This window comes from Bradyrhizobium sp. 1, from assembly GCF_023073315.1.
Taxonomy (GTDB): domain Bacteria; phylum Pseudomonadota; class Alphaproteobacteria; order Rhizobiales; family Xanthobacteraceae; genus Bradyrhizobium.
Genome location: NZ_JADPJH010000002.1, coordinates 353524 through 411194, shown reverse-complemented (window position 1 = coordinate 411194; position 57671 = coordinate 353524). Strand labels below are relative to the sequence as shown.

The following is a 57671-nucleotide window of genomic DNA, read 5'->3' as shown; positions in this document are numbered from 1 at the left end:
CTGGCGTTCATCGTTCTCGCAATAGGGATCGCGCTGGGTCCGTTCGCGCTGCTGTGGGCGCGGATGGCTCAGCCGAGGAAACAACTATCGTGAGCGAGCTTGCCCCGGCATGAAAAAACCCGCGTTGGATTGCTCTGTGCGGGTTTGACGAATTCTCGATGATGCCAGTATGCCAGTGTTTTGCCCGACGTGTCAAAGCGCAACATCGCGGCGCTCCGGCACGGGTGCGCCCGTCCGCGAAGCGCGTTTGGCACGAACTTAAAACAGCGAATGATTTCAATGCCCCCGCTACTGTGCATGGGGTTGTTTTCGCATTTTTGTTTTGAGCGTGCCGAAACGCCCGCGCGTCAGCGCCGTCCGCGCGGCGCTTCGGCCTTGGCGGGCTGCTCGGTCTGCGGCCCGCAACTCGCTGCCGCCAGCGAGCCTTGCGCCTGCGGCATCAGGCCGGGCTCGGCGGCGAGCGCCTTCATCACGATCAGGCCTGTCGCGGTCGGGGAATCGATGATCAGGCGGTCGGCCGCGGTGATCTCTTCGTCCTCGGGTAGCTCATTGTGCTGCGCTTCCGTCATCAGGTCGAGCTCGATCACCTTCTTGCCGGCGGAGCGGTCGTTGATGGCGTAATAGGCGATCTCGTTGCGGGTGTAGAACGACACTGACGTGTAGGCCTGGCTCACCGGCACGGTGAGCTTGATCGGCCCGCTTGTGAGGTCGTAGCGGCAGATCGCCAGGGCAAAGGCGGGATCCATGAACGGCATCGGCGAGGTGTTGGGATCGGCGAGGGGCAACTGCGTCACGCCGTTGAGCTTGGTCATCGGCGTCAGCCGTGAGTAGGCATCCTGCGTCGCGATCCGCGGCAGCGCCAGCACGCTGACGAGATGGACCACGAGTCCCAGCACCACGCCCGCGACGATGGTGAAGAGAAGGCGGATCATGAGCAGCCCACCGTCTTGATCGTGGGCATCGGCGCATCGCGCTGGGTGCGGGTGGCAACGCCGACAGGGGTGTCGTAGAGGCGCAGCATCAGTGCGTAGCGCTCGATGCCGCCGGTCGGCAACCAGTTGCCTGCGCGCGAGCGCGAGGCGATGCGGATCTCGAACGAGCCGTCGGACTGCCGCACGATCTCCTGGCTGGTGAAGCCGTAGCGGGCAAGCGAATTGGCGACGAGGTGGCCCTTGCGGTCATACAGCGTCAGCGTCCAGAACCGCGCCGGCGGCGTCACGCCGGAGACGACGATATCGCAGCGGCCGTCGAGCGCCTTCTTCTTGTCGTCGGCGGTCGCGGTGAAGGCGACGCCGTCGCCGGTGCCGATCGGCAGCTCGCCGTTGCGCGCGATGGTGGCGCGCGAATAGGGATCGACGTCGGCGGTGCCGGTGCGCGGCCGCGCGGTCCAGGGGCCGATGGTCAGCGCGCCGATCTCGGTGCCGCGCGTCGTCGTCACCCAGGTCGCGCCGACGCCGACCACGCTCGCGAGCAGAAGGGCCGTCAATGTGACCAGGATCAGACGCACGGGTTTCGATCAGTTCTTGCGCGGGGTGGATGAGTTCGCATTCTCTTCCGCCGCATAGTTCTGCGGGAAGGCCAGCGCGCTGGTCGCCGAGGCCGGCTTGGCGTTCTTGCCGTCGTCGGCAGCCGCCTTGGTCGCAGTCTTGGCGGCGTCGTCGAGCAGCTTCTCGACGCGCACCAGAATGTCGGCGCCGCGCTTGGTCAGCACCGGCGGCGGACCGGGCTTGGTCTCCAGCACTTTTGGCGCCGCATTGGCCTGCGCGTTCGCAACCTGCTCGCGCGGCAGCTTCTGGCCCATGCCGATGCCGGGGATCTCCCGGACCTCGACGCCTTGATGTGCCGCGACCATGATGTCGTGCCAGGTCTGCGCCGGCAGCGAGCCGCCGGTCATGCGGTTGGTCGGCGAGTAATCGTCGTTGCCGTACCAGACCGCGCAGGTGAAATTGCCGGTGTAGCCGACGAACCAGGCGTCACGATAAGCATTCGTGGTGCCGGTCTTGCCCGCGGTCGGAATGCCGTCCAGCGCGGCGCGGCGCGCGGTGCCTTCGCTGACGACGTGGCTCATCATGCCCGCCATGTCGGCGGCGATGTTTGCAGGAATGGCCTGCCGCGGCTTCGGGCCGTCGCGGTCCCAGCGCCAGACCAGATCGCCGGCGCCGGTGCGCACCTCCAGCACCGAATGTGGCGTCACCGATTTGCCGCGGTTGGGGAAGGTCGCGTAGGCGACGGCGTGTTCGAGCACGGTGACTTCGTCCGAGCCGATCGGCAGCGACGGCGTATCCGGGAGCGGCGCCTTGAGGCCGAACCGGCGCGCGACCTCGACGATCTTGGCGCGGCCGATCTTGGCCGGGTTGGGCGCCTTCGGCTGTTCCTTCTGGCCGATCGCGATCGACAGTTTCACCGGCACGACGTTGATCGAGCGCGTGATCGCCTGCGTCAGCGTCACCGCGCCGGAATAGGAATGGCCATAGTTCTGCGGACACCAATTGCCGATGCAGACCGGGCCGTCGACCACGATCGAGTTCGGTGTGAAACCGTTGAGGAGGGCCGTGGTGTAGACGTAAGGCTTGAACGACGAACCGGGCTGACGATAGGCGTCGACGGCGCGGTTGAACTGGCTGGCGCCATAATCGCGGCCGCCGACCATGGCGCGGACGCCGCCGTCGAGATCGGACACCACGGTCGCGGCCTGCGTCGCGTGATAGTCACGGCCGAACTGGCGCAGCTGGTTCTCGATCGCGTCTTCCGCGGCCTTCTGCACGTTGGCGTCGATCGCAAGACGCACCACGAAGACGCGCTCGGTGTACGACTTCGGGAAGGTGTCGACCAGCTTGCGCATCTCGTCGAAGGCGTAGTCGAGATAATAGTTCGGCGAGGCCTCGTCGCGGCGGTCGACCGCGAAGGCCGGGTTGCGGCGGGCGCCGAACACCTGGCCCTCAGTCATGAAGCCGGCATCGACGAGATTGTCGAGCACGACGTTGGCGCGGGCACGGGCCGCGGGCAGGTTGATGTGGGGTGCGTATTTCGTCGGCGCCTTGAACAGGCCGGCGAGCATCGCGGCTTCCGACAGCGTCACGTCGCGCGCGGATTTGTTGAAGTAGAAATGCGCCGCGCCGTCGACGCCGAAGGTGCCGCCGCCCATATACGCGCGGTCCAGATACAGCTTGAGGATCTCGTTCTTGGTCAGGCGCCATTCCAGCCAGACCGCGAGGAAGGCCTCGTTGACCTTGCGCTCGATGGTGCGCTCGTTGCTCAGAAACAGGTTCTTGGCGAGCTGCTGGGTGATCGAGGAGCCGCCCTGGCGGACGCCGCCGGCCTGCGCGTTGGTGACGAGCGCGCGCGCGGTGCCGGCGATGTCGATGCCGAAATGCTCGTAGAAGCGGCGGTCTTCGGTGGCGAGCGTCGCCTTGATCAGCACGTCAGGAAAATCTTCCAGCGGGATGGAGTCGTTATGCTTGATGCCGCGGCTGCCGATCGGGTTGCCGTAGCGGTCGAGGAACGACACTGCGAGGTCGGACTTCTTCAGCCAGTCCTCGTCCGCGGTCTCGCGGAAGGCGGGGATGGCGAGGGTGAGCATCAGCACCAGGCCGCCGAGGCCGATGGTCGCTGCCTCCGACAGCGGCTCGATGAACACCCAGCGCTTCCAGCGCCCGACATAGAACCGGTCCATGAAAGTCGAATAGCGCTCGTAGAGCTCGCGGATGCCCTTGGCCGAGGAGAACAGCGAGGAGTCGATGCGCGCGTCGAGATCCAGAAAGAAATTCCGGATGCGGCTCTTCCAATTGGATGGTGTGTTCTGGACCACCTAGAACCCTTGCGGCTCGCTTCGACAGCGTTCAAGCACCCGGCCGGGCGGCATCGAGACGTCTTGCGGGAGTGTTGCGGCAAACCCAAGGCGCCCGGTTCGCGTCCGAGGGGGACTCTATGTTCCTTCTAGCCGAGCGGGGGCTATAAACCAATGGTCAGGCTCGCGATTTTGAACAACAGGACTAATTGAACCCCGGTTCATTACGGGCCACACGGGAGCGTTGCTTGCGGCGTCATGGTCCCACGCCCTAGATGGGATCAACCGTAGCTCTTTCGAACCTTTGTTGAGGCGCATGACCGCAGCTCCCAAACGACCTTCAGGCCAGGAAGGATTCTTCTGGAAAACCAAGACGTTGGAAGAGCTGTCGGAGGGCGAGTGGGAAAGCCTGTGCGACGGCTGCGGCCGCTGCTGCCTGAACAAGCTCGAGGAGGAGGATACCGGCGAGATCTATTTCACCCATGTCGGCTGCAAGCTGCTCGATGGGGCGACCTGCGGCTGCAAGGACTACCCGAATCGTTCCGCCCAGGTTCCGGACTGCGTCCGCCTGACCCCGGCCAATGTCCGCACCCTGAACTGGCTGCCGCCGAGCTGCGGCTACAAGCTCGTGGCTGAGGGCCGCGACCTCTATTGGTGGCATCCGCTGGTCTCCGGCGACCCGAACACCGTGCACGAGGCCGGCGTCTCCGTGCGCGGCCGGGTCGAGGGCAGTGAGGTTGAGATCCCGGACGACGAGCTTGAGAACCACATCGTGCAATGGCCCGCGCAGCTGCCGAAACGGGCACGCCTGAAGCGACGCCCGAAGGACTGATCCGCCTTCGGATCTGGATCACGTCTGCGGGATGACCCGGCGGCGGGATGCTCCCATGCGCCGCGGTGCCTGCCTGAGAAGAATTTTGCTGTCTACATTGGCTGCATAGAACGAATCCTTCGCGGCATTGCGCCGCCTCACGGCTTCCGATCGAGATGAACAAGTTCGAACGGCAGAACAGTTCTGCCGACATTCAAATGTTGCCCGACGATATCGCCGAAGAGCTGTCCCGCCTTCCGAGCGAGGTCTTGAGCGTCGATGACGCTCCTTCGATCGCGCCGCCGGCGCCGCTCTCTCCAGATGAAGTCCGCACCATCGTCATCAGCCTGATGCTGACGATGTTCCTGGCAGCGCTCGACCAGACCATCGTCGCGACCGCGCTGCCGACCATCGGGCGCCAGTTCCACGACGTCTCGAACCTGTCCTGGGTCATCACGGCCTATCTGTTGGCGTCGACCGCGGTCGCGCCGGTGTTCGGGACGCTGAGCGACATCTACGGTCGCCGCGTCATGATCATCATCTCGCTCAGCCTGTTCGTCGCAGGCTCCGTGCTGTGCGCGATCGCGCCTAATCTGCCGATGCTGATCCTCGCGCGCGGCCTCCAGGGGCTTGGCGGTGGCGGCATCATGCCGGTCGTGCAGACCGTGATCTCCGACGTCGTGAGCCCGCGTGAGCGCGGCCAGTACCAGGCCTATTTCTCCAGCGTCTGGATGGTCGGCGGCATTTTGGGCCCCGTCATCGGCGGCGTCTTCGCCGAGCATCTGCACTGGTCGATGATCTTCTGGATCAATCTGCCGCTCGCGGCCGCGGCCATCGTGATGCTGCTGCCGAATATGAAAAAGATCCCGGTGTTCCACCGCAAGCGCAAGGTCGACTGGCTCGGCGGCGTGTTGCTGATGGCGTCTGCGGTCGTCTTCATGCTGGTGCTGACCTGGGGCGGCACGCGCTTCCCATGGCTCTCGCCGACGGTGCTTGCGATGGTCGGCGGCGCGGTCGCACTCGCGGTCAGCTTCGTCTGGCACGCGCGGCGGGCCGACGAGCCGTTCCTGCCGTTGAAGCTGTTGACGGGATCGGTGGCGCCGTTCGCGCTGACGGCCGGCGGCTGTGGCCTCGGTGCGATCACGGGCCTCACCGTGCAGCTGCCGCTTTATTACGAGTCGGTCTACCATCTCAGCGCCAGCGAGGCCGGCCTTGCGCTGATCCCGCTCGCAGCGGTCTCGACCTGCGGCGCGGCGATTGCCGGCCGCACCATGGCGCGTGCGAAGCACTACAAGCGCGTCGCCATCATTGGCACGTCGTGGGCGGCGATTTGCGCGCTCGGCCTGACGCTCACCACCTTGCCGCTATGGGGCCTGTTGACGCTGATGGCGGCGTTCGCGCTCGGCCTCGGCACCACCTTCCCGGTCTGCGTGGTCTCGCTGCAAAATTCGGTCGCGCGGCCGCAGGTCGGCACCATCACCGGCGCGATGAATTTCTTCCGCTCGCTGATGTCCTCGTTCACGGTCGCGGCCTTCGCCGCCATCCTGCTGATCGCGCTTGGCGCGGACATTCCGCTCGCCGGCGAGCATCACGCCGCGGGCGTTCCAGCCATTCCCACTGAGGACATGCGGCACGCGTTCCGCTATGTCTTTGGCGCCGCCACCGCGCTGATGACCACCGCCGCGCTCTGCCTGACCATGATGGAGGAGCGGCCGCTGGCCGGTCCGACCGTCACGCAGCAGGTGGAGATGGCGGAGTAGGGCACCTCACCCGCCGCGGTCAGGATCGTCGTCGGCATTGCCCGCGCCCGTCGTTCGCGCTTTCGCCGCCAGCTGCTCCTTAAGCTTCGCCAACGCGTCGGTCGACCAATCCCGGACATCGGTCACGGCAACCCAGGCATCGACGTAATGCTCGGGTGCGTAGACATGGCCAAAGCCCATCGGCGTGCCATTCGCCATCCCCATGTCGAGGGCGAGCTGGAGCATGGTGACGATCGGATACCATCGCAGCTCCGGCGACACATCCGGCCCGCGGGGCGCCTCCATCCAGGCCGGACGCCGGTAGGCATCCCGGTAATTGAAGAACGTGATCGCGTCGCTCGCATATTGCAGATAGACGATTCGCATCGGGCCCCAGGGTGCGTCTCGCGGCACCGTCGGTCCGTTCTGGTTCATGAACCGCACGAAGCGGCCGTCGCGGAATTCCGGAAGCCACGCCGGCGAGCCCGGATTGCGGTTCGCGGTGACCCAGCGCCAGATGCGGCTCTCGAACGGTGCCCCGCTCCACACCGCGCCGGCGATGGGATCGCCGATCGTCTCGAACAACTCCGCCGATTTTTCCGAGTTCATGGCGCCGAGGCTGAGCCCATGCAAATAAAGCTTCGGCCGCTCGTCCTTCGCCAGCGTCGTCCAGTAGCCGTAGATTTCCGCAAACAGCGCGCGTGCCGCGTCCGCGCCGTATTCGGGTTGAAACAGCAGCGACAGCGGGCTGTTGAGGTAGGAGTATTGCATCGCGACGCTGGCGACGTCGCCATGGTGGAGATATTCGACGCTGTCCATCGCGGCCGGATCGATCCAGCCGGTACCGGTCGGCGTGATCACGATCAGGACTTTGCGTTCAAAACCGTGCTGTCGCTTCAGCTCGTCGAGCGCAAGCCTTGCGCGCGCTTGCACTGTGTCGCCGCTGTTGAGGCCGACATAGACACGCACGGGGTCCCGCGCGGGCCTTCCCGTGATGGCGCCGATCTCGGTCGCGGTCGGACCTGAGGCAATGAACCTGCGCCCGGTACGCCCGAGCTCCTGCCACTTCACCAGTGACGCCGCGCCTCCTGTTCGACCGGGATCGGTCGGCTGCGGCCGCTCGGGCTCGTGCAAGGCATCAAGTTCGCGAAAGGACGAATCGAGCGCGTTAAACGCGACGCGGATCAGGACATTGCTGGCAATCGACCAGAACAGCAGGGCTGCAATGAGCACGCCGATGACGTTCGCGAGTCTCTGCGGAATAAGCCGCCTCGTGCACGCGGCGAGGAAGCGGGCGACAAGCTTGAACAGCCGCGCCAGCACCAGCAGCACCACGAATGTGACCAGGGCGATGGCGCAGACCTTGAACGGATGCGCGCTCTCGACCGGCGCCATCTTCATGACGGCGCGGATCGAGTTCTGCCATTCGGCGGCACGCCACAGAAAGACGATGACGACGAGCAGGCAGCCGGCCGCGACCAGCGCGTTCGCAATCGATCTCGCGCGCGCCGACGGCTCGGGCAATTCGAGATAGTGCCAGAGCCGGCGCCACAGGACGCCCGCGAGATAGCCGATCGCGAAGCAGGCGCCGGCGAGCGCGCCTTGCGTGAGATAGCTTCGCGGGATCAGCGTCGGCGTCAGTGCGGCTGCGAAGAACAGCGCGCCCAGCATCAGGCCGACGCCGGACAGCGAGAGCAATTGTTGCCGAATGAGCCGCACCAGCTTCATGAAATCCTCCGAGCGACGCTATCCTTTGTTGTCTGAAAAATTGCTCTTTCGCGGCAGCAGAATCGTGAATTCCGTGAACGCGCCGGGCTCGGTCGCGACGTCGATCGTGCCGCCGTGCTGCTTCACTACGATGTCGTGGCTCATCGACAATCCGAGGCCGGTGCCTTCGCCGGCCGGCTTGGTGGTGAAGAACGGATTGAACATTTTTGCCTTCACCTCGTCCGGAATGCCGGTGCCGTTGTCGCGAATGCGGATCTCGATACTGTCGCCGCGGTCGCGAGTCGTGGCTGTCACCACCGGCTCGTAACCGCCGGAGCCATTGTCCGCCTTGCGTTTCGCCACCGCATGAAACCCGTTCGAGATCAGGTTCAGAAGCACCCGGGTGATCTCCTGCGGAAACACTTCGGCAGACCCGGCCGAAGGATCGAGCTCGCGCTTGAGTGTCACGTCGAATTGCGGCTTCTCGGCGCGCGCGCCGTGATAGGCGAGGCTGAGGCTTTCCTCGACCAGCGCGTTGACGTCGCTTTCCCGATGCTCGCCGCCGCCCTCCCGCGAGTGCAGCAGCATATTCTTGACGATGGAATCGGCGCGCCTGCCGTGCTGCACGACCTTGCCGAGATTGTCCTTCAGGAGTTCGGTCAGCTCGTCGACCTCCTTGCGGACATCGTCCGCGAGCGGAATAGGCGAAAGCACCTCGTTCAGCTCATCCGTGAGCTCGGCCGAGAGCGCGGCAAAATTGTTGACGAAATTGAGCGGGTTCTTGATCTCGTGCGCGATGCCGGCGGTGAGCTGGCCAAGCGAAGCGAGCTTCTCGGTCTGCACCAGACGATCCTGCGCTGCGCGCAGATCGTCGAGCGATTTGGCAAGCTCCCGCGTGCGGTCCTGCACCTCGTTGAATAGCCGCGTGTTCTCGATCGCGATCACGGCCTGGTCGGCAAAGGTCTTGAGCAGGCTGATCGCCTTCTCCGGGAAGGGACCGGCCTCGGGCCGTGTCACCCCGATGGTGCCGATCGCAACGCCGTCGCGCAGCATCGGGATCACGAGGATGCTGCGATAGCCGCGCGTCCGCGCCAGTTCCCGCATGGCCTCCGTCAGGTCGGGTTCGTTCTGCATGTCGCTGCGGAAGGCATACTCACCGGTCGTTGCGACCCGGCTGTGAATGCCGGACGCCGCCAGCGGCGCTGGAAAGGAGCTGCGCAGTTCCTCGTTGCCCGCCTTGTTGTCGGTGGTGAAAGCCGCCAGATGCAGCATGCCGTTGATGACGCGGGTGACGGTGGAGGAGTGTCCGCCGACCAGCGCCTTGGCGCTGTCGGAGATGGCCTGGAATACCGGCGTGACGTCCGCAGGCGAGGCCGCGATCACCTTGAGGATATCGGCCGTCGCGGTCTGCCGCTCCAGCGCTTCCCTGGTCGTGTTGAACAGGCTGACATTCTTGACCGCGATCACCGCCTGGTCGGCAAAAGTCTGCAACAGCCGCACATGATGTTCGGCGAAGCTGCCGGTCGCGCGCCGCGTGGCGATGATGACGCCTTTGGCCTCGCCCTCGCTCATCAGGGGGGTGAACAGCATGCTGCGAAAGCCTCGGGCACGCGCGATGTCGCGCGCGGCCGGCTCGAGTTCGGTGTCAGGCAGCTGCGCCGATTCACCATGGGCGACGAGCTGGTAGGCCGGGAACTGCGCGAACGGCACCGGGAACGAGGCCTGGAGCACACGGTCGCCAGCGGGATCTCCCGGCGTGAAGGCCACAAGATGTGCGGCGCCGTCGATATAACGCAACACTGCGGTGGAGAAGCCCCCGATCAGCCGGTTGGCATTGGCGGCGATGGCATCGAACACCGGTTGCACGTCGGACGGCGTGGCGGCCATCACCTTCAGGATGTCGGCGGTGGCGGTCTGGCGCTCCAGCGCCTCGCGCGTCTCGTTGAACAGGCGCGCATTCTCGATCGCGATCACGGCCTGGTCGGCAAAAGTCTGGAGCAACTGCACGAGATCGGCTGCGAACGCGCCGGGCTCGGCCCGCGTGACGCTGATCATGCCGACCGGCGCTCCCCGGTTCATCAGCGGCATGAACAGCACGCTGCGGAAGCCGCGCAGCCGCGCGAGATTCCGGTTCAGCTCGGGGACGTCGGCAGCCTCGCTGTCGGGGAACTGGATCGTCTCGCCGCCGCGCACCAGCGCGAAGGTCGGGAAGTCCGCGATCTTGCGTGGGAACGAGGCTTTCAGTCCTTCGTCCGCTTCCGGGCTGGTCGGTGTGAACGCCACGAGATGGAGCTCCTCGCCGATGAACTGAAGCACGGTGGCGGAGAAGCCGCCCAGCAGGTGTTTCGAACTGGACGCGATCGCCGCGAAAACCGGCCGCGCATCGGAAGGAGAGGCCGCGATGGTGCGCAGGATCTCCGCGCTCGCGTTCTCTCGATCGCGCGCCATCGCGAGCGCGCTGCGCAGCCGCGCATTCTCGGCCGCGAGCCCGTCGGCGCCATCGTTGGAAAGGTTGGTCATTCGCAATCCGGCTGGATGCCGCGACATGCGCGGCACCAAGCCGGATTATCACATCTCCGGCAGCTGGAGCCAGCGTCCGCGGCCGTGGATTTGCCGCCGAAAACCGGCTCAGGTGCCCGGCCGCGACACCTCCGTCTCCTTGCTGGTGATGAACTCCAGCAGCACCGGCACACCTTCCTTCGTCTTCTGGATGCCGCGCTTGATCGCGGGAATGATATCCTCCGGCCTGGTCACCCGTTCGCCATAGCCGCCGAAGGCGCGCGCCATCGCGGCGTAGTCGCCGGAAATGTCGGTGGAGCGATATTTCTCGGTCGAGATCGGCATGACCTTCAACTCGATCGCCATCGAAAAATTGTTGAGGAGGATCGACATGATCGGGATACGCTCGCGCACCGCCGTCTCGAAATCCATGCCCGTGAAGCCGATCGCGGCATCGCCCCAGACGTTGATGCAGAGCTTGTCGGGCTTTGCGAGTTTTGCGCCCATCGCGAGCCCCAGGCCGTAGCCGAGCTGCGTCGTCTTGCCCCAGCCGAGATAGGAGAGCGGTGTTACCGCCTTCCAGAACGGCGAGAGCTGGTCGCGCGGGCTGCCGGCATCATGGGTGATAATCGTGTTGTTGACGTCCACGGTGTGCTGCAGGTCCCACAGCACGCGATAGGGGCTGAGCGGCGCGTCGTTGCTGGTGAGCTTCGGCATCCATTTCGCCAGCCACTCCTTGTGCGAGGCCGCGATCTCGGCTGAGACCGCCGAGGCATCGCGATCCCCAGTGACCGTCTTGCCGATCTCCTCCAGCAGTGCATCGAGCACGAGACCGGCATCGCCGACGAGGCCGATCTTCGCCTCGACATCCTTGTTAAGATGGTTCGGGTCGAGCGTCGAATGGATGATGGTTTTTCCCTTCGGCATCGCGATGCCAAAGCTGGTCTCGGTGAAGGAGCAGCCGATGCCGAAGATGACGTCGGCCTCGGCGAGAAACTTCGGCACCGCGCGCGGCACCGCGAGCCCGCCGGAACCGAGCGAGAGCGGATGCGTTTCCGGAAACGACGATTTGCCGCCAAGACTTGTCGTGACGGGAATCGCGAGCCGCTCCGCCAGCTGTTTCAGCTGCGGCCAAGCTTGCGCGTAATGCGCGCCCTGGCCGGCATAGATCACCGGCCGCTTGGCGTTGACGAGCAGGCTGGCCGCCTCCTTCACATGCACGGGGTCGGCGCCGTAGCGCGTGCGCAGCACCGGCGTGTAGTTCAGCGGCTCCGGCACCTCCTCGTTCCACATGTCCGCGGGGATCTCGACGATCACGGGCCCGCCGCGCCCGTTCTTCAGTTTTGTAAATGCGCGGCGAAAAATGTTGGTGACCTCGGCGGCCAGGATGATCGGCTCGGAGGATTTCGAAAACGGCTTCATCGCCTCGCTGGAATTGAAATTCGGCTCGATATGCGCGAGCCGGCGCTGATAGCCCATCGGCAGCACCAGCACGGGCACGGATTCGCCAAAACATTGCGCGACGCCGCCCATTGCATTCTCCGCTCCGGGCCCGTGCTGCATGCAGAATGCGCCGATCGTGCGCCCCGACGTCACCCGCGAGATCGCATCCGCCATGTGCACGCCGACGCGCTCCTGCCGCACCATCACAGGGCGGATCTCGGCCTTCGCCGCATGCTCGATCAGGTGGTTGACGGGATAACCGCAGAGGATCTCGATCCCCTCGCGCTTCATGATTTCCGCAATGGCGGTGCCGAGCTTCATGGCGTCTCTCTCCTCAGGCGATGCCGGTTGGTCCCGGCTGGTTGGGGGAGAGAGGATCAGGAATCTTGGGGACGGTAAAGCGTGGGCAGGCGACGGTCATGGTAGGTCAGCTATGCATCCGGAAACGCGATGCCCGATGGGCACGAACCCCGGCGAAACCCTTCGGTCATCGCGTCTGCCTATGTGATTGTGGATTTCGCGTCGCTTTTTATTCGTCTGCGGGCTCCATCGCTATTTGCCCGTTTCGGGCGCGGCGCTTGCAGATTGTCCGAACTTGAGATTCTCCTTGGAGCAGTTCGTCCTCATGGGGACGCACAGCACCGCCAAGCGCGAAGCATAATAATCTCTATCGACAGTTCGGCCATTGGAGAACGTTTGCGATGGCGTAAACGTACTGCGTGAGGTCGTCCAGCGCGGCCTGATGGGCGCGACTTATCTGTCGAATAGTTCGCTCGCACGAAAGTCGCGATTTCGCCACTCAGAAAAGAATCCTCGGATTCGAGTGACAAAGCATTCCGGCGCAATTCGTTGAGCTTTTCCATCTCCGCTGGGCTGAGCCCCCATTGTCGAATCGTCTTCTCGGGAATTGCGGCAAGCGGTGCGCTCCGCTCAGATTACCGAAAGAGGACGTTCAATCCGGGCAGCGAGCCTATTTGCAGTTCTTGCAGATCGTCAGCTTTCGTCGCAACGCCTCGTCTTCCTGATCGATCGGCGATTGTCCGGCTGCATCCGGATTGGATTTGGCGCCCATTGCTGCGCGTGACCTCACAGGCGGCGTCACTTGGCTTGGGGTGTCATTGTCGTCCGTGGCGCTGAAGCCATCGTAGTCGGCGGCCGGATTCGGCGCCGGAGCAATCACGCCCCGCACGGGTGTCGAAGTCTCTCTGCCGGACGCCGACGGAATTGTCGAATTTTTGGCGTTCGCATGCGGCGGAGAGGCATTGGGCGGGGCAAGCGAAACCGGCGGCGCGGTCTGCCCGCTCGCGCCGTCCAGCGACCAAACGCCGACAACCATGAGACTGAGAGCCAATAGCGTCGCGCTTCTCATCCGCATCCCTTGAGTAACTGTGGCCCAGCGATTGATAGCACCGGAGCCCGGATCGAGCCAACGGGTCGGCGCAAAGCGCCGCCGATGACAGGCTCAGCGTAATCCGGGATGATTGCATCCGCGGGAGCCGACTGCCGGATTTCGCTCCGCTCCATCCGGGCAACGCTCCCTTGGGCTGCCCGACGGGTATGTCCACGAATGAAATGCGAGCCGTTGGAGCGGCCCGCTGTCTCTCCACACTCCGTCATTGCGAGCGCAGCGAAGCAATCCAGAGTCCTTCCGCGGAGGGATTCTGGATTGCTTCCGCCTTCGCTAAAGCTTCGGCGGACAATTCGCTGCGCTCGCAATGGCGATTTGGTGGGAGTGCCGGTTACTTCGTGGCGGCGTCGATCGAGTTGAACTTGTTGTTGAGGAGGGCGCTGCCCGTGTTGTTCACGATGGTGACGATCGCGAGCGCAACGCCGGCGGCGATCAGGCAATACTCGATAGCGGTGGCTGCACTTTCATCGGCAAGAAATGACCTGAGCAAAGCCATCGTCAACTCCTGTTCATCCGTCCAACGTAGGCTGGTGCCGTTTCCGGAATGGTAAATTGATTCACTAACTTTTCGGGGGCGCGCACGCGCCAAAGTACAGGTGGGGCGGACCCGACCTCAGGCCTTATATGTTGCCATTCGTTGACTTAAGGTTTCGTCACCCAATTCGGCTGGATTTGACGCTGCCCTCTCAAGGCTTGATCGTGCGTCCAGGCGCGGCCTTGCGCGGGCGTTTCAGCACGGCTGCGAGGCGGGTGACCAGATAGCGCATGCCGCGCGGCAGCGACCGCGCCGCGCTGTCGGCGAGGTGCTTGTCCTCGGTCGTGTCGCTCACGAGGCCGATATAGTTCTTTCTGGCGTCGCGCTGCTGCACCGTGTGCAAACCTTGGGTTCAATCGACGGCGCGACCTTGTTGCACGCAACGGGAACCGACGGTTAATTTTGTCTTCCGTAGGATTACGTAGCGCCGCGCGGGCGCGAGGCGGGCGCCGAAAACGATGGTGCGTTTTAACGGATTGTTGAGGCTACTTGCGGCGCGCGTCCGCGTTGAGTGCCCGCAGCATCGCGATGTGGGCGAACATCATCCAGCCGCCGCCCGTCTCGGCCGCGTTGATCAGGGTCTCGACCGCGGTCTGCCAGTGGCTCGCATGCTGCGCGTCCTCGGGCAGCTGCATGATGTGATCGGCCGCCTCTTGCAGCGTCCGCAGCTTGCGTCCGCTGGCTAAGGAAATGGGATCGTCGAATGCCGCCGACCAGGGCATCTCAGGCCGGCCGATCGGCGAGGGGAGAGATCACGGCGTGATCGAAAGGTGCGCTGCTAGCCGGCCTTCTTCGCCCGCGCCGGCGCGCGCACCGGCTTGTCGGCCTTCTTCGCAGTTTCCCTTGTCGCTTCCTTGGGAGCTGCTTTCGCCGCAGCATCCTTGCCGCCCTTGCCGGAGATCGGCAGCAGCATCTCGCGCTGGCCCTCGACGCGCTTCTTCGGCTTCTTGGCCTTGACGGTCTCCTTGACGACCTTCGTTGCGGGCGCGGCGTCCTTCTCGTTCGCGATGCTCTTCTTCAGCGCGTCCATCAGGTTGATGACGTTGCCGCCGGTCTTGGGCGTCGCCTTCGCCGCGATCGGCGCGCCCGAGCGCTTCTTGTTGATGAGATCGATCAGCGCGGTCTCGTAATGATCCTCGAACAGCTCGGGTTCGAATGCGCCGGACTTCTTCTCGACGATGTGTTTTGCGAGGTCGAGCATGTCCTTGGTGAGCTTAACGTCCTGGATATCGTCGAAATAGTCCTTCTCGCTGCGGACCTCGTAAGGGTAGCGCAGCAGCGTACCCATCAGGCCGCTCTCGAGCGGTTCCAGCGCGATGATGTGCTCGCGGTTTGTCAGCACCACGCGGCCGATCGCGACCTTGTCCATGCTGCGGATGGTCTCGCGGATCACCGCAAAGGCGTCGTGGCCGACCTTGCCGTCGGGCACGAGGTAGTAGGGGCGGATCAGATAGCGGCTGTCGATGTCCGTCTTCGGCACGAACTCGTCGATCTCGATCGTGTGCGTGGAGTCGAGCGCGATGTCGTCGAGCTCGTCCTTGGTGACCTCGATGTAGGTGTCGGTGTCGACCTTGTAGCCCTTGACGATGTCCTCGGAGGTCACCTCGTCACCGGTCTCGGCGTCGACCTTGAGGTACTTGATCCGGTGTCCGGTCTTGCGGTTGATCTGGTTGAACGAGACCTTCTCGGTATCCGAAGTGGCCGGATACAGCGCGACCGGACAGGTCACGAGCGACAGACGCAGAAAACCCTTCCAATTGGCGCGGGGGGCCATGGGCTACTCCAAACGCAACGGGGACAGACTTATGAGGATACCATCGGGGAACACCGAATCATACTCCGCGGCCGGCGGAATCTTGCAACTGCGTTAACCGGTCGCCGGGCGCGTGGTTGCCACCGGGCGAATGGCAAAAGGTCGGAACATCGCAACCGATCACGCGTTGCCACGGGATATCACGCCGCGAGGAGGTCGCGGCCATCCGACGCGACAGCCAGAGATTGAGGTCACCATGGCATCCACGCGAGACCAACATCAGACCGTCGAGACTGCGACCGAGGCGCGCCAGGGCGAGCCGGGACCTTCGGTGCTGGCGCTGCTTGCCATCTCGACCGGGCTTGCGATCCTGATCCTCGCCGTCATCTGGTTCGTGTTCTTCCGGACCTGACGGCGGAATTGACGGGAAGGGCGGACCTTCCGACTCGCCGCATAACGCGGCACATTGCGCCCGCCATGCCTCCGGCTCGTCCGGTGGCCTGGCGGGCGCAGTCGCGCAGGCTGCGAACAAATCGTATATGACCAAAAAGTAACGCAGCCAGTTCCCCGCGTTCATATTCAGTTCACGCCGGAATTGCTCATCTATGGCGGTGTTCATGCGGCCTATTTTTGGAGAGAAGCGTGCGCCTGCTCGTCGTTGAGGACGACCCCGATCTCAATCGCCAGCTCACCAAGGCGCTGACCGACGCCGGTTACGTCGTCGATCGCGCCTTCGACGGAGAGGAGGGGCACTTCCTCGGTGACAACGAGCCCTACGACGCCGTCGTGCTCGACATCGGCTTGCCCAAGAAGGACGGCATCTCGGTGCTGGAGGCCTGGCGCCGCAACGGCCGCACCATGCCGGTCCTGATCCTCACTGCACGCGATCGCTGGAGCGACAAGGTGCAAGGCTTCGATGCCGGCGCCGACGATTACGTCGCAAAGCCGTTCCATCTGGAGGAGGTGCTGGCGCGCATCCGCGCGCTGCTGCGCCGCTCCACCGGCCATGCCCAGAGCGAGCTGAGCTGCGGTCCGGTTATCCTCGACACCAGGACCGGCCGGGTCAGCGTCTCCGGCAATCCCATCAAGATGACCTCGCACGAATATCGGCTTCTGGCCTACCTCATGCACCATTCCGGGCGTGTCGTGTCCCGCACCGAGCTAGTTGAGCATCTCTACGACCAGGACTTCGACCGCGACTCCAACACCATCGAGGTCTTCGTCGGCCGCATCCGCAAGAAGCTCGACGTCGACATCATCCAGACCGTCCGTGGGCTCGGCTATCTCCTGACCCCGCCGCCACAAGGGGCTTGAAGTGATCTGGGCTTGACGCGCGGTCGGACACGGGCCTTGGTCGCGTCATGACCGCCGACGCCATGCCACCTCGCGCCCCCGGGATCATTCCGATGCCCGCCAGCTCGCTTGCCAACCGACTGTTCCTGTCGGCGACGGCGTGGCTCGTGGTGATCCTGGCCATCACCGGCGTGGTGTTGTCGTCGGTTTACAAGAACGCCACCGAGCGCGCCTTCGACCGCCGGCTCAATCTCTATCTCCGCACCCTGATCGCCGAGGTTGCGACCCCCGACGAGCCGCCGGATCGGCAGTTCCAGTCACTCGGCGAGCCGTTGTTCGATCTGCCGCTGTCCGGCTGGTACTGGCAGATCACGCGCACCGACACCGAAAAGCCGGAGGTGCGCTCCTCGCGTTCGCTCTGGGACAAGAAGCTGCCGAAGCTGGACGAGCAGGGCGCCGAGATCACTGCTGCCGGCATTCGCCTCGCCTATGTCGACGGGCCCGAGGGCCAGAATTTGCGCATGGTGGAGCGTCCGGTCGATCTCGGCGCCGACGGCAAATTCCTCGTCAGCGTCGCCGGCGATGACACCGAGATTTTCGACGAGACGCGCAGCTTCGACTACTACCTCGGGGGCACCTTCACCGCGCTCGGCATCGTGCTGCTGCTGACCACGGTGTTCCAGGTTCGCTTCGGCCTCGCGCCGCTCAAGCGCATCTCGGAATCGATCGCCGACATCCGCTCCGGGCGGGCGGAGCGGCTCGAGGGCGAATTCCCGGTCGAGATCGCGCCGCTGGCGCGCGAGACCAACGCGCTGATCGATGCCAATCGCGAGATCGTCGAGCGCGCCCGCACCCATGTCGGCAATCTCGCCCACGCGATCAAGACGCCGCTCTCGGTCATCGTCAACGAGGCCGGCGCGAATGCCGCCGATCCGTTCGCGGCCAAGGTGATGGAGCAGGCGGACGTGATGCGCAACCAGCTCGCCCATCATCTGGAGCGCGCCCGCATCGCGGCCAGGGTCTCGGTCGTTGGCACCGTGACGGAAGTGGCGCCCGCCATCGAGGCGCTGCGGCGGACCATGGAGAAGATCCATCGCGGCCGCGGCATCATGGTCGAGGCCAAGGCGGATCCGTCGGCAAAATTCCGGGGCGAGCGGCAGGACCTGGAGGAGATGGTCGGCAATCTCGTCGACAACGCCTGCAAATGGGCGGCGTCGCGGGTCTTCATCGAGGTTTTGGCGGAGGCGCCGAGCCAGGCGGGGGCTGGCCCGCGGCTGCGGATCGTCGTGGACGACGACGGCCGTGGCCTGTCGGAGGCCGAGCGCGCCCAGGTCTCCCGGCGCGGCCAGCGCCTCGACGAATCCAAGCCCGGCTCGGGGCTCGGTCTGTCCATCGTGACTGACTTGGCCGCCCTCTATGGTGGCAGCCTCTCGCTCAGTGGCGCGCCGATCGGGGGCTTGCGCGCCGAACTGATGCTTCCCGGAATATAATCCTCTGTTCCCAAGGGGTTATTTGGTCTGCGGGGCGCCGATCCGGAGCAAAAGGCGGGCATTTGAGCCAACGTCCTCAACGGCTTCTTAAGGCGCAGCCTCCTATGATTACGCCGGACGCATCCCATGTCCGCCATTTTACCGTGCATTACCCGGGCGCATGAGCCAGACATCGATCGAGCGGCTGAGGGAATATCTCGCGCAGCTCCCGCCGCAGGCGCAGGCGCTGCTGATGCGGGAGTTCGAGCGCGCGCTCGAACGCGGCCAGGACACGGCTGTGGCGACCCTCGTGCTCGAGCAGCTGCGCAAGATCGTGCGCAAGACGGAATCCGATGAGGCCCCGCCGCCGCGCACCGACGACCTGTCGCGGCTGCTGTTCCAGGCGCTGGAACCTTTCCTGGTCGAGGCGGGCGTCCCGATCCGGGCCGGACAGATCCGGCGCTCCTCGCTCCCGCCGATCTGGCAATGGCTCGGCCGTGATGGCGCCCCCGACAAGCTGAACGAATTCGAGACGGCGCTGGCGCGCATGCCGGCGGCCGACAGTGGAGGGCAGGTCGAGGCCCTCGCGCAAAAGCTCCAGGCGGTGGCTGCGGATGCCATCTTCGCGCTGACGGGACCGGGCGGCGGCGACAAGTCGCGCGCGCTCGCCCGCGTCGGCCCGCCCAACGTGATCGAGGACCTCTATTCGGTCGGCGCGGTGCTCGCGGTCCGCGACGCCATCGCCACCCTGAATGAGAAGCTGCCGCGCTTCCTGCGCACCTTCGGCGATCCCCAGATCGCTTCGGTGACTACTGCGCTCAACATTCCCGTTCTGCAGACGCCGCAGATGCTGCCCTTCGCGCTGTCGACGGTCGTGCAGCGCATGACCGCGCCGTGGCAGATCATCCGCCTCGCCATCAAGATCGCCGCCTCCGACGACGAGATCCGCGTCGCGGCCACGCCCTATGGCGTCGCGGTCACGATCGCCCTGCACGATTTGTCATGTGTCGCTGCGATCCTGCGCATGGATATCAAGCGCGGCCAGTTCGAGACCGTCGCCGACAACCTCAAGGCGCTGCATGACGGCGCGCGCGGCCTGCGCACGGAACTCGACCTGCGCAACGATTCCGCGTGGGGCAAGCAGTTGACCTCAATTCGGGCCGACATCTCGAACGCGCTCCAGTCGGAGATCGACAGCGTTCCCGGCCGCGTTCGCCGCATCCTGCGCCAGCGCCCCGAGAAGGACATTCCGCCGGGCGCGCGGATCGACAGCACCGAAGTGGAGGAAACCGCGGCGCTGATCGATTTCGTCGCGACCTGCCGCAATTACGCCAGCGAGCTTGCGATCAACGAGGTGACGCTGCGCACCTATTCCGACCTGCAGCAATATGTCGAACGCTCGACCGAGCAGCTGGTGCAGGCGTTGCGCTCGGCCGATCACAAGGTGCGCACCTACAGGCAGCAGCAGGTGCAGGCTGCGATTCGCTTCTGCCAGGTATTGTTCGGCGACGATTATGCCTCGCTGATGAGCCGGGCCGCGGAGAACGCAGCGACCGGCGAGCGCAAATCGTCGCGCGCAGGCTGATCCAGGCGCGTATTTTTGCGATCACAATTTGAGGTTGACGGTGCCGGTGGCGGGCCCTACGGTCGGCGTGCAAGCTTTTGGAATTTCTATCTGTGCGCGCATGAAACCCATTATCAGCTCCATCGAAATTGAAAACAGGGTCATTGTTGCCAAATATCAAAGGCTGATGATTGGTGCGAAGGTGGTGCTGGTCGAGAAGGCAAGCGGTCGGCAGCTGCCTGAGACCGTCACGAGGGTGGCCTCGCCCGTTCCCGTGGGGGCGTTGCGCATCAGATTGCCTGAGGCCATTGAGCCGGGAACATACTTCCTGAGGGCCTTCAACGGGCACGGCGAGGACGCCGCTCAAAGCGTGGACTTCGAGATCGGCTAAGCCGTTGGATTTTCACCGTTTCGGGACTGTGTGCGCTCGCGCTGAATTGACAATTGTCAATTGCCGCATCGTCGGGCCGTGGTGTAAAGCCACCTGTGGGCGCGGCTCGCGCGCTGCCGGAAGCTTGCCAGATGACGCTATGGTTCGTGTTCGCGCTGATGACGGTCGCGGCGATTTTCGCCGTGCTCTGGCCGCTCGGCCGCGGCGCGCGCGCGGAAAATCAAGGCAGCGAGGTTGCGGTCTACAAGGATCAGCTGGCCGAGATCGAGCGTGATCTCGCCGCAGGATTGATCGCCGCACCTGAAGCCGAGGCCGCGCGCGTGGAGATCAGCCGCAGGCTGCTCGCCGCCGCCGCCGCCAGCGAGCCTGCCTTGGAGCCGAAATCCAGCGTCAAATGGCGCCGCGCGGCGGCCGTGCTGGCCCTCGTCGGCCTGCCGCTGGTTGCGATCGGAATCTACATGCCGCTCGGCTCGCCCCTGCTGCACGACTTTCCGCTGGCGCAGCGGGAGCGCGGGTCCGGCTCCGGCATGGCGCAATCGCTCGAAAACCTCGTCGTGCAGGTCGAGCAACATCTCGAAAACAATCCGACCGACGGACGCGGCTGGAACGTGCTGGCGCCGGTGCTGGAGCGGCTCGGCCGTTTCGACGATGCGGTGCGTGCCTATCGCAATTCGATCACCTACAACGGCGAGAGCCCGGAGCGCCGGTCCGATCTCGGCGAAGCCATCGCGGCCGCCGCAAACGGCGTGGTGACTGCCGAAGCCAAGACTGAGTTCGAGCGCGCGCGTGCGCTGAACGCCGACGATCCCAAGGCGAACTACTTCCTCGGCCTTGCCGCCGAGCAGGACGGACGCAAGGACGATGCCGCCAACATCTGGCGCGCGCTGCTGGCCAAGGCGCCGGCGGATGCGCCGTGGCGTCCGCTGGTGCAGACCTCGCTGGCGCGGGTTGGCGGCGGCGGCGCCACCATGCCGGCGCTCTCGGACGAGACCATCGCAGCCTCCAAGGACATGAACGCGGGCGATCGCAACGCGATGGTCCGCGGCATGGTCGAGCGTCTCGCCACGCGCCTCAAGCAGAACGGCGACGACGTCGAGGGTTGGCTGCGCCTGGTGCGCGCCTATCTCGTGATGGGCGATCGCGACAAGGCGGTCGGCGCATCGAGCGATGCCCGCCAGGCCGTCGCCAACGACGCCGCGCGGCTGAAGCAGCTCAACGAAGGCCTCAAGACACTCGGGCTCGACGGATGATGAGTTCAGGGCGAGACGAGCAGGGAACGGGTACGCCATGACGCGCAAGCAGCGACGTATGACCATCATCGGCGGCTCGCTCGCCGTGCTCGCGCTTGCCGCCGCGCTGGTGCTCAACGCGCTTCGAGACTCCATCGTGTTCTTCTCGACCCCGACGATGGTTGCCGAGAAGCATGTCGCGCCCGGCAAGCGGTTTCGCCTCGGCGGACTGGTACAGCCCGGCTCGCTCCAGCGCGGTGACAATCTCGCGGTGACATTCGAAGTCGCCGACGGCGGCGCAAAGCTTCCGGTCGCTTTCAAGGGCATTTTGCCTGATCTGTTCCGGGAAGGGCAGGGCGTCGTCGCCGAGGGCGCGCTCGATGCCAACGGTGTGTTCAAGGCGGACACCGTGCTCGCCAAGCATGACGAAACCTACATGCCCAAGGACGTCGCCGATGCCCTGAAGAAACAGGGACACTGGAAGGACGATTACGGCGCCAAGGCGTCCGATGGCGTCAAGCCCGCGGCGACGACAGCGCAGGGCAACTCGCAGGGAGCGGTGCGGTGATTGCGGAAGCCGGACATTATGCGCTGGTGCTGGCACTCGCGCTGGCACTGATCCAGTCCATCGTGCCGCTGATCGGTGCGCGCCTGCACGATGCCGCGCTGATGAACGTGGCGCGCTCCACCGCGCTGGCACAGCTGCTGTTCGTCGGTGCGTCATTCATCGCGCTGGTGACGTTGCATGTGAACTCGGATTTCTCCGTCGCCAACGTCTACGAGAATTCCCACTCGATGAAGCCGCTGATCTACAAGATCACCGGCGTGTGGGGAAACCATGAAGGCTCGATGCTGCTGTGGGTGTCGATCCTCGCGCTGTTCGGTGGTTTGGTCGCGGCCTTCGGCAACAATCTGCCGCTGTCGCTGCGCGCGCATGTGCTGGCCGTGCAGGCCTGGATCGCCAGCGCCTTCTATCTCTTCATCCTGATGACCTCGAACCCGTTCCTGCGCATCGTCAATCCGCCGATCGAAGGACGCGATCTCAATCCGGTGCTTCAGGATATCGGTCTCGCCGTGCATCCGCCGATGCTCTATCTCGGCTATGTCGGCTTCTCGATTTCGTTCTCCTTCGCCATCGCGGCGCTGTTGGAGGGACGCATCGACGCGGCCTGGGCGCGCTGGGTCCGGCCGTGGACATTGGTCGCCTGGATCTTCCTCACGCTCGGCATCGCCATGGGCTCCTACTGGGCCTATTACGAGCTCGGCTGGGGCGGCTGGTGGTTCTGGGACCCGGTCGAGAACGCCTCGCTGATGCCGTGGCTTGCCGGCACCGCGCTGCTGCATTCGGCGCTGGTGATGGAGAAGCGCAACGCGCTGAAGGTCTGGACCATCTTGTTGTCGATCCTGACCTTCTCGCTGTCGCTGCTCGGCACTTTTTTGGTGCGCTCGGGCGTCATCACTTCCGTGCACGCCTTCGCCACCGATCCGACCCGCGGCGTGTTCATCCTGCTGATTCTCTGCCTGTTCATCGGCGGCAGCCTGTCGCTGTTTGCGGGCCGCGCGACCTCGTTGAAGCAGGGCGGCCTGTTCGCGCCGATCTCGCGCGAGGGCGCACTGGTGCTGAACAATCTGCTGCTCAGCGTGGCCTGCGCGGTCGTGCTGTTCGGCACCCTCTATCCGCTGGCGATGGAAGCGCTCGACCTCAAGATTTCGGTGGGCGCGCCCTTCTACAATCTCACCTTCGCCCCGCTGTTTGCCATCTTGCTGCTCGCGGTGCCGTTCGGGCCGATGATGGCGTGGAAGCGCGGCGATCTGCTCGGGGTGACGCAGAGGCTGCTCGCAGCCGGTGTTACCGGCCTCGTGGCCGTCGCCATCGTCTGGGGCTGGGTGAGTGGCGGCAGCACCTTGGCGCCGCTCGCAATCGGGCTCGGCATCTTCGTCATCGCCGGCGCCATCACTGATATCGTCGAGCGGACCGGCCTCGTGCGGTTGCCATTCGCCACAGTGCTGCACCGGGCGCGCGGCCTGCCGCGCTCGGCCTGGGGCACGGCGTTCGCGCATGCTGGTCTCGGCGTGGCGCTGATCGGCATCGTCTGCGAAACCACCTGGAACAGCGAATATATCGCGACCATGAAGCAGAACGACGTCGCCCATGTCGCCGGCTATGATCTGAAGCTCGACGGGCTGTTTTCGCGCCAGGGCCCGAACTTCCGCGAGATGATCGCCGAGTTCAACGTCAGCCGCGACGGCGAGGCGATCAGCGTCATGACGCCATCCAAGCGCAGCTTCACCACGCGGGGCTCCTCGACCACGGAGGCTGCGCTGCTGACCCGCGGTGCGAGCCAGCTCTATGTCTCGCTCGGGGACACCACCGCCGAGGGCTCGATCGCCGTGCGCATCTATCACAAGCCGCTGGTGCTCATGATCTGGTGGGGACCGGTGCTGATGGCGTTCGGCGGCATGCTGTCGCTGTCCGATCGGCGTCTGCGCGTCGGTGCGCCAAAGCCGGCGCGGGCCAAGCAGCGCCTCCAGCCGGCGGAGTGATTTTGATGCGGCGGATGATGACTGCGATCGTCGCGCTCGTGCTGCTGGCTTTGCCTGCGGCATACGCCGTGCAGCCCGACGAGATCATGTCCGATCCCGTGAAGGAGTCGCGTGCGCGCGATCTGTCGCGCGAGCTGCGCTGCATGGTCTGCCAGAACCAGTCGATCGACGATTCCGATGCGCCGCTCGCGCGCGACCTGCGCCTTTTGGTGCGCGAGCGCATCGCGGCCGGCGACAGCAATTCGCAGGTGCTCGATTTCCTGGTCGCACGCTATGGCGAGTTCGTGCTGCTCAAGCCGCGCTTCGAGCGGCAGACCATGGCGTTGTGGCTGCTCGCACCGCTGCTGCTGATCGGCGGCGGTCTGGCGCTGTGGCTCCAATTCCGGCGTCGCGCACGAAGTGGTGGAGACCTACCAGCTCCGCCGCTCACGCCCGAGGAAGAAGCGCGGCTCGCCGCGTTGATGTCGGACGAGGCCACTTCGCGCTAATCACGTCGCGTCGCGCGCAGGGGCTTGAAGCGCGATGACCGAGCGAGATAAGAGCGACGAAAAGGGAGCTTTCCTGCTGATCACGGGAACCTGCATAAGTTCCTGTCGGATCACGCTTTTCGGCCTGCGTTAAACCGCCGCATCGGCTTCGCCCTTCATTACAAAAGTTTAACCCCGCCGCCAGCGCACGGTAAGGCGCGAGTCCCCATGTTCAGGTCCGCAAGGTGCTGGCATCCGGCACCAAAATGAATTCAAGGCCCTGGAGATCCCTGCATGAGCGACCGTATCGACCTCTCGAACCTTCCGTCCTACCGGCAGCCGCGCCGGTCGATTTTCTCGGCCCGCAGGATCGCGCTGATGGCGTCGGTCCTCGCTGGTCTCGGGATTGCCGTCCACGGCTTCAGCCCGTCGACCTCGCCGGCCGATTTGTTCTCCAGCCCGGCACATGCGCAGGTCAACAACGAGGTCCGCAAGGTCGAGCGTCCGATCGGCTTCGCCGACATCGTCGAGCGCGTGAAGCCGTCGGTGATCTCGGTGAAGGTCAACATCAAGGAAAAGACCGCGAGCAACGATGACGGCGATGACGCGCAGTCGCCGTTCCAGCCGGGCTCGCCGATGGAGCGCTTCTTCCGCCGCTTCGGCGGTCCCGATGGTATGCCGGGCCTGAAGGGTGGTGGTCGTGGCCGCGTCGTGCAGGGCCAGGGCTCCGGCTTCTTCATCTCGGCTGACGGCTTTGCCGTGACCAACAACCACGTGGTCGACGGCGCCGACAAGGTCGAGGTCACGACCGATGACGGCAAGACCTACACCGCCAAGGTGATCGGCACCGATCAGCGCACCGACCTCGCTCTGATCAAGGTCGAGGGCGGCACGAACTTCCCGTTCGCCAAGCTTGCCGACGGCAAGCCGCGGATCGGCGATTGGGTGCTCGCGGTCGGCAATCCCTTCGGCCTCGGCGGCACCGTGACGGCCGGCATCGTCTCGGCCAGCGGCCGCGACATCGGCAACGGTCCCTATGACGATTTCATCCAGATCGACGCGCCCGTGAACAAGGGCAATTCCGGCGGTCCGGCGTTCGACACCAACGGCGAGGTGATGGGCGTCAACACGGCGATCTACTCGCCCTCCGGCGGCAGCGTCGGCATCGCGTTCTCGATTCCCGCGAGCACCGTGAAGAGCGTGGTCGCCCAGCTCAAGGACAAGGGTTCGGTCAGCCGCGGCTGGATCGGCGTTCAGATTCAGCCGGTGACATCGGATATCGCCGACAGCCTCGGCATGAAGAAGGCCGAAGGCGCGCTGGTTGCAGAGCCGCAGGCGAACGGTCCGGCGGCCAAGGCCGGCATCGAATCCGGCGACGTGATCACGTCGGTCAACGGCGAATCCGTCAAGGATGCCCGTGAACTCGCCCGCACCATCGGCGGCCTGGCGCCCGGCGCGACCGTGAAGCTCAACGTGCTCCACAAGGGCCAGGACAAGGTCGTGAATCTCACCCTGGGCCAGCTGCCGAACACGGTGGAGGCCAAGGCCGACACCGACACTGACAGTGGCAAGGGTGCGAGCAAGGGCACCGACGTGCCGAAGCTCGGCATGACCGTGGCCCCTGCCAATTCCGTCGCCGGTGCCGGCAAGGACGGCGTCGTCGTCACCGAAGTCGATCCGAAGAGCGCCGCGGCCGAACGCGGCTTCAAGGAAGGCGACGTGATCCTCGAAGTCGGCGGCAAGAGCGTGGCCACCGCCGGCGACGTCCGTGATGCCATCAGCACGGCGCGGACCGACAACAAGAACAGCGTCCTGATGCGCGTCAAGAGCGGCGGCCAGTCGCGCTTCGTCGCCGTGCCCATCGCCAAGGGCTAACGCCAGGAGGCCTACGAGATGAGGGGTGTCGGCCGGCATCAGTCGCCCCCGCCGCCGACGCCCTTCGGGGGAGCAGCGTAAATTCGCTTCCCCAGTCTACCTTCCGGTGGAATACGCCCCCCTCCGTCGGAAGGCCTAGGGCGGTGAGGTCCCCCCAGCTTCACCGCCCACCTTTTTGCCTACCCAGGTTTTCGCCCAAGTCCCGTTTGCTTGGCTTGCATGCGATTGCCGCCCGCGCCATGTTCAGAGAAGGTTGACCCCCTTGACCGCCGCCGAACGCACGATGCGCCTCCTCATCATTGAAGACGACCGCGAATCCGCCGACTACCTCGTGAAGGCGTTTCGCGAAGTCGGACACGTTGCCGACCACGCCGCCGACGGCGAGGAGGGCCTCGTCATGGCCGAGAACGGCGAGTACGACGTGCTGGTGGTCGACCGCATGCTGCCCAAGCGCGACGGCCTGTCGGTGATCGGCGCGCTGCGCGACAAGGACGATACGACGCCGGTGCTGATTCTCTCGGCGCTCGGCCAGGTCGACGACCGCATCAAGGGCCTGCGCGCCGGCGGCGACGACTATCTGCCAAAGCCCTATTCCTTCGCCGAGCTGCTGGCCCGGGTCGAGGTGCTGTCGCGCCGCCGCGGGGGACCCGCGGAGGACACGCTCTACCGGGTCGGCGATCTCGAGCTCGACCGGCTCTCCCATCGCGTTGCCCGCGGCAAGGACGAGCTGACGCTCCAGCCGCGCGAGTTCCGCCTGCTCGAATATTTGATGAAGCACGCCGGCCAGGTGGTGACGCGCACCATGCTGCTGGAGAATGTCTGGGACTATCATTTCGATCCACAGACCAACGTGATCGACGTGCACATTTCGCGGCTGCGCTCCAAGATCGACAAGGGTTTTGAGCGGCCGCTGCTGCACACGATCCGCGGCGCCGGATACATGATCCGTGACGGCATTCGGTAAACTCGTCCGCACCACGGCATTCCGGCTGACGCTGGTCTACCTGTTTTTGTTCGCGATTTTCGCGGCGTCGCTGCTCGGCTATTTCGCCTGGAATACGCGGCGGCTGATCACCGAAGAGATCACGCAGACGGTCAATTCCGAGACCTCGGAGATCAATGAGATCTACGGGCGCGGTGGCTTGGTCCGCCTGGTGCGCGCGATCGAATACCGCGCGCTGCGGCCGGGCGCCAACCTCTACCTCGTGACCACGCCGACCGGGCAGGCGATCGCCGGCAATGTCGGCTCGCTGGCGCCGGGCGTGATGGCGACGTTTGGCTGGACGGAGACCGCCTATCGCCGGATCGAGGACGCGGATGACCGCGACCACCGCGCACTGGTGCGCGTCACCGAATTGGAAAACGGCTTCCGGCTCCTGATCGGCCGCGACCTCGCCGAGCGGCGGCGCCTCTTCGGCATCGTCGCCAAGGCGGCGCAATGGTCGGTCCTGATCGTCGTGGTGCTTGGCCTCGGCGGCGGCATCTTCGTGGCGCGCCGCGTGCTCACGCGCATCGACGCCATGACCGGCACCGCGCAGCGCATCATGACCGGTGATCTCAGCGGGCGCCTGCCGGTGGGACGCAGCGGTGACGAGCTCGACCGTCTTGCGGAAAACCTCAACGCCATGCTGGAGCGGATCGAGGCGCTGATGGCGGGGCTGAAGGAGGTCTCCGACAACATCGCCCACGACCTCAAGACGCCGCTGACGCGCCTGCGCAACCGCGCCGAGGAGGCGCTGGCGAAATCGGGCAGCGAGGCCGATTACCGTGCCGCGCTGGAGCGGACCATCGAGGAATCCGACGGCCTGATCCGCACCTTCAACGCGCTGCTGATGATCGCGCGCGCCGAGTCCGGACAGGCGCGCGGCAACATGGATGATTTCGACGCGGCCGATGTCGCGGGCGGCATCCACGAGCTCTACGAGCCGCTGGCCGAGGACGACGGCATGACGCTCAAGGTGAAGGCCGACCCGACGCCGGTTCACGCCAACCGCGAATTGATCAGCCAGGCGCTCGCCAACCTGGTCGAGAACGCGATCAAATATGGCAAGCCGGTCGCGCTAACAGGGGGAACCGTGGTCAGCATGGACTCCAGGCAGATCACCATCGAGGCGAGACGCGAGGGCGACCAGGTGTTGCTCAGCGTCACCGATCGTGGACCCGGCATCCCCGAAACCGACCGCAAGCATGCTATCGAGCGATTCGTGCGCCTCGAAGCCAGCCGTACGCTGCCGGGCTCCGGCCTCGGCCTCAGCCTCGCCTCCGCGGTTGCGACGCTCCATGGCGGAGAATTGCGGCTGGGTGATGCCCATCCGGGTCTCGTCGCCACGCTGGTGCTGCCGGCGCGCGCAGGCGACAGGGTTGCTCCTCCAATGCCGGATGTGCCACAGAAGGTGGCATGAACCACTCCGCGCCGGGAAACGCGGACAAGCATGGTGAGAGCCTGGCCGCGCGCTTCGCGGAGGCTCCCCATATTGCCGCTTCCGCCACCGACGAACGACGTTTTGACGATTGGCTGGCCGAGCTCGAGCCGGCACAATCGAACCGTCTTGGAGCGTTGCTGGCTCATCCGTTCGCCCGGAATATCCTGGCCGGCATTGCTGAATTCTCGCCCTATCTGTTCGATCTGGTGCGCGCCGATGCGCTGCGCCTGATCCGGCTGCTCGAATGCGACCCGGATCTGCATCTCGCCGCATTGATCGCCGAGGCGAGGGACGCCGTGTTAGCTGCAGGCGACGAGGCCGAGGTGATGCGGCTGCTTCGCCGCATGAAGGCGGAGGCGGCGCTTCTGATCGCGCTGTGCGACATCGGCGGGGTCTGGCCGGTGATGCGGGTGACGGCGGCGCTGACCGACGTCGCGGTCTCCTCGGTGCAGGCGGCGCTCCAGTTCCTGCTGCGGCAGGAAGCCGCACGCGGAAAGATCCTGCCGCCGAATCCCGAGGCGCCGGAAGAGGGCTGCGGCCTGATCGTGCTCGCCATGGGCAAGATGGGCGCGGGCGAGCTGAACTATTCCAGCGACATCGATCTCATCGTGTTCTTCGACCCTGATAACACGACGCTGCCGCCCGACATCGAGCCGCAACCGTTCTTCGTCCGGGTGACGCAGGGGATGGCGCGCATCCTTCAGCAGCGCACCTATGACGGTTACGTCTTCCGCGTCGATCTGCGCCTGCGCCCCGATCCGTCCTCGACGCAAGTTGCGATCTCGCGGGACGCCGCGCTGCATTACTACGAACGGGAAGGGCGCACCTGGGAGCGCGCCGCGATGATCAAGGCGCGCGCCTGCGCCGGCGATGCGAGGGCGGGCGAGGCGCTGCTGGCCGAGATCGCGCCGTTCGTCTGGCGCAAGCATCTCGACTTCGCAGCGCTCGCCGACGTCCACGACATGAAGCGGCAGATGCAGACCTATCGCGGCCAGAGCGAGGTCGCGGTCGAAGGCCACAACGTCAAGGTCGGCCGCGGCGGCATCCGCGAGATCGAGTTTTTCGCGCAGACCCAGCAGCTGATCGCCGGCGGCCGGCATCCGGAATTGCGGGTGCGGCCGACGCTGGCCGCGCTCGACATTCTGGCTTCCAGCAACTGGATCACGTCCGCGGCACGCGACGAGCTGACCATTGCGTATGAATTCCTGCGCCGCGTCGAGCATCGTCTCCAGATGATCGCCGATGAGCAGACCCACGCGTTGCCCGACGACAAGGATGCGGTCGAGCGCTTCGCGCGCTTCTTCGGCTATCCAAACCGCGAAGCGTTTGCGCGCGATCTGTTGCGGCAACTCGGGATCGTCCAAGGCCACTACGAAAAGCTGTTCGAGGGCGACGATCCGACCGGCTCGGCAAGTCTGCCCGCCATCGACTATCGCGCCGGCCCCGACGATCCGCGCCTGCTCCAGCACCTGACGGCTCTCGGCTTCAAAAAGCCGGCTGCCGTGGCGCAGACCGTTCGCGACTGGATCACCGGCGATTATCGCGTGTTTCGCAATGAGGCGACGCGAGGCGCCTTCATCGAATTCGTGCCGGCCCTGATCGACGGTCTCGCGCATGCCGAGGGGCCGGATCGCGCTGTCGTCGCGTTCGATCATTTCCTTGGTGCGCTCCAGCGCGGCGGCCGGTTGATCACGCTGCTCGGCCAGAACCGCGACCTCGTCGCACTCGTGGCGCTGGTGCTGGGCGCGGCGCCCCGGCTCGGCGAGATGCTGGCGCGGCAGCCGCAACTGATGGACGGCCTGATCGACCCGCGCTTCTTCGGCGCGATGCCTGACAGGCAGGAATTGTCGGCGCGGCTTGCGGCCACGGTGCAGGATGCGGCCTCCTACGAGGAGTTTTTGGACCGCCTGCGCCTGTTCGGGCAGGAGAGCCTGTTCCTGATCGGCACGCGCATCCTCTCGGGCACGGTGTCGGCGCAACAGGCGAGCACGGCCTTTGCCGACGTCGCCGAAGGCGTGGTCCACACCGTGCACGGTCTCGTCGCCGATCGTTTTGCCGCCCAGCACGGCCGCATCAAGGGGCAGGAGACCGCGATCATTGCGATGGGCCGGCTCGGCAGCCGCGAGATGACGGCGTCGTCCGATCTCGATCTGATCCTGCTCTACGATTTCGACGGCGAGAATCCGGACTCCGACGGCGCGAAATCGCTCCAGGGCGCGCATTATTTCGCCCGCTTCACCCAGCGCCTGATCAGTGCCTTCACGACGCGCACCAATTACGGCGTGCTCTACGAGATCGACATGCGGCTGCGTCCGTCGGGGCGCGCCGGTCCGGTCGCGTCGAGCCTTGTTTCCTTCGCGGATTATCAGGCCAACGAGGCCTGGACCTGGGAGCACATGGCGCTGACGCGCGCACGCGTGGTGTCGGCATCACCTGAATTTGGCGACCAGATCGGGCGCGTCATCCGCGACGTCCTGACCCGGCGCCGCGATCCCGTCATCATCGGCAACGACGTCGCCGACATGCGGCGCGCGATCGCCCAGGAGAAGGGCGAGAGCGACCATTGGGATCTCAAATATGCCGCCGGTGGCATGATCGACATCGACTTCATCGCGCAATATCTTCAGCTCGTGCATGCCCATCACAAGCCTGACATTCTCGACGTCAGCACGCTTCAGGTGCTGGACAATGCCGCCAGGCTCGGTGTGCTCACGCAGTCGGAGGCGGAGATCCTGCGTGCCGCAGCAAGGCTCTATCACGATTTGACGCAGATCCTGCGGCTCTGCGTCAGCGACGGCTTCAAGCCTGATACCGCCGGCACCGACCTCCAGCGCGTCATGGCACGCGCTGGCGATGCGCCGGACTTCTCGTCGCTGGAGGCGCGTGTGAAGGAGACGCAAAGCGAGGTGCGGCGTATCTTTAGGACGCTGCTGGAAGGCTCTGCTTCAGCGAGGTGAGGGCCTCGAGCACGTTCGGCTCCAGACCCGTGCCGCCTGCATCGAGATGCGCGAAGATTGCGCGCTTCATCCGGGGATCCCAGAATTTCTTGATGTGATCGGCGATCCCCGGCACGGCCTTGTCGTGGCCCTGGCTGCGGAAGAACGTGCCGATCTGGTTGGCCATGTAGACGAGGCGGTCAGGCGACGACATCGATGATCTCCCGGGCACGAAGAGCCGTGACGCGGCCCTGGTGCGTGAACACTTCAAACCCGTCGCTGCGGGCAATCGCGATCAGCGTGATGCCGGCGGCCTCCGCAGTGCGGACCGCGAGCGCGGTGGGGGCGGAGACCGCGACCAGCACCGGCGCGCCGATGGCGGCCGTCTTCTGCACCATCTCGACCGAGACGCGGCTGGTCAGCAGCACCATGCCGCCGCTTGCGTTCGTCCGGCTGCGCGCCAGCGAACCGGCAAGCTTGTCGAGCGCGTTGTGGCGGCCGACGTCTTCGCGTAAAGCGGCAATGCCGCTCGACGGCGACCAGAAGGCGGCGGCATGGACCGCGCGGGTCTGCATGTTGATCGCTTGCAGCGGCGCGATCGCCTGCATCGCGGTCATGATTTGCTGCGGCGTGAAGCTGGTTCCTTGCGGCACCACGGCTGCGGGCCGAATTGCCTCCGCAATCGAATCGATGCCGCAAATACCGCAGCCGGTCGGGCCGGCGATGTGGCGGCGGCGCTCGCTGATGCGCGCGCCATCCTCTGACGCAAGCCACATGCGCAGCTCGATGCCGTCGTCGAGGCGGACCACCTCGAGCGACTTGATGTCATCGACCGATTTGATGATGCCTTCGTCCAGGCTGAAGCCGACGGCGAAATCTTCCAGGTTCTGCGGCGTCCCCATCATGACGGCATAGGTGCCGCCATTATAGGTCAGCGCCAGCGGCGTCTCCTCGGGTATCAGCCGCGTCCCTTCAGACGCGACACCATCGCGCCAGATTTCGCGGTCGATGGCCTGGACCGGCACGTGCATGCCGTTACTCCGCAGCCTCGGCCGGCGCGATGCGGCGGGAATGCCGCGCCTGCTCGTCATAGGACTTCTGCCAGTCGGACGGACCGTTCGACGGCGAGATCTGCACCGCCGTGACCTTGTATTCGGGACAATTGGTGGCCCAGTCCGAATATTCGGTCGTGATCACGTTGGCCTGTGTGTCCGGATGATGGAAGGTGGTGTAGACGACGCCCGGCGACACGCGGTCGGTGATCTCCGCGCGCAGCGTGGTCTCGCCGGCGCGGCTCTTCAGCCGCACCCAATCGCCGTCGCGCACGCCGCGCTGCTCGGCATCGTGCGGATGGATCTCCAGCCGGTCCTCGGCATGCCAGACCACGTTCTCGGTGCGCCTTGTCTGCGCGCCGACATTGTACTGGCTGAGGATGCGGCCCGTGGTGAGCAGCAGCGGGAAACGGGGACCGGTGCGCTCGTCGGTCGCGACATATTCGGTGACGATGAACTTGCCCTTGCCGCGGACGAAGCCGCCGATGTGCATCACCGGCGTGCCCTCCGGCGCCTTCTCGTTGCAGGGCCATTGCACCGAGCCGAGTTCGTCGAGCTTGGCGTAGGAAACACCGGTGAAAGTCGGCGTCAGCGCCGCGATCTCGTCCATGATCTCGGACGGGTGGCTGTACTTCATCTCGAAGCCCATCGCCTTGGCAAGGCCGATGGTGACCTCCCAGTCGGCCATGCCGTTCTTCGGCGTCATCACCTTGCGCACGCGCTGGATGCGGCGTTCGGCGTTGGTGAAGGTGCCGTCCTTCTCGAGGAAGCTCGAGCCGGGCAGGAAGACATGGGCGTAGTTGGCGGTCTCGTTCAGGAAGAGGTCGTGAACGATCACGCATTCCATCGCCGACAGCGCCGCCACCACATGCTTGGTGTTGGGATCGGATTGCAGGATGTCCTCGCCCTGCACGTAGATGCCCATGAACGTGCCTTCGATCGCGGCGTCGAACATGTTGGGAATGCGCAAGCCCGGCTCCGGGTTGAGCTTGACGTTCCACAGCGCCTCGAACTGGTCGCGCACGGCCTCGCCCGAGATGTGGCGATAGCCCGGCAGCTCGTGCGGGAACGAGCCCATGTCGCAAGAGCCCTGCACGTTGTTCTGGCCGCGCAGCGGGTTCACGCCGACGCCGGGACGGCCGATATTGCCCGTGACCATTGCGAGGTTGGCGATCGCGATCACCGTGGTCGAACCCTGGCTGTGCTCGGTGACGCCGAGGCCGTAATAGATCGCGCCGTTGCCGCCGGTCGCGTAGATGCGGGCCGCTTCGCGCAGATCCTTCGGATCGACGCCGGTCAGGATCGCGGTCGCTTCCGGGCTGTGCTTGGGCTGGGCGACGAAGGCGGCCCATTCCTCGAACTCGCTCCAGTCGCAGCGCTCGCGGATAAAGGCTTCGTCGGCGAGTCCCTCGGTGACGATGACATGCGCCAGCGCGGTGACGACGGCGACGTTGGTGCCGGGCATCAGCGGCAGATGCAGCGCCTTCACGTGCGGCGATTCCACCATCTCGGTGCGGCGCGGATCGATCACGATCAGTTTTGCGCCTTGGCGCAGCCGCTTCTTCAGCCGCGATGCGAACACCGGGTGAGCCGAGGCCGGATTGGCGCCGATGATGACGGCGACGTCGGTATCTTCGACCGAGTCGAAATCCTGCGTGCCGGCCGAGGTGCCGAAGGTCTGCGACAGGCCATAGCCGGTCGGCGAGTGGCAGACGCGAGCGCAGGTGTCGACATTGTTGTTGCCGAAGCCGGCGCGGATCAGCTTCTGCACCAGATAGGTTTCTTCGTTGGTGCAGCGGGAGGAGGTGATGCCGCCGATGGCGTCGCGGCCGTATTTTGTCTGGATGCCGCGCATCTTCGCGGCGGCAAACGAGAACGCCTCATCCCACGACACCTCGCGCCAGGGATCCTCGATCCGGTCGCGGATCATCGGATTGAGGATGCGTTCCTTGTGGTTGGTGTAGCCCCAGGCGAAGCGACCCTTGACGCAGGAATGGCCGCGATTGGCCTTGCCGTCCTTGTAGGGCACCATGCGCACGACTTCCTCGCCGCGCATCTCGGCCTTGAAGGTGCAGCCGACGCCGCAATAGGCGCAGGTGGTGACGACGGAGTGCTCGGGCTGGCCGATCTCGATCACGGATTTCTCCGTCAGCGTCGCGGTCGGGCAGGCCTGCACGCAGGCGCCGCAGGAGACGCATTCGGAGCCGAGGAAGCTCTCGCTCATGCCGGGCGAGACGCGGCTGTCGAAGCCGCGGCCCGAGATGGTCAGCGCGAAGGTCCCTTGCACCTCCTCGCAGGCGCGGACGCAGCGCGAGCAGACGATGCACTTGGAGGGATCATAGGTAAAATAGGGGTTGGACTCGTCCTTCGGCATCCAGGCGGCGTTGATCTCGCCATGGGATTTTGCGAAGACGTGGTTCTCGCCCTCATAGCCGTAGCGCACGTCGCGCAGGCCGACGGCGCCGGCCATGTCCTGCAACTCGCAGTCGCCGTTGGCGCCGCAGGTGAGGCAGTCGAGCGGATGGTCGGAGATGTAGAGCTCCATCACGCCCTTGCGCAGCTTCTTCAGCCGCTCGTTCTGGGTGTGCACGACGAGACCGTTCATCACCGGCGTGGTGCAGGAGGCCGGCGTGCCGGCGCGGCCCTCGATCTCGACGACGCAGAGCCGGCAGGAGCCGAACGCGTCGACCATGTCGGTCGCGCAGAGCTTCGGGATCTGGTGGCCGGCATCCATCGCGGCCCGCATGATCGAGGTGCCCTCGGGCACCGTGACCTCGTTGCCGTCGATGGTCAGCGTCACCATCGTTTCCGATTTCGAACGCGGCGTGCCGAAGTCGATTTCTTCGATCAGAGACATCGTTGTTCTCCTATTCCGCGGCCTGAAGCGTGGTCGGGGCCGGGATGAAATCCTCCCGGAAATGCTTCAATGCGCTGAGCACGGGGTAGGGCGTGAAGCCGCCGAGTGCGCAGAGCGAGCCGAATTTCATGGTGTTGCAGAGGTCTTCGACGAGCGCGAGGTTTTCGCTGACGCGCTCGCCGTTGATGATTTTCTCGATGGTCTCGACGCCGCGGGTCGAGCCGATCCGGCAGGGCGTGCACTTGCCGCAGGATTCGATGGCGCAGAATTCCATCGCGAAGCGCGCCTGCCTGCGCATGTCGACGCTGTCGTCGAACACGACGATACCGCCATGGCCGATCAGGCCGTCGCGCGCGGCAAAGGCCTCGTAGTCGAACGGGGTTTCGAACAGCGCGCGGGGGAAGTAGGCGCCCAAGGGGCCGCCCACCTGAACCGCGCGAACCGGGCGGCCCGTGAAGGTGCCGCCGCCGATGTCGTCCACGAGCTCGCCGAGCGTAACGCCGAACGCGGTCTCGAACAGGCCGCCATGACGGATGTTGCCGGCGAGCTGGATCGGCATCGTGCCGCGCGAGCGGCCCATGCCGAAATCGGCATAGGCCTTGGCGCCTTCGGCAAGGATGAAGGGGATGGCCGCGAACGACAGCACGTTGTTGATGACGGTCGGCTTGCCGAACAGGCCGCGATGCGCGGGCAGCGGCGGCTTGGCGCGCACCAGGCCGCGGCGGCCTTCGAGGCTCTCCAGCAGCGAGGTCTCCTCGCCGCACACATAAGCGCCGGCACCGACGCGCACTTCCATATCGAAGCTGTACGTCGATCCGCCGATCTTGTCGCCGAGATAGCCGCCGCGCCTCGCCGCAATGATGGCGGCATTCATCGCCTCGACCGCGTGCGGATATTCGCTGCGGATGTAGATGTAGCCCTTGGTGGCGCCGACGGTGATGCCTGATGTCGTCATGCCCTCGATCACCAGGAAGGGATCGCCTTCCATGATCATGCGGTCGGCGAAGGTGCCGCTGTCGCCTTCGTCGGCGTTGCAGACGATGAATTTGCGGTTCGCGCTGGTTTGCGCGACCGTCTTCCACTTGATGCCGGTCGGGAAGCCCGCGCCCCCGCGGCCGCGCAGGCCGGATGCAGTGACCTCGGTGAGGATCGCATCGGGGCCGAGCGACAGCGCGCGCTCAAAACCCTTGTAGCCGCCATGGGCGCGGTAGTCGTCGAGCGAGCGCGGATCGATCACGCCGCAGCGGGCGAAGGTGAGGCGGGTCTGGCGCTTCAGCCAGGGGATCTCTTCGGTCGCGCCCAGCCGCAGCAGATGCGGCGTGTTGCTGGCGAGCGCGTCGAGCAGCGAGGGCACATCGCTCTCGGTGACGGGGCCGAAGGCGATCCGGCCCTGCGGCGTCGCGAACTCGACCAGCGGCTCCAGCCAGTATAGGCCGCGCGAGCCGGTCCTGACGATCTCGATGGCAACGCCGCGCTTGGCTGCAGCCGCTTCCAGCGCCAGCGCAACCTCGTCGGCGCCAACGGCCACGGCACCCGCATCACGCGAGACGAATAGACGCATGCTCATCGCTGGGCCTCCGCAACCAGTGCATCGAGGCGCTTCTCGTCGAGCCGGCCAATGAGGCGGCCGTCGAGCATCGCGGAAGGCGCGGTCGCGCACAGGCCGAGACAGTAGATCGGCTCCAGCGTCACGCGATCATCGGCCGTCGTATTTCCAAGCGAAACGCCGAGCCTCGCTTCCGCGCGCGCAGCCAGCGCATCGCCGCCCGCAGCCTGACAGGCCTCCGCGCGGCACAGCTTCAGCACATGACGGCCGGCCGGCTTGTGCCTGAAATCATGATAGAACGTGAACACGCCGTGCACCTCGGCGCGGGACAGATTCAGCGCTTGCGCCACCATCGGAATCGCCGCTTCCGGCACGTAGCCGAACGCCTCTTGAAGCGCGTGCAGGATGACGAGCGTCGCGCCTTCTTGCTTGCCATGTTCGGCGATGATCTCGGCGCCACGCGTCTCGTTCCAAGGCTCGTATGAAGGCTCGTAAACCGCTGTCATTCTTCGTTCTCAGATTGAGCGTCCCTTCCTCGCAAACTATTTGGAATCGTTCGAAGATCAATAAAGCTGTCTCATGCTGCGATTGCGAATTCAGATCGATCCGGAAACGCAATCGACCGATACGGAAATGCCATTAACCGCGTTCCTCTTGCCGGTTTTTCCGTGTTGGTAACGACCTGCCGTGCTAGCTTGTATGCCACCACATCATCCGAGGGGACGTCCAGTTGCTCGACAAGCTTGAACTGCTGCTGGCCCTGGCAAAGGAGCGGCACTTTGGTCGCGCGGCAGAGGCTTGCGGCGTGACCCAGCCGACCATGTCGACCGGGCTGAAGCAGCTCGAGGAGATCCTCGGCGTGATGCTGGTCCAGCGTGGATCCCGGTTCCAGGGTTTTACCCCCGAGGGCGAGCGGGCGCTTGACTGGGCGCGGCGGATCGTGGGCGACGCGCGCGCCATGCGCGACGAGATCAACGGGCTGAAGCATCAGCTCTCTGGCGAGATCCGCATCGCGGCGATTCCGACCGTGCTCGGCATGGTTGCCCAACTGACGACGCCATTCCGCGCCAGGCATCCCGAGGTGCGTTTCAGCATTCGCTCAACGACCTCATCGGAGGTGCTGGGGCTGCTCGAAAATCTCGAGGTCGATGCGGGGCTGACCTATATCGAGAACGAGCCGATCGGCAAGGTGCGGACCATTCCGCTCTACAACGAGAGCTATCGCCTGCTGACTGCGCCGGATGGAATGTTCGGCGACCGCGAGACGGTGACGTGGAAGGAAGTCGGCGAGGTGCCGCTGTGCCTGCTCACGCCCGACATGCAGAACCGCCGCATCATCGACCGCGCACTGCGCTCGGTCGGCGCGGAGGCGACGCCGACCCTGACCTCGAACTCGCTGCTGGTGCTGTTCACGCATGTGAAGACCGGGCGCTGGGCGAGCGTGATGCCGGCAAAGCTCGCCGAGACGCTCGGCCTGTCCGACACGGTGCGCTCGATCCCGATCACCGATCCCGATGTCAATTACAGCATCGGCCTGGTGATCCCGCAGCGCGACCCGATGACGCCGCTGATCGCGGCGCTGGTCAACGTCGCGCGCGAGGTCGCGCCGTCGTTGCAATCGTAGGGCATGGTGAGATCAGGTTCGAATGCCGCAACGAGGGAGGTGTGCTCCCTCCCCCGCTTGCGGGGGAGGGCTGGGGAGAGGGTATCTCCGCAATCGAGAACCCCCAAGAGGAGAGAACCCTCACCCGGCGCGTTGCGCCGACCTCTCCCGCAAGCGGGAGAGGTGCACCGAGTTCGCGGCCGCGTGATTCAACCTAAGCCCATTCCACGCTAAAGCGCGATGAGATTGGGATGAATCGTCATCGCGCTTTAGGTTGTTGTTTGCGCATGATCTTTTCGGAAAACCGCTTCGCACTTTTCCGGATCATGCTTTAGGCCGCAGCCGATATCCCGGCCGCTACCTTGATCGCATCGCGCGGCAGGGTCACGCGGACGACGGTGCCGACATCGATCTTCGAGCGCAGCTTCATCGAGCCGCCGTGCAACTGGGCCAGCGAGCGGGCGATGGCGAGGCCGAGGCCAGAGCCGTGATAGGTCTTGGTGAGCTGGCTCTCGACCTGCTCGAACGGGCGGCCGAGCCGCGCCAGCGAGTGCGGCGCGATGCCGATGCCGGTGTCGGCGATCATCAGCACAATCTTGTCGTCGAGCTGCCGGCTGCGCACCACGATGCGTCCGCCGTCGGGCGTGAACTTCACCGCGTTGGACAGCAGATTGACGATGATCTGCTTGGTGGCGCGGCGGTCGGCAACGACGGAGATGGACGTCTCGATGTCGGCGTCGAGCGCCAGGTGCTTGTCCTGCGCCCGGCCGGCAACGACACGCAGGGATTCTGCTAGCGTCTGTGCGAGGTCGAGCTCCTCCATGTCGAGCTTCATGCGGCCGGCTTCGATCTTGGACATGTCGAGGATGTCGTTGATGACTTCGAGCAGATAATGGCCGCTGGTCAGGATGTCGTGGCAGTATTCCTGGTACTTCTCGGAGCCCAATTCGCCGAACATGCCCGAGCCCATGATCTCGGAGAAGCCGATGATGGCGTTGAGCGGCGTGCGCAGCTCGTGGCTCATATTGGCGAGGAATTTCGACTTGGTCTGGTTGGCTTCCTCGGCGCGGGTCTTCTCGCGCTGATACTTTTCGGCGAGATCGGCGAGCTCGTTGGTCTGGCGCTCGAGGGCTGCCTGCGAGCGCTTGAGATCGATGACGGTGGCGCGCTGGCGCAGATCGTTGTCGACCAGCTTCTGCTCGTGCTCCTTGATGCGGGTGATGTCGGTACCGACCGAGACGTAGCCGCCGTCCTTGGTGCGGCGCTCGCTGATGTGCAGCCAGCTGCCGTCGTCGAGCTGCGCCTCGAAGGTGCGCGCGCCGGGGCCCTGGACGCCGGTCTCGTTGTGGCGGGTGCGCACCTCCGGCATGCGGCCGACTTCGAGCACGGTCTCGTAGGAGGTGCCGGGAAATACGGCCGAGTCAGGCAGCTTGTGCAGGCGCTGGAAGTGCGAGTTGCAGAGCACGAGGCGGTCGCTGGCGTCCCACAGCACGAAGGCTTCCGGAATGGTCTCGATGGCGTCGCGCAGCCGCAGATCGGCTTCCTCCGTCCGCTCGGCAAGGCTCTTCTGTTCGGTGATGTCGACCGCGATCCCGATCAGATGCACGCTGGAATCGGTCGCCCCGCTTGTCTTCTCGCAGCGGACGCGGAGCCAGATCCAGTGGCCGTCGACATGCTGCATGCGGAAGGTCTGGTCGATGTGGTCGATCTTCCCGGAGATGAGCCGGTCGGCGATCTCGAACAGGTCGATGTCGTCTGACTTCACCAGCGCGTTGACCTCGCCGAAGGTGAGGAGCTCGTTGCGGCCGTCGAGGCCCAGCATCGAGAACATCGATTGCGACCAGAAGATCCGGCCGCGCGACAGATCCCAGTCCCACAGCCCGCAGCGGCCGCGGTTGAGCGCGGTGTCGATCCGGCCGCGCACGGCGTCGTTGATGAGGTCGCCCTCGCGGGCGCGGGTCGACTGCCAGTGGAAGGCGAAGCCGAGGATCAGGACGACGAAGCCTGTCGTCGCCGACAGCGTCACCGAGAGTGCTGCGTCCGAGCCCCAGATCGGCTCGTTGCGCTCCTGGATCACGGTGACGAAGCCGGGCAGCGACTTGATCTGCCGCGAAGTCGCCATCGCGGCGTTGCCGTTCGGCAGCGTCATGTCGGAGATGTTGCCGTCGCGCGGCGGCGCTGCGAGCAGCTGCGCGGTGGTGATGGCATCGAGCAGGCGGTCGTTACCGGAGGGATCGCTGTCGATGGGAATGCGGGCGAGGATGCGGCGGTCGACACCGGCCGAGGTGACGATGACGTGGCGGCCCGTGGCCGTGCCCCAGGACGGGATCAGGTCGGGCAGCAGCATCGGCAGGTTCTCGATGTTCTTCAGGCGTTCCTGCCGCGAGGAGGCGAGGCGGTCGATGCGTTCGGCGAGCAGATCGGCGAGCGCGGAGATGTCGTGCCGGATCACCAGCCGCTTCTGGCGCGTCTGATCGACGACCTGCACGAACGCGCCGAGGCAGATCGTGATCAGGAACGCGATGATCAGCGTCGGCACGGCGCGGCGCAGCGCCGGCTCCGCGATCAGGAGCCGATGATAGGCAGGTTTCGCGATCGATTGCGCCAATCCTTTGATCGAATCGGATTGGACGCACGCGTTCGCGGCGTCTGCACGCGCCATGCCTTAGGCCCCCTGAAAACCTGTACGACGAATTTCGAAAGCAGCCCCACGTCGCTTTCGAATCAAAGCGATTTGAATCCACTTTGCGCGGGCTGTCGAGAGTCAATGAATCGTTAACGCGGAATAATTCTTATCCAATGGAGAGTTCGCGCCTCTCGCGTCCGTAAATCGACGTGAGCGATGAGTCCGAAACGAGAACGCGTGACTCCCCGCACATTCTGCATCACGCGCGCGGCGGCTCGGCGTGACTGATGACGCGCTTCACGCTCGGGAACGCACGACGCAGCCTGCGCTCGATCGCATCGACATGCTCGTGCACCTTGATCACGCTCATCGACGGCGTGGCGCGGCAGTGGAAGTTGACGATCTCACCGCCCTCGGTGTCGCGCACGCGCACATTATGGATGTCGTGGATCTCGCCGCCGGCGGCATATTCGGTGAGCGCGGCGGCGATGGTCTGCGCACGTTCCGGCGCGGCGTCCACGCCGAACGGCAGTTCCGGTTCCAGCGGCTCGATATGGACGTCGACCTCGACGTCCTCGCCGAACTCCTCCTGGATGTTGCGCTCCAGCGTGTTGGCGACGTCATGGGCGGCATCGAGCCGCATCCCGGCGTCGACCTCGAGGTCGATACCGACGATGAGTTTTCCGCCCAAGTCGTGCACCGTGACATGGTGGATGGCGAGGCCCGAATTGTGCGCGATCACCATGATGCGGTCGCGCACGGTCTCGTTGTCGCGCGCGACCGGGACCGCGGTGAAGGTGAGATCGGCGTCGCCGAATGCCTTGTCGACGGCCGCCTGCGCATTGCGCTTGATCTCCTCGACCCGGTCGATCGGATAAGTCCGCGGCACCTTGGCGATGGTGTCGATGAAGGTGGTGGCGCCGACCATGCGCACGCGCAGGCGCTCGACGCCGATCACGCCGGGGACGCTGCGGATCGCGGCGGTGGCCGCCTCCTGTGCGCCCTCCGGGGCGCGGTCGACCAGCGTCTGCACGGTCGAGCCGGCCATGCGCAGGCCGAGCAGGGCGATCATCACGGCGACCGCGGCGGCCGCGGCCGCGTCGCCCCACCAGAAGCCGAGCGCGGCCAGGATCAGGCCGATGATCACGGCAAACGAGCCCATCACGTCGGAGGCGAAATGCAGCGCGTCGGCCGCCAGCGCCTGGCTCCGTGTTTCCCGCGCTGCCTTGTGCAGCGTGCGGGCGCGCCAGAGATTGACGACGATGTCGATCACCAGCACCACGAACGGCACGGCCGAAATGGTCGGCGGCGGGGTTCCCTCGCGCAGGCGGCTATAGGATTCGACCAGGATGCCGCCTGCCAGCACGTAAAGCAGGGCGGTGACGCCGAGCGCGGAGATGCTTTCCAGCTTGCCGTGGCCGTAATGGTGCTCGTCGTCCGCCGGCTTGTCGGACACCCGCACCACCGCCCAGGTGATGATGGTCGCGATCAGGTCGACCGAGGAGTGCAGGGCTTCGGAGATCAGCGCGAGCGAGCCGATCGCAATGCCGACCACGAACTTGGCCGCCGCCATGCCGCCGCTGGCGAAGATCGAGATGGCCGCGACCGATGTCTTGCTGTGCTGGGAGGTCATGGCGGGGATTTAGCAGGCCATGGGTGAACATCAAGCGATGATCCACAGCCGTAGTCGCTAGTGATTTGCAGGAGCGCAGGTCCCCGGTTTCGTAGGGTGGGCAAAAGCGCGTAGCGCCGTGCCCACCATCCTTCCGCGATCGCTGACACATGGTGGGCACGCTTCGCTTTGCCCACCCTACGAGACCAAGACTGGAACGACGTCTACGGCACCGTCACGACAATCTTCCCCAGATGCTTGTTCGCCTCCATGTGCTCGAACGCCTTGTCGATGTCGTCGAACGCATAGACCTTGTCGATCGGCAACTGGAGCTTGCGCGACTCGACCGCGCCCCAGATGTCCTTGCGGACCTCCTCAAAAATCTCGCGGACCTCCTCGATGGTGCGGGTGCGGAAGGTAACGCCGATATAGTTGATCCGGCGCGCCGCATGCAGGTCGAAGTTGAAGTCGGCATGGGTGCCGCCGAGCCGGCCGACATTGACGATGCGGCCCTTGACCCGGGTCGCCGCCAGGTTCTGGTTGGCGACTTGGCCTGAGACCTGGTCGACGATGAGGTCGACGCCTTCGCCGTTCGTCGCCTTCAGCACCTCGTCGATCCATTTCGGGTCCGAGGAGTCCACCGCGAGGTCGGCGCCGTATTCCCCAAGCCGGCCGCGGCGATAGGCATCGGTCGACGAGCCGATCACGAGCCTGGCGCCCTTGAGCTTGGCGATCTGCATCGCCATCAGGCCGACGCCGGAGCTCGCGCCCTGGATCAGCACGGCCTGGCCCGCCTGCACGCCACCGACCATGACGACGGCGTTGTACATGGTCGCGAGCGCGACGGGCAGGGTGGCGGCCTCCTCGAAATTCATGTTCGAGGGCGCGCGGAACAGCCGGCCGTGGTCGGCGAGCGTGTACTCGGCGAAGGCCGCGCCGCCCGAGCCCATGATGCGATCGCCGACCTTGACGCCCTTCGCGTCCGGTCCGAGCTCGGCGACTTCGCCGGCCCATTCCATGCCGAGCACGGCGCCGACGCCGCCGGCCGCGCCATGCGCGTGGCCCTTGCGCATGCCGGTGTCGGCGCGGTTGAGCCCGCAGGCGCGGACTTTAACGAGCACCTGCGTGCCTTGAGGTTTTGGTTGAGCGACGTCGGAAATCCGAGCGCCGTCAGGGCCGTAGACATAAGCCTTCATGAATTACTCTCGCTTCTTGCAGTGATTATTCCGCGGCTTGCGCGTTTGGATGAGCGATCATGCCTTCGAGCCGACTGCGGATGATGGCCTCCGCTTCGCGCACGATCCGGGAGATGAGCTCGCCGCAGCTTGGGATGTCATGGATCAGGCCCTGCACCTGGCCGGCCGACCAGATGCCTTCGTCCGAATTGCCCGATGCATAGACCATCTTGCCGCGGGCGCCGGCGACGAGCTCGCGGATGTCCTCGAACTTGGCGCCATCCCTCTCCATGGCAACGACCTTGGTCGAGATCTCGTTCCTGGCAACCCGCGAGGTGTTGCGCATGGTGCGGAAGATCAGCTCGGTCTCGCGCTCGTCGTTGGCGACGATCTTCTCCTTGATGAGCTGGTGGATCGGGCTCTCCTTGGTCGCCATGAAGCGGGTGCCCATGTTGATGCCTTCGGCACCCAGTGCCAGGGCAGCGACGAGGCCGCGGGCGTCGGCAAAGCCGCCGGAGGCGATCATCGGGATCTTGATCTTGTTGGCGGCGGCCGGGATCAGGATCAGGCCGGGGGTGTCGTCCTCGCCGGGGTGGCCGGCGCATTCGAACCCGTCGATCGAGATGGCGTCGACGCCCATCCGCTCGGCCGAGAGCCCGTGGCGGACACTGGTGCATTTATGCACGACCTTGACGCCGTGCTTTTTGAATTCGTCGACATGCTCCTGCGGCTTGTTGCCGGCGGTCTCGACCACCGTGATGCCGCTCTCGATGATGGCGGCGCGGTACTCGGCATAGGGCGGCGGCTTGATCGCGGGCAGGATGGTGAGGTTGACGCCAAACGGCTTGTCGGTGAGGTCGCGGCAGCGCGCGATCTCCTTGGTGAGGTCCTCCGGCGTCGGCTGGGTCAGCGCCGTGATGAAGCCGAGCGCGCCGGCGTTGGCGACGGCGGCAACCAGCTCCGCCCGTCCGACCCATTGCATGCCGCCCTGGACGATCGGGTGCTCGACGCCGACGAGCTTTGTGAACCGTGTTTGCAGCATGATCTGTCTCCCCCTGGGCGGCCCGCAGGCTCTGTTATCGATTGATGCCGGGAGGATGCCGCCGGGGGTGGCAAATGTCTATCAGCGCGGACGTGCGGTCAGGGCGGGGCGATCATGCGGGGAGCGAGGAGATTCCGCGAGGCGGATAATCCGAGGGCTCGTGTCCCGGACGCGCTGCAACGCCTCTTGGCGTTGCGGCGCAGAGCCGGGACCCAGAAGGCCGCGCAACGTGCTGATGCATGGGCCCCGGCTCCGCAGCGCATCACTTCGTGCTGCGCAGCGTCCGGGGCACGAGACCTACGTTTTCGAGCGCAACTGCGCGCAATAACCGTAGCGCTACTCCGCCGACAGCCGCACCATCTGGCGGCCGCCATTCATTTCCTTGAGGCGGTTGACGAAGTTTTCCGGGCGCTGCCAGCGATAGGGGACCTGCAGGCCCATGAACTCGGCGATGTCGCCGATGAAGCCGGTGCAGTTGGTGGTCTCGGCATTCCAGACCGGCGAGCTCGCCTGCAATTTCTTGATGTAGGCGAACACGCGTTTGGCGTCGGCCTCGTTCAGATAGACGCGGTAACTCGCGGTCAGATAGTCCGGATCGAGATCGCCATAGCTCGCGCCGGTCTCGGCTGGCACCCAGGTGAGGTGGCCGAGCACATAGGCCCAGGTGTCCCCGGACGGTGTGAGCCCTGCGACCTCGACGGCGCGCTCGCTGGTCTTGCCGTACCAGACGAAGGCATGGCCCCAGCTTGCCGCGGTCCGTGCGCGGAAGTCGACGTAATAGGGACCTTTTTCCGCACGCGCGATCGGGCGCCGCGACTGCGGCGCCGGCCGTGATGCGGTGTCGGTCGTGGCAAGCGCATTTGCGTCGGCAACGCGCTTGTTCGCTTCGTGGGCCGAGGCCGAGGGCATCGTGCATGCGATCATGGCCGCGAGGGCCAAGCCCGCAAGGATGCAGGATCCCGATCGATCAGGTTTATTCGTCACGCTATGCCCCTCGACTGTCGGCCGCTTCCGCAGACTTTGCGCGTATCAGTAGCGCGCTGCGACCGGGCCGGGCGCCTTGCCGATCGGGGCCTTGCCAATCGGGCTCTTGCCAATCGGCATCTTGCCGATCGGCGCCTGCTCCGAATAGACCGGCACGGGCTGGCGGCGCGGCAGATCCGCGGCGTTCGCAACCGTCACCAGAGCAAGCGTGGCACCCAGAACAAATACAATCTTCTTCACGTTCATACCCCTAGAAGGTTTGGTTTGGTCCAAACACGGCACCGCCGTGCCCCCAGACACGCCTCACAGAAGGGCGGCGGAATGCGACCAAGTTGCGGCGCGCGCGGGACATGTTGGCGGCATTGATCGGGCGCGCGGAGATGTGATGTGTCCGGATGTTTCGGAGTGGCGCCGAGCGCTCCTCAGCGGTCGGCGCTCAGGCGAAAATTCATCTCGACCTTTGCGGATGGCGTGCCCTCCGCAACGTGCCAGTCCGAATAGCCCGGTGTCGGATCGGGATCGGAGGAGAGATCGAGCCGCCACGATTGTGGGGGCTGGTTGGGCAAGGTGAGGGTGACGAGGCGGTGGGGTGTCTTGTACATCAGCGAGGCTGAGGTGAGGATTACCTGACGGTCACCGTCATGACCGTGCCAGCGGTTGGTCAACTCGGCCACGGTATATCCCTGTCGTTCCTGCACCTCGATCCGCACGTCCTCCCTCGCCGGCAAGGGCATGCCGGCTGGCAGCTTGAACTGGAGCTCGAGCGTCATGAAGCCGTGCGAGAGGGTGGGCGAGCGGATGAGCTCGTACCACGCCCACCAGCCGAGCCCCGCAATCAGCAGCACAAGCGTGACGGCAAAGGGGAACGAGATGCGGCTGCGCGAGGCCGCTGCGGTGCCGGGCACCTCCGCGTCGGACGGAGAGACGCTCTTTCTGACGACGCCGATCCTGCTGAACAGCCACACGCCGACAATGAAGCCGATGACACCGCCGATCGGCCCGATCTGGAAAAAAGCCCCCATGGCGGTGCCGCCATCCCGGTCCGGCCCCGCGAGGGTCGCCACCAGGATCGCAAGTCCGGACCAGCCGGCCAGCATGCCGAGGAGACCAGACAGAAGGCCGAGGATGAAGCGCATGGGGGGTTAGTCGCGCCGAGAGAGATCGCGGTTCGAGCTCGACGCTTGTTTCGATCATCCAGCTACGGACCGCCTTCACCCGATCCGGTTCAGGCTGTTGCGGATCGTCGAGAAGATGCCGCCGATGTCCTTGCGCAAGGCATCGAGCGCATTGAAATTGTCGAAGATGCGGGTGAGGCGGTCTTCGACCTCGCGCTTGCCCTTGGTCAGCGTCTCGACGCGCGAGGCCAGCGTCACGCCCGCATTGGCCTCGATCTCGCCGACGGTTTTGGCCAGAAGGTCGTGGGTGGTGCTGACGTCGGCGATCATCGCCTCGATGCCGAACACCGGGGCCTTCAGCGGGACGAGATCGGCCTGCGACTTCGACAATTCCGCCTTGAAGGCGTTCAGCGTCGTCAGTGTCTCCTGCAGCGCAGCCAGGCGCTGGCGCGACTGGAGCACGAAATCGTTCAGCGCGTTCTGGCGCTCGGTAAGGGTCTTGCCGTCGGAATCGATCTCGACCTCGCCAAGCGAGCGTTCGAGCTGGGCCTGGCGCTGGCCGAGCTCCTCGAAGTCGAGCCTGACGGCCTTGAGAATGTTGAAACTGTCGTCGATGCGGGCGAGGCGCTGCTCGATCTCGAGCTTGTTCTTCGACAGCGCCTCGACGCGGCTGCCGAGCGGTGCGTCGCCGCCGGTCTCGAGCTCGTCGATGTTCTTGGCGAGGCGGTCATGACCGAGGCCGAGCTCGCCGATCAGGGCGTTGATGCCGACATCCGTGGATCGCAGCGGCACCAGCTCGGCGTGGGATTTCGCCAGATCCTCCTTGTACTGGTTCAGGGTCGCAAAGGTGGTCTGGACCGTGTCCACCCGTGACAGCAGCGTCGATACGTCGCGCGCGATGTCCTTCAGCCGGTCGGCGAGATTGTTCTTGCGGTCGTCGGTCTCGAGGTCGTGCAGGGAGCGTTCGAGCTGGTTCTGGCGGTCGCGGATCTCGGTGAAGACGGGCTCGACCGCGCGGCGTTGATCGGCGACCTTGCCGACCATGTCGCGCACGCCCTGCTGGCGGCGGCGGATCTCGGCGAGCTGGTCGTGCATGTCGGTGGATTCGTTGCGGCCCTGCTGGAGCAGCGCGCGCTGCTCGGTCTCGCCCAGCTTGTCGTGGAGGGCGGAGACGGCCTCTCTGGGGTCGCTCTCGATCAGGTGCTGGACGGTGGCATCGAGATGGTTTTGCAGGGCATGGGCGACGACGACGTCCTCGCGGGTCTTCTTGAGGCGGTCGCGCAGCTTGTCGAGGCGCCGGTCCTGGCGCGACAGCCGCCAGGCGGTTGCACCGATCAAGGCCAGCGCGAGGACCAGCAGCGCTCCGGTTGCAATGCGCTGCGGCATGGACAGGCCCGCGAACAAAGCGGGCAAATGGGCGATATCGTAACCAAACGCCTGCTGGGCGAGAAGCGCGATGGCGGCGAGCAGGACAAACCAGGCAACCAGGACAAACAGCCACATCGTGACTTCCTCACGCCGGCACACAATCTCGCCATAGTTGCTATTGGAGAGCGGAACCGAGATCAAGAGGCGCGCGGGTTGCCGACCGCATCCGGGGAGCGCGATCCACGGCTGGTTGCATCGGCCGATCGGTGGAGGGGGTGCAGGGTTGCCGGGTTTTCCCGAGGAGGCGGGTAGCGTCACGTCCTCCTTCGTCATTCCGGGCTCGCGCTGCGCGCGCCCCGGAATGACGGGGAGGGCTACAGCCGAAACTCGTTGGTCAGCTCACCAATCCCGTCGATTGCGACCGTCACGATATTCACCGGCTCCTTCATGACGCCGATACCCACCGATGTCCCGACCGCGATGAGGTCGCCGGGGAGCAGGGTCATGTCGTGGGAGATCTTGCTGACCAATTCCTGCGCGGTGAAGATCATGTCCGAGATCGGATAGTTCTGCCGCTCCGCGCCATTGAGGATGGTGCGGACCACGAGTTTCGCCGGATCAAGGCCGGTCGCGATGACAGGGCCGAACGGGCCGTAATCGTCGATGCCCTTGGCGCGGGCCCATTGCGGGAAAGTCGCGTCGCTGGTCAGGATGTCATTGGCGGTGATGTCGTTGACGCAGGTGTAACCGAAGATGAAGCCGTCGGCTTCCGCCGGCGAGACGCGCGCGCAGGACTTGCCGATGACGATGCCGAGCTCGCCCTCATAGGTGGTCTTGCCGTCGTAATAAGAGGGGCGGCGGATCACCGCGCCCGGCGTCGTGATGCTGGTGGTGGCCTTCAGGAGATAGAGCGGCTCCGGCGGCTCGGGCTGGTTGAGTTTCGCCGCGAGCGCGTGAAAATTGTTCCAGAGCGCGACGATCTTGCTGGGCGCGCAGGGCGCCAGCAGCTCGACCTCCGACAGCGCCAGAATCTTGCCGGTCGCTGCATGGCGGCCGAACATCTCGCCTTCGTGCACGCTGATGCCTGATGGCGTCAGCGTGCCGAAGCCGGTCGCGCCATTATTCCGGAAACGCAGCCATTGTTTCATCTCGCCCGCCATCATGCCACCGCCAGTGCGCGCGGATCGGATGGCGCCGAGACGCCGTCATAGAGACCGGCGATGCGGGCGCGCTGGGTCACCATCGCCAGCACCGAGTCGAGTGCGGGCGTGGCGATGCCGGTGAGGCGGCCCATCTCCTGCACCACGGTGACGAGCGGGTCGATCTCCATCGGGCGGCCGCGCTCGAGGTCCTGGAGCATCGAGGTCTTGTGCGCGCCGACCTTGCGGGCGCCCTCGATGCGGCGTTCGACGTCGACGCGGAATTTGACGCCGAAGGTCTCGGCGATGCCTTGCGTCTCGACCATGATGGCGCGCGACAGCGCGCGCGTGGACGGATCGGTGCAGATCACGTCGAGCGTCGCGTGGGTCAGCGCGCTGATCGGGTTGAAGCAGACATTGCCCCACAGTTTCAGCCAGATCTCGTCGCGGATGCGGTCGAGCACCGGCGCTTTCAGCCCGGCGGCGACGAAGAGATCGGCGAGGCGCTGCACGTCGGACGTGATCTCGCCGGAGGGCTCGCCGAGCGGAAAATTGTTGCCGTAGACGTGGCGGATCACGCCGGGCGCCTCGATCTCGGTGGCGGGATAGACGATGCAGCCGATGGCGCGCTCGGCGCCGATCTCGCGCCACTGGCGGCCGCCGGGGTCGATGCTCTCCAGCGTCGCGTTTTCGTATGGGCCGCCGTGCTTGTGGAAGTACCAATAGGGGATGCCGTTGACGGCGGTGACGATGCGGGTGTGGGGCCCGAGCAGCGGCTGCATCTTCTCGATCACGCCGGTGATCGAATGCGCCTTCAGCGTGATGATGATGTAGTCCTGCACGCCGAGCTCGGCGGGATTGTCGGTGCAGCGCGGATGCACAACGTGCTTTTCTTCGCCCGTCAGCAGCGTCAGCCCGTGCTCGCGCATCGCGGCGAGGTGGGCGCCGCGTGCGACCAGGCTCATATCGGCGCCGGCGCGCGCGAGCTGAACCCCGAGATATCCGCCGATCGCGCCGGCGCCGTAGATGCAGATCTTCATGAAATCCTCGCGGGTGGCCGGAATTTTGGGACGAAAGATCCGGTCCGGCTCGGAAGGATCCGAGCCGGGGCCGGTAGTCGCAGGGGAAGGGTCGTGTTGCTTAAGCTGCCGCTTGCGGCGTGCCGTTGAGCGCTTCGTCAACGACAGCGGCGATGTCGCGCATGCTGATGACGGAGACGAGGCTGTAATCGTCGATCACGGGCAGGTGCCGGATGTGATTGCGGTTCATCACATGCCGGACGTGCTCGATCGTGTCCGAGGAGGTGCAGGAGATGAGCTGCTGCACCGAGACGAGCTGCGAGACCTTGATGTTGACGGCGCCCGCGCCGTGCTCGGCGACGGCGCGCACCACGTCGCGCTCGGTGAACATGCCGACCGCGGTGTTGCCCTCGGAGCGGACCACGTCCTTCACCACGAGCGCGCTGATGTTGTTGGCACGCATCAGCTTGGCCGCGATACCCACCGTTTCGTTCATTCGCACCGTAACAACGCGCGGCGTCTTCTTGCGCAGAATGTCTCCGACCAGCATTGCAACCTCCCTGGGTGAATGATGGGGTCAAGTGTGGTATACATAATGCCAATCGTCAAGCATTCGATTTGGCTGATCCGAAAATTCTTGCGGCAGGAATGCTGACGTTTGTCGTCGCTCCAAAACAAAAAGGGGCGCATCGCTGCGCCCCTGTCTCAACCGTGCAAGATGTGTGGCGGCTTACGCCGTCTCGGTCTTGGCAGTGCCCGTTGCGGCATTGGCGCTCTCGGCTTCCTTGCCGAGGATGAAGGAGCGGCGCATCGGCTTGATCACGAACAGCGCCATCAGCGCCGCGGTCGCATTCAAGGCCACTGCCACCACGAACACGGCCTTCCAGCCATAGGTCGCCGAGATCACGCTTGCGAGCGGGACAAGCAACGCGGCGGTGCCCTTCGCGGTGTAGAGCATGCCGTTGTTGGTGGTCGCGTATTTCGAGCCGAAGGTGTCGCCGCAGGTCGCGGGGAACAGGGAGTAGATCTCGCCGAACACGCCGAAGTAAACTGCGGTCGCGAGCACGAACACGATCGGGATGTGGCCATAGGCCGACAGCGTCAGCAGCATCAGCGCCGCCGTGCCAAAGGCGATGAACATGGTGTTCTCGCGGCCGATATTGTCGGAGACGAAGCCGAAGAACGGACGGCCGAAGCCGTCGAAGATGCGGTCGAGCGAGATCGCGAACGTCAGGGCCGCCATCTGAAAGCCGAGGAGCGTGACCGGCGTGTCGGCAATCTTGAAGTCGTGCGCGATCGGGGCGATCTGCGCCGCGGTCATCAGGCCGCCGGAGGCGACCATGACGAAGACGAGGTACATGACCCAGAAAATAGGCGCGCGCAGCACTTGCGGCGGGGTGAAGTCGATCTTGGTCTGCGGCAGATTGAGCTGCTTCTTCTTCGGCGGGATCGAGATCCGCGGCGGCTGGATGAAGAAGGCGAGCACGAACACGATCAGGCCCTGGCCGATGCCGAACTTCAAGAACGCGGTCTGGTAGCCGCTCGATGCGATCATCATCGCGATCGGCACCACGGTCAGCGCGGCGCCCGCGCCGAAGCCTGCGGCAGTCGCGCCGGCGGCGAGGCCGCGGCGATCGGGAAACCATTTCAGCGCATTGCCAACGCAGGTGCCGTACACCGCGCCCGCGCCCATGCCGCCGACGACCGCGGCCGCGTACAGCAGGGGAAGCGAGTCAGCATAGGAGTTGAGCACCCAGGACAGCGCGATCATCACGCCGCCGAACATGATGACAATGCGCGGGCCGTATTTGTCGACGAACCAAGCTTCGATTGGCACCAGCCAGGTCTCGGTGACGACGAAGATGGTGAAAGCGAGCTGGATCGCCGCGCGACCCCAATGGTGGGCCGCATCGATCGGATCGACAAACAGCGTCCAGCCATATTGCAGATTGGCGATCATCGCCATGCAGACGATGCCCATGGCGAGCTGAAACCAACGGAAACCGGTGCGAAGAGGCGCGGCCGTGACGGCGCCATCCGTGCTGGAAATCATCAACAACCTCCCATGGCGCCTGATTGAATGCGACCTGGGATTGCAAGATGACCCAGTGTCGCAAATATTGTGGCTTATCGTCGCAAGCGCGGCGCGGAGCTTGGTATACCATATTCCAGAATGCAAGCCCTAACTTGTGACGCAGCGCAAGAAAAATGCGCGATTCCCTTCGGATTTCGTGAAGTTGAAAAGATTCGTACAAAACGAAACGCCCGGCCGTGAGGCCGGGCGTCGTGCTCGAACGAACTGTGATGAAGCGCGTCAGACGGTCGATTTCGCGACCACCATCTTGCGCCAGGGTTTCAGCACCACGATCGCCAGCGCCGAGGCCAGGATGTTGGCGCCGGCCGCGATGATGAACACGCTGTCCCAATTGCCCGACGATTGCTGCATGTAGTTGGCGATCGGGACCAGGAGCGCGGCGGTACCCTTTGCGGTGTAGAGCAGGCCCGCATTGGTGGTCGCGAACTTGGCGCCGAACGTGTCGGTGCAGGTCGAGGGGAACAGCGAGTAGATCTCACCCCAGGCGAAGAACACGAAGCCCGAGAGCAGCACGAACCAGAGCGGGTCGTGGCCCCAGAGATAGAGCATCCAGATGCCGACACCTTCCATGCCGAAGGCGATGAACATCGTGTTCTCGCGGCCGATCATGTCGGAGATCCAGCCGAAGAACGGACGCGTCAAGCCGTTGAGCACGCGGTCGATCGTGGCCGCGAAGGTCACCGCCGTCATCGTCACCGCCATCAGCGTCACCGGAACGCTGTCGACCTTCCAGTCGACGGCGATCGGCTTCAAATTGGCCGTCACCATCAGGCCACCGGCGCCGACGATCACGAACATGAAGTACATCAGCCAGAAGATCGGCTGGCGCAGCACCTCGGTCGGCTGATAGTTGCGGCGCGTCTGCACCAGCGCGGCGTTCGCCGCCACGGCCGGCACCTGGCCTGCTTTCGGCGCCAGCAGGAAGAAGGCGAGGATGCAGATGATGATGCCTTGTCCGAGGCCGAAATAGAGGAAGGTGGTCTGGAAGCCACTGTCCTTGATCATGGCCTGGATCGGCGCGACGGTCAGCGCGGAGCCTGCACCGAAGCCGGCCGCCGTGATGCCCGCGGCAAGACCGCGCTTGTCGGGAAACCATTTCAGCGCGTTGCCGACGCAGGTGCCGTAGACGCCGCCCGCGCCGATGCCCGCGATGATCATGCCGAGATAGAAGCCGTTGAGCGTGGTCGCCTGCGCGTTGATCGCCCAGCCGACGGCGCAGAGCACGCCGCCGACCAGGACGACAAGGCGCGGACCGTATTTGTCGACGAACCAACCTTCGACCGGCACGAGCCAGGTCTCGAACAGCACAAAGAGCGTAAAGGCCCATTGGATCGACGCACGATCCCAGCCGAATTTTTTCTGGATGTCGGGGACGAAGAACGTCCAGCCATATTGATAGTTGGCGATCATCACCATCGCCGCTACACCGACCGCCAATTGCGCCCAGCGATACGTATCGCTAACGCGCGCCGCTGTAGGAGCCGTTGCCTGCACCATGTCCGTCATAAAGCCTCCCGTGGCGCCTCTCATTTTCTGCGAGCGCTGGAGAGGCATTCTTGTATTCATTATGCCAAGGTTCAAGCGCTGGTCCGGTCACCGTGCGCAAATGCCGCAGAACCTTGCCGGCCCCGGCTTGTGAATCGGACTGCGCAAATAGAAATGGCCCCGTCGTGCGGGGCCATTCATCAAAAGTAGTACGTCGGCGATTTTGAAACCCGCGCGCCGATCCGGCCGCGCCAGGGTGGTGTCGGCCTACAGACCGAAGCGGGGCAGGTCGCCGTTGTGATTCGAGATCTCGGCGCTCGCCATCAGGAAGCGATCGACCGCCGCCATGAAGCGGGCGAACAGCGAGGTGGTGGGCGCGAGCGCGACGGAAGCGGTCTTGGACATCGGAATTCCCTTTCTCAAGACAGTCAGTAGTGCTGTCTCATTTCGAAGGGCAATCTACGTATACCAGATGCCAGTGTCTATGCATGCCATTGCATGGCAGCATGTTCTCTACCGCATTGCAGCATAATGATGCGTTAAAGCGACCGATCGGGGCATGAAACATCCCTGACATGGTCGAATCCGCGTCGTCTGACTGTCGCAGTGCACAATCTGGCCTTGGCAGGGCAGTCCAAAGCCGTTAGTGGTCTGCCCCCTTTTCCAATCATCTATCAGAGTGGTTCATGTCGAGCGCCTTGCCCGCCGTCTCGATCGGCATCGATTTTGGGACCAGCAATACGGTCGTCGCCATCGCCGCGGACGACCGCCGGGTCGAGGCCATCCGCTTCGACCATGGCGGCCAGCGCCACAGCGTCTTCGTCTCGGCCCTGTGCTTCTGGGAGGACCGGCCGGGCGCGGGCGCCCAGGCCGAGGGCGGCCCGTGGGCGATCGAGACGTTCCTCGAGGGACGCCACATCTATCGCTTCCTCCAGTCGTTCAAGACGTTTGCGGCGAGCTCCAGCTTCAACACCACCCAAGTGTTCCGGCAGCGCTTCAAGTTCGAGGACATTCTGGCGGCGTTCCTGCGGACGCTGGTGCGCCATGGCGGGGACAAATTCGGCTTCGAGACATCGTCCATCACGGTTGGCCGCCCCGTGCGCTTCGCCGGAGGCAATCCCGACGAGGCGCTGGCGATGCAGCGCTACCGCGCCGCGTTCGAGAGCCTCGGCGCCGGCCACGCGCGCTATGTCTATGAGCCCGTGGGCGCCGCGTTCTCCTTTGCGCGCCGGCTGGAGCGTGATGCGACCGTGCTGGTTGCGGATTTCGGCGGCGGCACCAGCGACTTCTCCGTGATGCGGTTTTCGCGCGCGGGTGGCGCCTTGCGCGCCGAGCCGCTTGGCCACGCCGGCATCGGCATCGCCGGCGATACGTTCGATTACCGCATCGTCGACCACGTCGTCTCGCCGCGGCTCGGCAAAGGCTCCAGCTTCCGCTCGTTCGACAAGGTGCTGCCGGTCCCGAGCGGCCATTACACCAACCTCGCGCGCTGGCATCAGCTCGCGATGATGAAGAGCAACGGCGATCTGCGCGAGCTCCGGGATCTCGCGCGCTCCGCGCTGAAGCCGAAGCTGCTCGAAGATTTCATCACCATCGTCGATCTCGACCTCGGCTTCTCGCTGTACCGCGCGGTGTCCGACGCCAAGGTTGCGCTGTCGGGCCACGACGAGGTGGACTTCCGCTTCAAGGGCGGCGGCGTCGATATCGGTGCGGCCATCACGCGCAAGAATTTCGAATCCTGGATTGCCGACGATATCGCTCGCCTGGGTGCCACCGTCGACAAGGTGCTGGCCGAAGCCGGCATCACCGCGCGCGAGATAGAGAAGGTGTTTTTGACCGGCGGCACCTCGTTCGTGCCCGCCGTGCGAAAGCTGTTCGCCGACCGATTCGGCAATGAGCGGCTGATGTCGGGCGACCAGTTCGAGTCGATCGCCTACGGCCTCGCACTGATCGGGCACAGTCCCGATCCCGATCGCTGGACCGCAGGCGGCGGGATCGCGCCGAAGCCGGGCGCGTAGCAATCGTTCTCCGCAGACTTAATATGAGTTGTCCTCGCGGAGAGTTCGCCATTCTCCGTCATTGCGAGCGCAGCGAAGCAATCCAGACCGTCTCCGCGGAAAAGATTCTGGATTGCTTCGCTGCGCTCGCAACGACGACGCGGGGAGATCTGCGCGTCCAATCCAACAGTGCCGTAGGGTGGGCAAAGGCGCAAAGCGCCGTGCCCACGATCTGTTGGTGGGCACGCTGCGCTTTGCCCACCCTACGGCACTGACGCCTTTGCTACTGATTGATCTCGGGCTCCACCAGCTTCGCCAAATTCCGCAGCGATTCCTGCCAGCCGAGATAGCAGGCCTCCGGCGGGATGACGTCGGGGATGCCGGCCTGCGTGATATCCACTTCAGTACCGACCGAGACCTTCTTCAGGATCACGGTCACCTGGATCTCGCCGGGCAGATTGGGATCGTCGAACTTGTCGGTGTAACGCAGGCGTTCGCCAGGCACGAGCTCGAGATATTCGCCGCCGAAAGCGTGGCTGTTGCCCGTCGTGAAGTTCCGGAACGACATCTTGAACGTGCCGCCGACCTTTGGCTCGAGGTGATGCACGGTGCAGGTGAAGCCGTTCGGCGGCAGCCACTTTGCAAGCGCATCCGCCTCCAGAAAGGCGCGATAGACCTTCTCCGGGCTGGTGGTGAGAACGCGGTGCAGTCGGACAGTGCTGGGCATATTCATCATCCTCTTGAAGTGATCGGTTCGACAGGAACCTCTCTTGCCCGTCGATGTCCCGAGGACGAGCGGGATAGCGCCGATCCGACACGGCGTCGCGGTTTTTCTTTGCTGGGTGATGCGATAACGGAAGGCGGCCGGATTTTGTTGGCCCGATAGCTGCTCAGAGCCGCCTCTGAACAAGTCGTTCGATCCATGTTGTCCCCGACGGCTTCGTTGTCTTTGATCACCCTTGGCGGAATTTCCATGATGGCTTTCGGTCTTTGGCGACCAGACATTTATCGGCGGAGCGCCGACGATGCCGCAAGACTAGGGCGGGTAATCATAAACTCGATCAGCCCCGCGGAAGTAGGCGT

48 protein-coding genes (1 of these 48 running past the window's edge) are annotated in these 57671 nt (G+C 65.0%); 18 read left to right on the top strand and 30 right to left on the bottom strand.

Going from position 1 to position 57671, the window contains the following annotated elements:
- Window positions 1–93 carry the 3' portion of an MFS transporter gene (locus IVB29_RS01800; protein ID WP_247501671.1) on the top strand. Its footprint begins 1086 nt before the window's first position, so the window shows 93 of its 1179 coding nt (coding positions 1087–1179); its start codon lies off the left edge, out of view; it ends in the stop codon at window positions 91–93.
- A 254-nt stretch (window positions 94–347) separates the two neighbouring features.
- Here IVB29_RS01800 and IVB29_RS01795 read toward each other — a convergent pair whose 3' ends face one another.
- Genes IVB29_RS01795 through IVB29_RS01785 form a run of 3 tightly spaced genes read right to left on the bottom strand, consistent with a single transcriptional unit; the run spans window position 348 to window position 3808 of the window.
- Entirely contained in the window at window positions 348–932 is a 585-nt protein-coding gene (locus tag IVB29_RS01795; RefSeq protein WP_247501670.1) for a DUF1254 domain-containing protein, read from the bottom strand.
- Window positions 929–1507 (bottom strand): DUF1214 domain-containing protein, encoded by a 579-nt coding sequence (locus tag IVB29_RS01790; RefSeq protein WP_247501669.1) that lies wholly within the window; start codon window positions 1505–1507, stop codon window positions 929–931. Before IVB29_RS01790 ends, IVB29_RS01795 begins: the two co-directional genes overlap by 4 nt.
- Before the next feature lie 9 nt (window positions 1508–1516).
- A complete protein-coding gene (locus tag IVB29_RS01785; RefSeq protein ID WP_247501668.1) occupies window positions 1517–3808 on the bottom strand; it encodes a PBP1A family penicillin-binding protein in 2292 nt (763 codons plus the stop codon).
- 295 nt (window positions 3809–4103) lie between these two features.
- Here IVB29_RS01785 and IVB29_RS01780 point away from each other — a divergent pair, with 295 nt between their 5' ends.
- On the top strand, window positions 4104–4619 hold the full coding sequence (locus IVB29_RS01780) for a YcgN family cysteine cluster protein (protein WP_247501667.1): 516 nt from the start codon (window positions 4104–4106) through the stop codon (window positions 4617–4619).
- A gap of 155 nt (window positions 4620–4774) precedes the next feature.
- Window positions 4775–6358, top strand: a complete 1584-nt coding sequence (locus IVB29_RS01775) for an MDR family MFS transporter (protein WP_247501666.1) — start codon at window positions 4775–4777, stop codon at window positions 6356–6358.
- Between the two features lie 6 nt (window positions 6359–6364).
- Here IVB29_RS01775 and IVB29_RS01770 read toward each other — a convergent pair whose 3' ends face one another.
- The 7 genes from IVB29_RS01770 to IVB29_RS01735 all read right to left on the bottom strand — a co-directional run bounded on the left by IVB29_RS01770 (window position 6365) and on the right by IVB29_RS01735 (window position 15703).
- Window positions 6365–8065: an alpha/beta-hydrolase family protein gene (locus IVB29_RS01770; protein WP_247501665.1), complete on the bottom strand. Its 1701-nt coding sequence runs from the start codon at window positions 8063–8065 to the stop codon at window positions 6365–6367.
- An 18-nt stretch (window positions 8066–8083) separates the two neighbouring features.
- Window positions 8084–10564 (bottom strand): GAF domain-containing protein, encoded by a 2481-nt coding sequence (locus IVB29_RS01765; protein WP_247501664.1) that lies wholly within the window; start codon window positions 10562–10564, stop codon window positions 8084–8086.
- 108 nt (window positions 10565–10672) lie between these two features.
- Complete coding sequence (locus IVB29_RS01760; RefSeq protein WP_346731263.1) at window positions 10673–12364, bottom strand: thiamine pyrophosphate-requiring protein; 1692 nt, start codon at window positions 12362–12364, stop codon at window positions 10673–10675.
- A 1361-nt stretch (window positions 12365–13725) separates the two neighbouring features.
- Window positions 13726–13890 (bottom strand): Flp family type IVb pilin, encoded by a 165-nt coding sequence (locus IVB29_RS01750; protein WP_247501661.1) that lies wholly within the window; start codon window positions 13888–13890, stop codon window positions 13726–13728.
- 190 nt (window positions 13891–14080) lie between these two features.
- Complete coding sequence (locus IVB29_RS01745; protein WP_247501660.1) at window positions 14081–14263, bottom strand: hypothetical protein; 183 nt, start codon at window positions 14261–14263, stop codon at window positions 14081–14083.
- Window positions 14264–14414: 151 nt separating this feature from the next.
- Entirely contained in the window at window positions 14415–14651 is a 237-nt protein-coding gene (locus IVB29_RS01740) for a hypothetical protein (protein ID WP_247501659.1), read from the bottom strand.
- A 56-nt stretch (window positions 14652–14707) separates the two neighbouring features.
- Window positions 14708–15703 (bottom strand): Ku protein, encoded by a 996-nt coding sequence (locus IVB29_RS01735; RefSeq protein WP_247501658.1) that lies wholly within the window; start codon window positions 15701–15703, stop codon window positions 14708–14710.
- Window positions 15704–15938: 235 nt separating this feature from the next.
- Between IVB29_RS01735 and IVB29_RS01730 the strand changes: the two genes are divergently transcribed.
- From IVB29_RS01730 to IVB29_RS01670, 13 genes are all read left to right on the top strand, one after another.
- Window positions 15939–16094, top strand: coding sequence for a hypothetical protein (locus tag IVB29_RS01730; protein WP_247501657.1), 156 nt, complete (start codon window positions 15939–15941; stop codon window positions 16092–16094).
- Window positions 16095–16324: 230 nt separating this feature from the next.
- Window positions 16325–16996, top strand: coding sequence for a response regulator transcription factor (locus IVB29_RS01725; RefSeq protein WP_247501656.1), 672 nt, complete (start codon window positions 16325–16327; stop codon window positions 16994–16996).
- A gap of 92 nt (window positions 16997–17088) precedes the next feature.
- The gene (locus IVB29_RS01720; RefSeq protein WP_247501655.1) at window positions 17089–18465 is read left to right on the top strand and encodes a sensor histidine kinase; all 1377 of its coding nucleotides are present in this window, start codon (window positions 17089–17091) and stop codon (window positions 18463–18465) included.
- 160 nt (window positions 18466–18625) lie between these two features.
- Entirely contained in the window at window positions 18626–20029 is a 1404-nt protein-coding gene (locus tag IVB29_RS01715; protein WP_247501654.1) for a hypothetical protein, read from the top strand.
- A gap of 100 nt (window positions 20030–20129) precedes the next feature.
- Window positions 20130–20399 carry a hypothetical protein gene (locus tag IVB29_RS01710; RefSeq protein ID WP_247501653.1) on the top strand — a complete coding sequence of 90 codons (270 nt, stop codon included), beginning with the start codon at window positions 20130–20132 and terminating at the stop codon, window positions 20397–20399.
- A 131-nt stretch (window positions 20400–20530) separates the two neighbouring features.
- Window positions 20531–21649, top strand: a complete 1119-nt coding sequence (ccmI, locus tag IVB29_RS01705; RefSeq protein ID WP_247501652.1) for a c-type cytochrome biogenesis protein CcmI — start codon at window positions 20531–20533, stop codon at window positions 21647–21649.
- Between the two features lie 37 nt (window positions 21650–21686).
- Complete coding sequence (gene ccmE, locus IVB29_RS01700; protein ID WP_129269379.1) at window positions 21687–22196, top strand: cytochrome c maturation protein CcmE; 510 nt, start codon at window positions 21687–21689, stop codon at window positions 22194–22196.
- Window positions 22193–24172 (top strand): heme lyase CcmF/NrfE family subunit, encoded by a 1980-nt coding sequence (locus tag IVB29_RS01695; RefSeq protein ID WP_247501651.1) that lies wholly within the window; start codon window positions 22193–22195, stop codon window positions 24170–24172. The genes ccmE and IVB29_RS01695 overlap by 4 nt, the downstream gene beginning before the upstream one ends.
- A 5-nt stretch (window positions 24173–24177) precedes the next feature.
- A complete protein-coding gene (locus IVB29_RS01690; RefSeq protein WP_247501650.1) occupies window positions 24178–24660 on the top strand; it encodes a cytochrome c-type biogenesis protein in 483 nt (160 codons plus the stop codon).
- Window positions 24661–24933: 273 nt separating this feature from the next.
- A complete protein-coding gene (locus IVB29_RS01685) occupies window positions 24934–26514 on the top strand; it encodes a Do family serine endopeptidase (RefSeq protein ID WP_247501649.1) in 1581 nt (526 codons plus the stop codon).
- A gap of 283 nt (window positions 26515–26797) precedes the next feature.
- A complete protein-coding gene (locus IVB29_RS01680) occupies window positions 26798–27478 on the top strand; it encodes a response regulator transcription factor (RefSeq protein WP_247501648.1) in 681 nt (226 codons plus the stop codon).
- The gene (locus tag IVB29_RS01675) at window positions 27462–28916 is read left to right on the top strand and encodes an ATP-binding protein (protein WP_247501647.1); all 1455 of its coding nucleotides are present in this window, start codon (window positions 27462–27464) and stop codon (window positions 28914–28916) included. The genes IVB29_RS01680 and IVB29_RS01675 overlap by 17 nt, the downstream gene beginning before the upstream one ends.
- Entirely contained in the window at window positions 28913–31894 is a 2982-nt protein-coding gene (locus tag IVB29_RS01670) for a bifunctional [glutamine synthetase] adenylyltransferase/[glutamine synthetase]-adenylyl-L-tyrosine phosphorylase (protein WP_247501646.1), read from the top strand. Before IVB29_RS01675 ends, IVB29_RS01670 begins: the two co-directional genes overlap by 4 nt.
- On the opposite strand, the gene IVB29_RS01665 is transcribed toward IVB29_RS01670, so the two are convergent.
- The 5 genes from IVB29_RS01665 to IVB29_RS01645 are packed head-to-tail and all read right to left on the bottom strand — an operon-like array spanning window position 31857 to window position 37834.
- Window positions 31857–32087, bottom strand: a complete 231-nt coding sequence (locus IVB29_RS01665) for a formate dehydrogenase subunit delta (protein ID WP_247501645.1) — start codon at window positions 32085–32087, stop codon at window positions 31857–31859. The genes IVB29_RS01670 and IVB29_RS01665 overlap by 38 nt on opposite strands.
- Window positions 32074–32904, bottom strand: a complete 831-nt coding sequence (gene fdhD, locus IVB29_RS01660; protein WP_247501644.1) for a formate dehydrogenase accessory sulfurtransferase FdhD — start codon at window positions 32902–32904, stop codon at window positions 32074–32076. Before fdhD ends, IVB29_RS01665 begins: the two co-directional genes overlap by 14 nt.
- 4 nt (window positions 32905–32908) lie before the next feature.
- Window positions 32909–35782: a formate dehydrogenase subunit alpha gene (gene fdhF, locus IVB29_RS01655; protein WP_247501643.1), complete on the bottom strand. Its 2874-nt coding sequence runs from the start codon at window positions 35780–35782 to the stop codon at window positions 32909–32911.
- Window positions 35783–35792: 10 nt separating this feature from the next.
- Window positions 35793–37349 (bottom strand): NADH-quinone oxidoreductase subunit NuoF, encoded by a 1557-nt coding sequence (locus IVB29_RS01650; protein WP_247501642.1) that lies wholly within the window; start codon window positions 37347–37349, stop codon window positions 35793–35795.
- On the bottom strand, window positions 37346–37834 hold the full coding sequence (locus IVB29_RS01645; protein ID WP_247501641.1) for a formate dehydrogenase subunit gamma: 489 nt from the start codon (window positions 37832–37834) through the stop codon (window positions 37346–37348). The genes IVB29_RS01650 and IVB29_RS01645 overlap by 4 nt, the downstream gene beginning before the upstream one ends.
- 224 nt (window positions 37835–38058) lie before the next feature.
- Between IVB29_RS01645 and IVB29_RS01640 the strand changes: the two genes are divergently transcribed.
- A complete protein-coding gene (locus IVB29_RS01640) occupies window positions 38059–38952 on the top strand; it encodes a LysR family transcriptional regulator (protein WP_247501640.1) in 894 nt (297 codons plus the stop codon).
- A 310-nt stretch (window positions 38953–39262) separates the two neighbouring features.
- Here the strand turns inward: IVB29_RS01640 and IVB29_RS01635 are convergent, their stop codons facing one another.
- From IVB29_RS01635 to IVB29_RS01570, 14 genes are all read right to left on the bottom strand, one after another.
- Entirely contained in the window at window positions 39263–41593 is a 2331-nt protein-coding gene (locus IVB29_RS01635; RefSeq protein ID WP_247501639.1) for a PAS domain-containing sensor histidine kinase, read from the bottom strand.
- A 223-nt stretch (window positions 41594–41816) separates the two neighbouring features.
- Window positions 41817–43190 carry a cation-efflux pump gene (locus tag IVB29_RS01630; protein WP_247501638.1) on the bottom strand — a complete coding sequence of 458 codons (1374 nt, stop codon included), beginning with the start codon at window positions 43188–43190 and terminating at the stop codon, window positions 41817–41819.
- Between the two features lie 203 nt (window positions 43191–43393).
- Window positions 43394–44365, bottom strand: a complete 972-nt coding sequence (locus IVB29_RS01625; RefSeq protein WP_247501637.1) for a zinc-binding dehydrogenase — start codon at window positions 44363–44365, stop codon at window positions 43394–43396.
- A gap of 25 nt (window positions 44366–44390) precedes the next feature.
- Window positions 44391–45386, bottom strand: a complete 996-nt coding sequence (locus tag IVB29_RS01620; RefSeq protein WP_247501636.1) for a nitronate monooxygenase family protein — start codon at window positions 45384–45386, stop codon at window positions 44391–44393.
- A gap of 336 nt (window positions 45387–45722) precedes the next feature.
- Window positions 45723–46370, bottom strand: a complete 648-nt coding sequence (locus tag IVB29_RS01615) for a hypothetical protein (RefSeq protein WP_247501635.1) — start codon at window positions 46368–46370, stop codon at window positions 45723–45725.
- Window positions 46371–46415: 45 nt separating this feature from the next.
- Entirely contained in the window at window positions 46416–46616 is a 201-nt protein-coding gene (locus IVB29_RS01610) for a hypothetical protein (protein ID WP_247501634.1), read from the bottom strand.
- A gap of 176 nt (window positions 46617–46792) precedes the next feature.
- The gene (locus IVB29_RS01605) at window positions 46793–47506 is read right to left on the bottom strand and encodes a hypothetical protein (protein ID WP_247501633.1); all 714 of its coding nucleotides are present in this window, start codon (window positions 47504–47506) and stop codon (window positions 46793–46795) included.
- A gap of 75 nt (window positions 47507–47581) precedes the next feature.
- Window positions 47582–48988, bottom strand: coding sequence for a hypothetical protein (locus tag IVB29_RS01600; RefSeq protein ID WP_247501632.1), 1407 nt, complete (start codon window positions 48986–48988; stop codon window positions 47582–47584).
- 239 nt (window positions 48989–49227) lie between these two features.
- Entirely contained in the window at window positions 49228–50016 is a 789-nt protein-coding gene (locus tag IVB29_RS01595) for a fumarylacetoacetate hydrolase family protein (protein WP_247501631.1), read from the bottom strand.
- Window positions 50013–51032, bottom strand: coding sequence for a 2-dehydropantoate 2-reductase (locus IVB29_RS01590; protein ID WP_247501630.1), 1020 nt, complete (start codon window positions 51030–51032; stop codon window positions 50013–50015). The genes IVB29_RS01595 and IVB29_RS01590 overlap by 4 nt, the downstream gene beginning before the upstream one ends.
- Before the next feature lie 100 nt (window positions 51033–51132).
- Window positions 51133–51561, bottom strand: a complete 429-nt coding sequence (locus IVB29_RS01585) for a CBS domain-containing protein (protein WP_247501629.1) — start codon at window positions 51559–51561, stop codon at window positions 51133–51135.
- 180 nt (window positions 51562–51741) lie between these two features.
- Window positions 51742–53064, bottom strand: coding sequence for an oxalate/formate MFS antiporter (gene oxlT, locus IVB29_RS01580; RefSeq protein ID WP_247501628.1), 1323 nt, complete (start codon window positions 53062–53064; stop codon window positions 51742–51744).
- 261 nt (window positions 53065–53325) lie between these two features.
- Window positions 53326–54612 carry an oxalate/formate MFS antiporter gene (gene oxlT, locus IVB29_RS01575; protein ID WP_247501627.1) on the bottom strand — a complete coding sequence of 429 codons (1287 nt, stop codon included), beginning with the start codon at window positions 54610–54612 and terminating at the stop codon, window positions 53326–53328.
- Window positions 54613–54858: 246 nt separating this feature from the next.
- The gene (locus tag IVB29_RS01570; RefSeq protein WP_164987894.1) at window positions 54859–54996 is read right to left on the bottom strand and encodes a hypothetical protein; all 138 of its coding nucleotides are present in this window, start codon (window positions 54994–54996) and stop codon (window positions 54859–54861) included.
- A gap of 281 nt (window positions 54997–55277) precedes the next feature.
- Between IVB29_RS01570 and IVB29_RS01565 the strand changes: the two genes are divergently transcribed.
- Window positions 55278–56609, top strand: a complete 1332-nt coding sequence (locus tag IVB29_RS01565; protein ID WP_247501626.1) for an Hsp70 family protein — start codon at window positions 55278–55280, stop codon at window positions 56607–56609.
- 262 nt (window positions 56610–56871) lie between these two features.
- On the opposite strand, the gene IVB29_RS01560 is transcribed toward IVB29_RS01565, so the two are convergent.
- Window positions 56872–57315: an SRPBCC family protein gene (locus tag IVB29_RS01560; protein WP_247501625.1), complete on the bottom strand. Its 444-nt coding sequence runs from the start codon at window positions 57313–57315 to the stop codon at window positions 56872–56874.
- Window positions 57316–57671: the final 356 nt, after the last annotated feature.

Coding starts and splice junctions, on each gene's coding strand:
- IVB29_RS01795 (WP_247501670.1), bottom strand. CDS start 932: ATGATCCGCCTTCTCTTCACCATCGTCGCGGGCGTGGTGCTGGGACTC.
- IVB29_RS01780 (WP_247501667.1), top strand. CDS start 4,104: ATGACCGCAGCTCCCAAACGACCTTCAGGCCAGGAAGGATTCTTCTGG.
- IVB29_RS01775 (WP_247501666.1), top strand. CDS start 4,775: ATGAACAAGTTCGAACGGCAGAACAGTTCTGCCGACATTCAAATGTTG.
- IVB29_RS01770 (WP_247501665.1), bottom strand. CDS start 8,065: ATGAAGCTGGTGCGGCTCATTCGGCAACAATTGCTCTCGCTGTCCGGC.
- IVB29_RS01765 (WP_247501664.1), bottom strand. CDS start 10,564: ATGACCAACCTTTCCAACGATGGCGCCGACGGGCTCGCGGCCGAGAAT.
- IVB29_RS01750 (WP_247501661.1), bottom strand. CDS start 13,890: ATGGCTTTGCTCAGGTCATTTCTTGCCGATGAAAGTGCAGCCACCGCT.
- IVB29_RS01740 (WP_247501659.1), bottom strand. CDS start 14,651: ATGCCCTGGTCGGCGGCATTCGACGATCCCATTTCCTTAGCCAGCGGA.
- IVB29_RS01735 (WP_247501658.1), bottom strand. CDS start 15,703: ATGGCCCCCCGCGCCAATTGGAAGGGTTTTCTGCGTCTGTCGCTCGTG.
- IVB29_RS01730 (WP_247501657.1), top strand. CDS start 15,939: ATGGCATCCACGCGAGACCAACATCAGACCGTCGAGACTGCGACCGAG.
- IVB29_RS01720 (WP_247501655.1), top strand. CDS start 17,089: ATGCCCGCCAGCTCGCTTGCCAACCGACTGTTCCTGTCGGCGACGGCG.
- IVB29_RS01715 (WP_247501654.1), top strand. CDS start 18,626: ATGAGCCAGACATCGATCGAGCGGCTGAGGGAATATCTCGCGCAGCTC.
- IVB29_RS01710 (WP_247501653.1), top strand. CDS start 20,130: ATGAAACCCATTATCAGCTCCATCGAAATTGAAAACAGGGTCATTGTT.
- ccmI (WP_247501652.1), top strand. CDS start 20,531: ATGACGCTATGGTTCGTGTTCGCGCTGATGACGGTCGCGGCGATTTTC.
- ccmE (WP_129269379.1), top strand. CDS start 21,687: ATGACGCGCAAGCAGCGACGTATGACCATCATCGGCGGCTCGCTCGCC.
- IVB29_RS01690 (WP_247501650.1), top strand. CDS start 24,178: ATGCGGCGGATGATGACTGCGATCGTCGCGCTCGTGCTGCTGGCTTTG.
- IVB29_RS01685 (WP_247501649.1), top strand. CDS start 24,934: ATGAGCGACCGTATCGACCTCTCGAACCTTCCGTCCTACCGGCAGCCG.
- IVB29_RS01680 (WP_247501648.1), top strand. CDS start 26,798: ATGCGCCTCCTCATCATTGAAGACGACCGCGAATCCGCCGACTACCTC.
- IVB29_RS01670 (WP_247501646.1), top strand. CDS start 28,913: ATGAACCACTCCGCGCCGGGAAACGCGGACAAGCATGGTGAGAGCCTG.
- IVB29_RS01665 (WP_247501645.1), bottom strand. CDS start 32,087: ATGTCGTCGCCTGACCGCCTCGTCTACATGGCCAACCAGATCGGCACG.
- fdhD (WP_247501644.1), bottom strand. CDS start 32,904: ATGCACGTGCCGGTCCAGGCCATCGACCGCGAAATCTGGCGCGATGGT.
- fdhF (WP_247501643.1), bottom strand. CDS start 35,782: ATGTCTCTGATCGAAGAAATCGACTTCGGCACGCCGCGTTCGAAATCG.
- IVB29_RS01650 (WP_247501642.1), bottom strand. CDS start 37,349: ATGAGCATGCGTCTATTCGTCTCGCGTGATGCGGGTGCCGTGGCCGTT.
- IVB29_RS01645 (WP_247501641.1), bottom strand. CDS start 37,834: ATGACAGCGGTTTACGAGCCTTCATACGAGCCTTGGAACGAGACGCGT.
- IVB29_RS01635 (WP_247501639.1), bottom strand. CDS start 41,593: ATGGCGCGTGCAGACGCCGCGAACGCGTGCGTCCAATCCGATTCGATC.
- IVB29_RS01630 (WP_247501638.1), bottom strand. CDS start 43,190: ATGACCTCCCAGCACAGCAAGACATCGGTCGCGGCCATCTCGATCTTC.
- IVB29_RS01625 (WP_247501637.1), bottom strand. CDS start 44,365: ATGAAGGCTTATGTCTACGGCCCTGACGGCGCTCGGATTTCCGACGTC.
- IVB29_RS01620 (WP_247501636.1), bottom strand. CDS start 45,386: ATGCTGCAAACACGGTTCACAAAGCTCGTCGGCGTCGAGCACCCGATC.
- IVB29_RS01610 (WP_247501634.1), bottom strand. CDS start 46,616: ATGAACGTGAAGAAGATTGTATTTGTTCTGGGTGCCACGCTTGCTCTG.
- IVB29_RS01605 (WP_247501633.1), bottom strand. CDS start 47,506: ATGCGCTTCATCCTCGGCCTTCTGTCTGGTCTCCTCGGCATGCTGGCC.
- IVB29_RS01600 (WP_247501632.1), bottom strand. CDS start 48,988: ATGTGGCTGTTTGTCCTGGTTGCCTGGTTTGTCCTGCTCGCCGCCATC.
- IVB29_RS01595 (WP_247501631.1), bottom strand. CDS start 50,016: ATGATGGCGGGCGAGATGAAACAATGGCTGCGTTTCCGGAATAATGGC.
- IVB29_RS01590 (WP_247501630.1), bottom strand. CDS start 51,032: ATGAAGATCTGCATCTACGGCGCCGGCGCGATCGGCGGATATCTCGGG.
- IVB29_RS01585 (WP_247501629.1), bottom strand. CDS start 51,561: ATGCTGGTCGGAGACATTCTGCGCAAGAAGACGCCGCGCGTTGTTACG.
- oxlT (WP_247501628.1), bottom strand. CDS start 53,064: ATGATTTCCAGCACGGATGGCGCCGTCACGGCCGCGCCTCTTCGCACC.
- oxlT (WP_247501627.1), bottom strand. CDS start 54,612: ATGACGGACATGGTGCAGGCAACGGCTCCTACAGCGGCGCGCGTTAGC.
- IVB29_RS01570 (WP_164987894.1), bottom strand. CDS start 54,996: ATGTCCAAGACCGCTTCCGTCGCGCTCGCGCCCACCACCTCGCTGTTC.
- IVB29_RS01565 (WP_247501626.1), top strand. CDS start 55,278: ATGTCGAGCGCCTTGCCCGCCGTCTCGATCGGCATCGATTTTGGGACC.
- IVB29_RS01560 (WP_247501625.1), bottom strand. CDS start 57,315: ATGCCCAGCACTGTCCGACTGCACCGCGTTCTCACCACCAGCCCGGAG.